The organism is Pseudomonas sp. E141, assembly GCF_052659885.1.
In genome coordinates this window covers 6,066,421-6,123,536 of record NZ_CP084024.1, presented here as the reverse complement: position 1 = coordinate 6,123,536, position 57,116 = coordinate 6,066,421, and the positions used below count along the sequence as shown (strand labels likewise).

The following is a 57,116-nucleotide window of genomic DNA, read 5'->3' as shown; positions in this document are numbered from 1 at the left end:
GTGATTGCGCCAGCCGCGCTCAATGCGCGGCGGATCAACGTAATAGTGCTTCTGCGAACGGGCAAAGCTCGCATCGCGACGGGCCAGCAACTGCTGGGGGTCGATCTCTGGCTCGGCATCGCAGGCCAGTCCCAGCAGCACCGCTGGTGAGGGGCAGAGCGCCTGCCAGGCCGGCGCCCTGGATGGCGTGCAGAACAACGGCGGATTGAGCTGAGCGCCGCGACACAACTGCACCCGCAACGGTCCATCGACTTCGCCCAAGACCTGGCCCTTGACCAGCGCAGCCCCGGAATGCAGCGGCGATGTCACGCCCCACAGCCGAATGCTCAGTTGCACGCTGTCCAGTTGCAACATGCCGTCGGCAGCCTTGTGCACCACCCCGGCGAACGGCGATTCCAGCGGCGTGCCCCGCGGCACCTGCAATTCTACGTGTAATGGATAAGTATCCGGTTCAACGGCGCTGTCCGGCCGAGTCCGAGACAATCGGTACTGCCCGTAGCGGCTGGCGGCCAATCCATGGACCGCGGCGGCTTCGCTCAGCAGACGCTGGTCGATCCCCTCCTGCTCCCAGTTACCGGCTTCGAAATGCGGGCTCAGGACACCCAGGTCGATCAGGGCGAACTCGCGGCCCACCAAGGTCGGCAACAGCGGCACAAAGCCTTCACTGGCAACGGGTGGCAGATGGTGGCCCACGGACGTGAGGATCGCCGCTTCCATCAGTTCGAACGGGACCGACTGAGCAATTCGGAAAATCTCCCACTCATGGTCCAGATTATCGCGGCTGTATTGATTTTCCGGGTCAATGGATACCTGCTGTTCACCGCTGAGCACCAGCACGGCAGCGCGGGCAACGATCAGCGGCCAAAGCGCCAGCAGCTCCTCATATTGCAGCGGGTTGAGCGCGTTGTAAGCCTTGATCGCCGGCAGGATGAAAAACGGATCGCCGTCGGCATGGTGCAACAAGGCTGCACAGGTCACCGACAGATCGGTAACGCGCCAGGTGCGGATCAGGTCGCCGAAATCGATGACGCCCTGCAATTGCCATTGGCGCTGGGCATCGCGCTGCCAGACCACGTTGTCATCGGTGATGTCCATGTGGATCGCCTGCACCGGCAGGCTGGCCTTGAGCGGCTGCAAGCGGCGTTCGGCCTGTTGCGCCGCCTCAGCGATCAGGTTGCGTTCTTGATCATCGTCGATGACGGGCAGCAGATGGCCGACCAGTGCATTGGCGTGGCGGGCGTCCCATTGCAGGGTGCGCTCCAGGCCAGGGTGATCGAACGTGGCCAGCGCCAGGTCGATTTGTGCGCACAAGCGCCCCAGCCCCGTGACCAGTTCAGGTCCCCAATGGTTAAGCTGGGTAAGCGACTGGCCGTCGATGTACTCCAGCAGTCGCACATGAACCGCTTGTCCTGCGAGCTCCAGGGTCAACAGGTCCTGGCCATTATTGGCGGCGATCACCCGCGGCACTTTTACCGCGCCGTGCTCGGCCAGGTGCTTGAGGGCGGCATGCTGGGCCTGGAGTTCCTGGACGGCATAGTCACCATGGCAAATCTTCAGCACAAACCGTCCGCGCTCGCTGTCGACGCGATAGTTGAGGTCCTGCTGGCTGCCCAAGGGTCGCAGGTCACCGCTGAGTCCGTAATTCGAGCGCAGCAGCACCAGCGCCTGTTCGGCACTGATCTGTGGGCTTGGCAAACTGGCACGGTGAACCAACGTAGCGAGTGGCATACAACGACCCCTGAGGTGGTTTTATCGGATGTCTATCTCGCCATTGAGTCGGGGGATAAGCAACCCCTTTGCCGCAGGTGAATTGCCAAGCGCGTGAGCGTGCCCGGAAATATCCTGCTTGCACCGCCCTCGCCATGCCGACAAGCTATGCTCCAATGCTTTGTTGTTCCACGGAAAAAGGCTTGATCGGATGCGCATTCTCATCACTGGCGGTGCCGGTTTTATCGGCTCGGCGCTTATACGGCACTTGATCCTGGAGACTGGACATCAGGTCCTGAACCTCGACAAGCTGACCTATGCTGGCAATCTCGAATCGCTGAGCAGCATCGAGCACGACAGCCGCTACGAGTTCGTCCAGGCCGATATCGTCGATCAACCGACGGTCAGTGCGATACTGGCAAGGTTCAAGCCTGAGGCCATCATGCATCTGGCGGCCGAGTCCCACGTCGACCGCTCCATCGACGGCCCGGCGGACTTCATCCAGACCAATATCGTGGGCACCTACAGCCTGCTGGAAGCCACCCGCGCCTATTGGCAGACCCTGGCCGAGCCGCAGAAGCGCGCGTTTCGTTTCCATCACATTTCCACCGACGAAGTGTATGGCGACCTGCACGGCGTGGATGATTTGTTCACCGAAACCACCGCCTACGCCCCCAGCTCGCCGTACTCGGCGAGCAAGGCGGCTTCCGACCATCTGGTACGCGCCTGGCAACGCACTTACGGCTTGCCCGTGCTGCTGACCAACTGCTCCAACAACTATGGGCCGTTTCACTTTCCCGAGAAGCTGATTCCGCTGGTGATCCTCAATGCCCTGGCCGGCAAGCCGTTGCCGGTATACGGCGACGGCCAACAAGTGCGCGACTGGCTGTACGTCGAAGACCATGCCCGGGCGCTGCTCAAGGTCGTGGTCGAAGGTGCCGTGGGCGAGACCTACAACATCGGCGGCCACAATGAACAGAAGAACATCGACGTGGTGCGCGGCATCTGCGCCTTGCTCGAAGAACTGGCGCCCCACAAGCCCGACGGCGTGGAGCACTATGCCGACCTGATCACCTTCGTCAAAGACCGCCCCGGCCACGACCTGCGCTACGCCATCGATGCCGGCAAGATCGAGCGTGAACTGGGCTGGACGCCCCGGGAAACCTTCGAGACCGGCCTGCGTAAAACCGTGCAGTGGTACCTCGAAAACCTGCTGTGGTGCCGACGTGTCCAGGACGGTAGCTATCAGGGCGAGCGCCTGGGCTCGCTCGACAACAAGGATGCGATTGCACGATGAAAGGCATTGTTCTGGCCGGCGGCTCCGGCACCCGACTGCACCCGATTACCCTTGGGGTTTCCAAGCAGTTACTACCGGTTTACGACAAGCCGATGATCTATTACCCGATTTCGGTGCTGATGCTCGCCGGCATCAAGGACATCCTGGTGATTTCCACCCCTCAGGACTTGCCGCAATACCGCAATCTGTTGGGCGACGGCAGTCAGTTTGGCGTGCAATTTCAATACGCCGAGCAGCCATCGCCCGATGGTCTGGCCCAGGCGTTCCTGATCGGCGAGCAATTTATCGGCAACGATCCGGTGTGCCTGATCCTGGGCGACAACATTTTTCACGGGCAGCATTTCGGCGAACAACTGCAGACGGCCGCCGCCCGGCAGACGGGCGCGACGGTATTCGGTTACTGGGTCAAAGACCCTGAGCGTTTTGGCGTGATCGATTTCGATGCTCAAGGGCGGGCCATATCCATTGAAGAAAAACCTACCGCGCCCAAATCCAGCTACGCGGTAACCGGCCTGTATTTCTACGATAACGACGTGATCCAGATCGCCAAGACCATCAAACCTTCCAAACGAGGCGAACTGGAAATCACCGACGTCAACAACGCCTACCTGCACCGCGGCGACCTGCACGTCGAGCGTTTCGGCCGTGGTTTCGCCTGGCTGGACACCGGCACCCACGACAGCCTGCTGGAGGCTTCGCAATATGTGCAAACCATCGAGCACCGCCAAGGTTTGAAAGTCGCTTGTCTGGAAGAAATTGCCTACCAACAGGGCTGGGTCAGCCGCGAGCACATCCTTGAGCGCGCCCAGTACTTTGGCAAGACCGGCTACGGCCAATACCTGTTCCAGATCGCTGGAGAGACACGTTGAACGTCATCGCCACCCGCCTGCCTGAAGTCCTGATCATCGAACCGAAGGTTTTCGGTGATGATCGCGGCTTTTTCTATGAGAGTTTCAACGCTCGGGCGTTCGCCGAGGCCACTGGCTGCGCGTTGCAGTTCGTCCAGGATAACCACTCGCGCTCGGCCAGGGGCGTGTTGCGCGGCCTGCATTATCAAATCGAACAGGCCCAGGGAAAACTGGTGCGGGTCATTGCTGGGGAAGTGCTCGACGTGGCGGTGGACATTCGTCGCAGTTCGGCCACTTTCGGGCAATGGGTGGGCGTACGCCTGTCAGCGCAGAACCATCGGCAACTGTGGGTCCCACCAGGCTTCGCCCATGGCTTCGTCGTGCTCAGCGATTACGCTGATTTCCTCTACAAGACCACTGACTACTACGCGCCCTCGGCCGAGCGTTGCATTCGCTGGGATGATCCGGACCTGGCCATCGACTGGGAACTGGAGAGTGCGCCGATCCTGTCACCCAAGGACCAGGCCGGCAAGGCTCTGCACGAGGCCGACCTGTTCCCATGAGTACCTCCTTGCGCATCCTGATCATCGGTCAGAACGGCCAGGTCTCCCGAGCACTCCAGTCGCGCCTGGCCGGCATGGCTGAGTTGATCGTGCGCGGCAGCGACCAACTCGACCTGGCGCGCCCCGATCACCTTCGTTCGCCCATCACTGCCCTGCGGCCTGACCTGATCATCAACGCCGCCGCCCACACCGCCGTCGACCAGGCCGAGAGCGAACCGGAACGGGCCTTCGCCATCAATGCCACGGCGCCGGGCGTCCTGGCTCAAGTGGCGGTCGAGTTGGGTGTCCCGCTGATCCACTACTCCACCGATTACGTCTTCGATGGTCGCAAGCCTGAGCCCTACACCGAGACCGACCCGCCCAACCCGCTGAGTGTCTACGGGCGCAGCAAGCTGGCCGGCGAGGACGCCATTCGCCACGTCGCCGGGCAGCACCTGATTTTGCGCACCAGTTGGGTGTACTCCAACGAAGGCCGCAACTTCCTGTTGACTATGCAACGCCTGCTGCAGGAAAAATCGCACCTGCGGGTGGTGGACGATCAGATCGGCGCACCGACCTGGGCCGGGACTATCGCCGACAGCACCGCCCACTTGATTGAACGTTGGCAGGCCGGCCGGTGCGGCGCCTGGGGGACTTACCACCTGACGGCGCAGGGTGAAACGTCCTGGTTCGGCTTTGCCCAGGCCATCGGCGAGCACCTGATCGAGCAGCACAAACCCTGCGCGGTGCTTGAGCCCATCCCCTCCAGTGCTTACCCGACCCCGGCCCCACGCCCGCTGAACTCGCGTCTGGATTGCACACGCCTGCTTCAGCAATGGGGTGTAAGTCAGCCAGACTGGCAAAGCGCGCTGCACCAGTGCCTTGCCGCCGGACACTAGGCATAATGCGCCTGTCCCCACAGGCGCCTGATGCTCATGAATTCCACTCTTCCCCGCAGACCCCGCTGGCGCAGCCTGGCCTTGCTTGCGCTGTGCCTGGCGCCGTTGCTGTGGCCGCTGGAACATCTGGCCGAGCGTTACTACCGCAGTGAACTGGCGGGGCAGAACCGCCAGACCCTCGATCTCTACGTCGCCAACCTGTTGGGCACCCTGCATCGCTATGAAGTGCTGCCACAGATTCTCGGTGAGCTGCCGGCCCTGCGCGCCACTTTACTGGCACCGGACGACGGCATCATCCAGGGCAATGCCAATCGACTGCTGAAAAACATCAGCGCCCAGACCGGCGCAGAAGTCATGTACCTGATGGACCCCACCGGCAAAACCCTCGCGGCATCGAACTGGGATAAACACGACAGTTTCGTCGGACGCAATTTTGCCTTCCGGCCGTATTACATCGAAGCAATGGCCGGGCGGCTGGGACGCTTCTTCGGCTTGGGCACCACCTCGGCCAAGCGCGGTTACTTCTTCGCCGCTGCCGTGCGCGACCGGGAAAAGGTGATCGGCGTACTGGTGGTCAAGGTTGATCTGGACCACACCGAAAGCCTCTGGGGCAAAACCCCCGAACAACTGCTGGTGACCGACCACAACGGCGTGGTTATCCTCACTTCGCGACAAGAATGGCGATTTCGCGCGACCCGCCCCTTAAGTGACGAGGAGCGCCAGTCCATCAGCGCCGTACAGCCCTACCCGACCCGCGACCCCAAACCGCTGAACCTGGATGCGAACGCCTGGCTGATCCAGACCCAGTCCATGGAGGAGACCGGCTGGAGCGTGAGCATTCTCGCCCCGCGTACCCTGATCGACCGTCCGGTGCGCACCGTGGTGGTCATCGGCGGTGCGGCCTTGCTGGTCCTGATGCTGTTGCTCGGGTTGATGATGCAGCGCCGGCGGCATTACCTGGATCGCATCGCCTTCGAAGGCAAGGCCCGTCAGGAGCTGGAAGGCCGGGTGGCCGAGCGCACCAGTGACCTGGAAGGCCTGAACCGGCGACTCAAGCAAGAGGTTCTGGAACGCGAGCAGGCCCAGCAGGAACTGGTCCGCGCCCAGGATGATCTGGTGCAAGCCGGCAAGCTGTCAGCCCTGGGCACCATGTCGGCCAGCATCAGCCACGAACTCAACCAGCCGCTGGCGGCGATCCGCAGCTATGCCGAAAACGCCGAAATATTGCTCGATCACCAGCGTACCGAGGACGCCCGAGGCAACCTCAAGCTGATCAGTGAGCTGACCGCTCGCATGGCCTCGATCATTGCCCACTTGCGCGCCTTCGCCCGCCGCGACCGTCACGCCCCGGAAAGTGTCGCCCTGCAACCGGCGCTGGACGATGCCCTGGCACTGCTCGCCAAGCGCCGGCGCAGCATGGAAGTGGAACTGATCCGCGACCTGCCGGCCGCCACGCTGTGGGTCGAGGCCGGGGAAACGCGCTTGCGCCAGGTGCTCGGCAACCTGCTGGCCAACGCTCTCGACGCCCTGACTGAAAAAGGCCCGCCGCGCAAACTCTGGCTCAGTGCCCAGGCCACCGAAACCGGCGTCAACCTGTACATCCGCGATAACGGCCCGGGGTTTTGCATGGAAGCCCTTGGTCGCGCGGGCGAGCCCTTCTACACCACCAAGACCCGCACCCAGGGCCTTGGCCTGGGGCTGGCGATTTGCGACACCCTGATGCGCGCCTTCGGCGGTGAACTGTCGTTCGCCAACCACAAGGAAGGCGGCGCCCTGATTACCCTGAAGTTGCGCGCTGGCGCGCCCGGTGTGAGCCTGCAACCGTCCGAGGACCGTAGCGTATGACCATCGATAACCGGATTGAGGTGGTGTTGATCGACGACGATCCCCACTTGCGTCAGGCCTTGAGCCAGACCCTCGACCTGGCCGGCCTGAAGGTCCTGTCCCTGGCCGAGGCCAAAGGCGTGGCCGGGCAACTGTCTCGCGACTGGCCGGGTGTGGTGGTCAGTGACATTCGCATGCCGGGCATCGACGGCCTTGAGTTGCTGAGCGAACTCCATGCCCAGGACCCGGAGCTGCCGGTGTTGCTGATCACCGGCCATGGCGACGTGCCGCTGGCAGTCCAGGCCATGCGCGCCGGAGCCTATGACTTCCTTGAGAAACCTTTCCCCAGCGATCACCTGCTCGACAGCGTGCGCCGGGCCCTGGCCTTGCGGCGCCTGGTACTGGACAACCGCAGCCTGCGCCTGGCCCTGAGCGACCGCCATGAACTCAGCGCCCGGCTCGTCGGCCAATCGCCCTCGATACTGCGCCTGCGCGAGCAGATCGGTGCGTTAGCGGCGACCCGCGCCGATGTGCTGATCCTCGGAGAAACCGGGGCCGGCAAGGAGGTAGTCGCCCGAGCCCTGCACGATCTGTCGGGCCGGCGCAACGGCCCCTTCGTCGCGATCAACGCCGGAGCCCTGGCCGAGTCGGTGGTGGAGAGCGAGCTGTTCGGTCATGAGCCCGGCGCTTTCACCGGCGCGCAGAAGCGCCGCATCGGCAAGTTCGAGTTCGCCAACGGCGGTACGCTGTTTCTCGATGAAATCGAAAGCATGAGCCTGGATGTTCAGGTCAAACTGCTGCGGCTGCTGCAAGAGCGGGTAGTGGAACGACTGGGGGGCAATCAACAGATCCCGCTGGACATCCGCGTCATCGCCGCCACCAAGGAAGACCTGCGTCAGGCCGCTGATCAGGGTCGTTTTCGCGCCGACCTGTATTACCGCTTGAACGTCGCGCCGTTGCGTATCCCCCCGCTGCGTGAACGCGGTGAGGATGCCCTGATGCTGTTCCAGCATTTCGCCGACGAAGCCAGCGCCCGTCACGGCCTGCCGCCCCACGAGTTGCAACCGGCCCAACGGGCATTGCTGCTGCGCCATAGCTGGCCGGGCAACGTGCGAGAATTGCAGAACGCCGCCGAACGGTTCGCCCTGGGTCTGGAACTGGCCCTGGACAACAGCGCGCCCGACGGTAGTCCCGGTGCCCCGGTCGAAGTGATCAGCGGCGGCTTGAGCGAGCAGGTGGAGAACTTCGAGAAAACCCTGATCGCCGCCGAACTGGCCCGCCCTCACAGCTCGGTGCGCAGCCTCGCCGAAGCCCTGGGCATTCCGCGCAAGACCTTGCACGACAAGTTACGCAAGCATGGGCTGAACTTCGGCGACAGCCAGGGCCATGCCTATGAGTCCGATTGAGTCTGCTTGAGTGATTGCCATCTTCCCTTTCAAAAGAGGCCCTGCATGAACCGCGACAGCCGCTACCTGGAATCGATCCTGCACCACGACATCCCGTTGACGCGGGACATGGGCCTGAAGGTGCTCGACTGGCAGGCCCGGCAACTGCGCCTGTTTTTACCGCTGGAGGCCAACGTCAACCACAAGAGCACCATGTTCGGCGGCAGCCTGTACTGCGGCGCAGTGCTGGGCGGCTGGGGCTGGCTACACCTGGCCTTGCGCGAAGAGGGCATTGAGGACGGGCATATCGTCATTCAGGAAGGGCAGATCAGCTATCCACTGCCAGTCACGAGGGACGCCACGGTCATTTGCCAGGCTCCCGAAGAAAAGGTCTGGAAACGCTTCCTGGCCACCTACCGGCGCTACGGACGCGCGCGACTGACCTTGCAGACCCAGGTGATAAATGCCGGGAGCGAAGTTCCAGCGGTGCAATTTGTGGGGCAGTACGTGTTGCACCGCTGACCCCCGAGCATCATAAAAACCCCTGTGGCGAGGGAGCTTGCTCCCGCTCGGCTGCGCAGCAGACGCATTGGGGCCGCTTCGCAGCCCAGCGGGAGCAAGCGCCCTCGCCACAACAACTGTCCCAGGTCCAGCAAGGGGCAGCCGATTCAGGAGCGGGCCAGTTCCAGCAGTTTCCCACGCCACGCCGCCTTTGCCGGCAAGGCCAGGAAGGATTCATTCAGCAGCGACTCCCGCGGCGGATAGCAGAACGGCTCGCCGCGTAGGTCCAGCACCTCGCCGCCCGCACCCTCCAGCACGCCTTGGGCGGCGGCGGTGTCCCACTGGGACGTCGGCGCCAGTCGCGGATAGCAATCCGCCGCGCCCTCGGCCAGCAGGCAGAATTTCAACGAACTGCCGATGCTGGTCAGTTGCAACTCACCCAGGCTCTCGCTCAAGCCGCCCAAGAGACGCTCTTGCTCCGGGCTGGTATGGCGACGGCTGGCGACCACCGTAAAAGCATCACCCGGCGCCGGCACGTTACGCACTTCGATCGGCAAAGGCTCGACCCCCTTGTCGCCACGCCAGGCGCCGAACCCCGCGCCACCGACGTAAAAGCGACCATTGGTGGGCATCGACACTACGCCAAACACCACCCGCCCCTGCTCGACCAGTGCGATATTGACGGTGAACTCTTCGCTGCCGGAAATGAACTCCTTGGTGCCGTCCAGCGGGTCCACCAGCCACCAGCGTTGCCAGCCGGCGCGCACGCTTTGCGCAATATTGGCGTCCTCTTCGGAGAGGATTGCAATATCCGGCGCCAACGCGGTCAGCCCGGCCACGATCACATCGTGAGCGGCCATGTCCGCGGCGGTCACCGGCGATGCGTCGGCCTTATGGTTGACCTGCACATTGGCTCGCCAGAACGGCAGGATCGCCTCACCGGCCTTGAGCGCCAGCTCGACCACAGGGGCCATCAGAGGATGGGGGAAATTCATGACAGGAACGCTCCGCGCTGGGCCAGCAGGTCACGGGCCAGGTACAGCGCCGCCAAGGCCCGGCCCTCCGTGAATTGAGGGTTTTGCGCCAAGGCCGACAACTCACGCAGGTTGACCTTGTCCACGCGCATCGGCTCAGGCTCGTCGCCTTCCAGCCGCTCTTCATAGAGATCGGTCGCCAGCACCACCTGGATCTTCTGGCTCATGTAGCCGGGGGACAGGGACAGTTCAGTCAGGTGTTCCAACTGACGTGCACCATAGCCGGCCTCTTCTTTAAGCTCCCGCTCAGCCGCCGCCAACACGTCTTCACCCGGCTCGATCAACCCCTTGGGCAGGGACAATTCGTAGGCATCGGTGCCGCCGCAGTATTCTTCCACCAACACGGCGTGATCGGCGTCGAGCATCGCCACGATCATTACCGCGCCGTAACCTGCGCCCTTGCCCGCCAAACGCTCATAGGTGCGCTCCACGCCGTTGGAAAACCGCAGTTTCAGTTCTTCCACGCAAAACAGGCGGCTGGTGGCGACGATCCGTCGATCGAGTATGGTGGGTTTCTGGCGCATAAACGGCTCCCTGGGCGATAGCGGGCTACTATACCCGGCCTATTCTGATTGTTTGTGTCGGATATCCGATTACCGCTGGAGAAGTTTTATGGCCTTGCTGCCCTGGCACGAGATCGACACGGTGCTGCTGGACATGGACGGCACCCTGCTGGACCTGCATTACGACAACCATTTCTGGATGGAACACTTGCCCCAACGCTACGCCGAACTGCATGGCGTGAGCCGGGCCATGGCGGAGCTGGAGTTGCAGCCGCTGTTCGAGCGCAACGCCGGTCAATTGCAGTGGTATTGCCTGGACTTCTGGAGCAGCGAGTTGAAATTGCCGGTGCGCGAACTGAAGCTGGAAACCGCGCACCTGATTGCCCTGCGCCCGGACGCCGACACGTTCCTGGCGGCGATCCAGCGGGCGGGTAAACGGGTGGTAATGATCACCAACGCCCATCGCGACTCATTGTCCCTGAAGCTGGAACGCATCGAACTGGCCCCTTACTTCGAACGTTTGATCAGCTCTCACGACTACGGTTTCCCCAAGGAAAGCCCGCAGTTCTGGGATGCCCTGCAAGCCGATCTGAACTTCGACCCGGCCCGCAGCCTGTTTATCGACGACACCTTGCCAGTGCTGCGCAGCGCCCGGGAATTCGGCGTGGCACACCTGCTGGCGGTCAGCGTACCGGACAGCCGCAAAGGGCCGAAGGATACGGGGGAGTTCGAGGCGTTGGGGGATTATCGGGATTTGATTGCCGGGCTTTGATAGCCGGCCGTTTGCATCGCGAGCAGGCTCGCTCTCACAAGGTTCCTTGTTCGCCACAGATCCAGTGTGGGAGCGAGCCTGCTCGCGATGAAGACGATGCGGTCCTCAAGCTTTATTCGGGAATGCGCAGCACCTGCCCCGGATAGATCTTGTCCGGATGCGACAGCATCGGTTTGTTGGCTTCAAAAATCTTGTTGTACTTGTTCGCATCGCCATAAACACGCTTGGAAATGGCGCTCAGGGTGTCACCTTTTACGACGGTAACGAACTTGGCCTCAGTGGCCACAGGACCCGTCACGGTGATTTGGTCATCGACTTCACTGATACCGTGCACGTTGCCCAGCGCCAACAAAATCTTTTCTTTCTCTTCCTGGGTCGCGGCTTCACCCGAGGCAATGACTTTTTCGCCCTCGACTTTCACCTGGATCTTTGAAGTATCAATGCCTGTCAGCGCCTCCTTTACGTGATTGGTCAGCGCTTCGCTGTTGGCCTGTGCCTTGTCGGGCGTCAGTGCATCAAGAATTTTCTCACCGGCATCTTTCAAAAAACTGAAAAGGCTCATCGTGTTCTCTCCATAGGTTTAAGTGTCCAGACGCAAAAGCCTAGACCAAGCCAAACGAACCCGGTTCCCAGCCGACCAATGACCCTGCCGCGCACAAAGCGCTAGAATCCCAACCTTCCCGCGCCCTGGAACGAAGATGGACATCAAGCAGCTGAAATTTCTCATCGCGCTCGACGAAACCCGCCACTTCGGCCAGGCGGCCGCGCGCTGCCACATCACTCAACCGACCCTGTCAATGCGCCTGCGCAGCCTTGAAGAAGAGCTGGGTCTGCCGCTGGTCAATCGAGGACAGCGCTTTGAAGGTTTCACCGCTCCGGGGGAGCGGGTGTTGGCCTGGGCACGCACGGTCATGGCGGCCTATGACGGTCTACAGGCCGAAGCGGCGGCCTGCCGTGGCAACCTGGTGGGTACCCTGCGCCTGGGTGTGGTGCCATTGTCGGACTTCGATCCGTTGTCGATGATGCAGCGGCTGCACAGCGAGCACCCTAACCTGCATTTCGAATTGTCATCCTTAAGCTCCGAACGCATCCTCGAACAACTGGCGAACAACCGCATCGACCTGGGCATTTCCTATCTGGAGCGCCTGGACACCGAGCGCTTCGACGCCCTGCCCTTCAACCATACGCGCATGGGCTTGCTCTTTGACCAGCGATACTTCTATTTCGGCGAGCAGCCGCTGAGCTGGGAGGCGCTGATCGAGTTGCCCCTGGGCATGCTCACCAGCGGCATGCATTTTCGTCAGTCCATCGACCACAACTTCCACAGTCGAGGCCTCACACCCCGCCCTCTGCTGCAAACCGACGCAGTGCATCAATTGTTACAAGCCGTGCACGGCGGACTGTGTTGCGCAGTGATGCCGCTGGACAGTGGCGTGGGCATGCTGACCCAGGACTTGCGCATCCAGCCCATCGAAGACGCGCAAACCCTGGTCCCACTGGGTCTGATCATGCGCCGCGGCGCTCCACGCTCGGCTTTGGCGGAAGCTTGCTTCGCCCTCTATCAGAAATCATCAACGACATCTTGATCGACGTCATCTATTGATAGATCAGTAATAGCGATTAGACGTGGCAGATTGCCGCATTTAGTCTTATCACTATTCCCACTGTCAGTGATGCCTATGAACGACAAGCCTCCGGTCTGTTCTGCGCCTGCGGAGAAAATACCCGCGCCAGCCGCCAGCCAGAGCTATCGCTACTGCAACCTGGACCATTCCCAATCGGACAGCACCGCGCTGGCCGAGGAAGTGGCGCTGGCGATCGCCTATAACGGCATCAGTCAGGCCGTCATGCTGGTCACGCCGTCTGACCTTGAAGACTTCATCGTCGGCTTCAGCCTAGGCAGCGGCATCATTGAACACCCTGCGGACATCTATGACGTGCAACTGAGCGGCGACGGGTCTGCGCAATACGCCCAGGTAACCATCGCCAACCGCGCCTTCTGGAACCTCAAGCAACAACGCCGACAACTGGCCGGCACCAGTGGCTGCGGGCTTTGCGGGGTGGAAGCGGTGGAGCAGGCATTACCGAACCTCAAGGCACTGCCCGGCACGCCACTGCCACCGGCCCAGTGGCTCGAAGGCCTGCGTCAACGCATCGGCCAGTTCCAGCCCCTGGGCCAGCATTGCGGCGCGGTCCACGCGGCCCTGTTCATGAACGCCCAAGGCCAATTGCTGCTGGGACGCGAAGATATCGGCCGGCACAACGCGCTCGACAAACTGATCGGCGCGCTGATCCGGCAACAGATCCCGGTGAACGGAGGCGTGGCGATCGTCACCAGTCGTTGCAGCCTCGAATTGATCCAGAAGGTGTTGCGCGCCGGCATCCAGACCCTGGTCAGCCTGTCGTCACCCACCGGCCTTGCCGTGCAGTGGGCCCGCCAGCACAACCTCAATCTCATCCACCTGCCGCAGAAAAGTGCGCCGCGGGTCTATAGCCCTGCGATGGAGAATCAAGCGTGAGCAATCATCAACAAGCCGATCAGAAACCCGTACCGCGCTACAAGCCCTACAAGGGCCCGGCCGGTGGTTGGGGCGCGCTGATCAGCGTCGCCCAGGCCTGGCTGACCAGCGACAATGCGCTGAAGAACCTGCGCATGATGCTCAAGACCAACCAGAACGGCGGCTTTGACTGCCCAGGCTGTGCCTGGGGCGACTCGCCGGAAAGCGGCATGGTCAAGTTCTGCGAGAACGGCGCCAAAGCCGTGAACTGGGAAGCGACCAAGCGCCGTGTCGATGGCGCATTCTTCGCCAAACACAGTGTGACGTCGCTGCTGGAGCAGAGCGACTATTGGCTGGAATACCAGGGGCGCCTGACCGAGCCACTGAGCTACGACGCCGAAACCGACCGCTACAAACCCATCAGTTGGGAAGCGGCCTTTGCCCTGATCGGCAAACACTTGCAGGGGCTCTCCAGCCCGAACCAGGCTGAGTTCTATACCTCGGGCCGGGCCAGCAACGAAGCAGCCTACCTTTATCAGTTGTTCGTGCGCGCCTACGGCACCAACAACTTTCCCGACTGCTCGAACATGTGCCATGAAGCCAGTGGCGTGGCGCTGTCTCAGAGTGTCGGCGTAGGCAAAGGCACCGTGACTTTCGACGATTTCGAGCACGCCGACGCGATTTTCGTCTGGGGCCAGAACCCGGGCACCAACCATCCACGCATGCTCGAACCGCTGCGCGAAGCAGTGAAACGCGGCGCCCAGGTGGTGTGCATCAACCCGCTCAAGGAGCGTGGCCTGGAGCGTTTCCAGCACCCGCAAAACCCGATCGAGATGCTTACCAACGGGGATAAACCGACCAACTCCGCCTATTTCCGTCCAGCACTGGGTGGCGACATGGCCGTGCTGCGGGGCATGGCCAAGTTCCTGCTGCAATGGGAACGTGAGGCGCAAAACACCGGCGCTGCTGCAGTGTTCGACCACGCGTTCCTGAACGAACACAGCATCGACGTACTGGATTACCTGGCCGTGGTCGATGACACGCCATGGGAGCAGATCGTTGAGCAGTCGGGCTTGACCCTGGTCGAGATCGAACAAGCGGCGCGCATGTACGCCATCAGCAAGAACGTGATCATGTGCTGGGCGATGGGCATCACCCAACACCGCCATTCGGTGGCGACCATCCAGGAAATCGCCAACCTGATGCTGCTGCGCGGCAACATCGGCCGGCCGGGCGCCGGCCTGTGCCCGGTTCGCGGCCACAGTAACGTGCAGGGCGACCGGACCATGGGCATCAACGAGCGTCCGCCGGCGGCGTTCCTTGACTCGCTGGAGCGTCGCTTCCAGTTCAAGGTGCCGCGCGAGAATGGCCACAACGTGGTCGAAGCGATCCACGCCATGGCTGACGGCCGGGCGAAGGTCTTCATCGCTCTGGGCGGCAACTTCGCCCAGGCCACCCCGGACAGTGATCGGACGTTCCAGGCGTTGGGCAATTGCGACCTGACTGTGCAGATCAGCACCAAGCTCAACCGCAGCCATCTGGCTCATGGAAAAGAGGCGCTGATCCTACCGTGCCTGGGCCGTACCGACATCGACCTGCAAGTCGAAGGCGCACAAGCGGTGACCGTGGAAGACTCCTTCAGCATGGTCCATGCATCCAATGGCCAATTGCAGCCGCTGTCGAACCAGATGCGTTCCGAGCCCTGGATCATTGCCGGCATCGCCGCCGCCACACTGGGCCACCACCCGGTGGACTGGAACTGGCTGGTGGCGGACTACAACCGCATCCGCGACCTGATCGCCGATACCATCCCGGGGTTCAAAGACTTCAACGAAAAGCTCCAGAACCCCGGCGGCTTCTATCTGGGTAACAGCGCCGGTGCACGTCGCTGGAACACCGCCTCAGGCCGCGCCAACTTCAAGCCCAACCGGTTGCCGACCGACCTGGTGCATGAGCGCACCCGCGCCACCGGGCAGTTGCCTGACCTGATCATGCAGTCCATGCGCTCCCACGATCAGTACAACACCACCATCTATGGCCTCGATGACCGCTATCGCGGCGTGAAGGGCCAGCGTGACGTGTTGTTCGTCAACGAAGCGGACATCATTCGACTGGGCTTCAAACCTGGGCAGAAGGCCGACATCGTCTCGCTCTGGGATGACGGCCGCGAGCGACGGGTCAAAGGCTTTACCCTGTTGGCATTCGACATTCCCGCCGGACAGGCCGCCGCCTATTACCCTGAAGTGAATCCGTTGGTGCCGTTGGAGAGCACCGGCGACGGCAGCCATACCCCGACTTCGAAATTCGTGGCGATCCGTCTGGAAGCGGCGAGCGAGAATGGGCTGATTCTGGCCAAGTCGGCCTGACACAACGTGCCAGGAGATTAGGTTGTGTGGGAGCAAGGCTTGGCTCCCACAATCCTACTTTTCAATCGCCCACAAAAAAGGCCGTTTTCCATAGAAAACGGCCTGTCCGAAGTAGCTAAAGACCGGCGAAAATCTGTTAAGTTCCGCTCAAAAAACAATAACTTATCGAATTGTGCACAAGTCGTGTTACTCGTCGGATTTCGATTGTAACCAAGCGAAGCCAGCCTCAGGATCGCGCCGTCATCCCTTTGAGGCTCCTCTATGAAGTTCTCCTCGATTCTCTTGTTGTCCCTTGGCCTGATCAGTGGCGCAGCCTCTGCCGGTGGCACCACCGAAGCAGGCGTGGGCGGCGCATTGGGCGGGGTTCTGGGTTCTGTGGTCGGCCAGTCCTTGGGCGGCAACACCGGGTCCACCATCGGCGCAGCCTTGGGTGGCGCGGGTGGCAGTGCGGTCGGTGCGGACAAACGCAGCCGCGGCGAAGCAGCGATTGGCGGTGCGCTGGGCGCAGCCGGCGGTAACGTGGTCGGCCGTAGCGTAGGCGGCACCACCGGCAGCCTGATCGGTGCAGCAGCAGGCGGCGGCGCTGGCGGTGCACTGGGCAACTATATGGGCAAGGACGATGACGACGATCGTCGTTATGACGGTCGCCGTGGTGATCGCCGTTACTACCGTGACGGCCATCCAGGTCGTGGCCATGCCTATGGGCATCGCAAGCACAAGCACAAACATCGCTATCACGACGATTGATCACTGGCTCTAACCAGTAGTCGATAGAAAATCGCAGTCTTCGTCAGCGCTTCTCAAGCGTCTGACAGGAGACTGCGATTTTTCGCTTAAATCACCAGCCGTTCCAAAGCGGCGCGCAACCGATCCGGAATCGCCACTGGCCGATTCGAAGACCGCTCCACAAAAACATGCACAAAGCGCCCCGCCGCGCAGGCCTCCTCCTCCCCCGCCTTGAACACCGCCAGCTCATACTGCACTGAACTGCTGCCCAGCTTCCCCACCCGCAGACCGATTTCAATCCGGTCGGGAAAGGCGATCGAGGCAAAGTAGTCGCAAGCCGAACTCACCACGAACCCCACCACCTCCCCATCGTGGATATCGAGGCCGCCGACCTCGATCAGATAAGTGTTCACCGCCGTGTCGAAAAAACTGTAATAAGTCACGTTGTTGACGTGACCGTACACGTCGTTGTCGTGCCAGCGTGTGGTGATCGGTTGCAGGTGCGGGTATTCGCTACGTTGGGGCATCAGGTGTCCTTTACGGTTGCTCAATGGTTCATGCGTTGTTCAGGATTTTGAGGCCTGGTGTTGTGCGAATCCCTTGCCCTGGGCCGCCAGCTCCCCGATCAGACGCGCGGGCTTCCAGTGGTCCCCCTGCTTCGTTTCGAGTTCCAGCAGCCGTGCATGGATGTCTTCAAGTCCCTGATGGTCGGCCCAGGCCATCGGGCCGCCCTTGTCCGCGGGGAAGCCGTAGCCGTTGAGATACACCAGGTCGATGTCATGAGCCGACTCGGCAATACCTTCCTGCAGGATTTTCGCGCCCTCATTGACCAGCGCCAGCAAGCAACGCTCGAGGACTTCCTCGGGGCCGATCTCGCGACGCTGAAAACCCAACGTTTCACTGACTCGCTGCACCAGCGCATCGACCTCTACATCATGCTCGGCCTGGCGACTGCCGGCTTCGTAGTGATAGTACCCGTTGCCGCTTTTCTGGCCGAACCGACCCAGTTCGCACAAACGGTTGTCCACTTGCACCTCGGGTGCATCCTGACCTTTGCCCGCCAGTTCCCGAGCGCGCCACTCCAGGTCGATGCCGACGACGTCGTACATGCGAAACGGCCCCATGGCGAAGCCGAAACCCTGCAATGCCGCGTCAACCTGATGGGGAAACGCCCCTTCCAGCAGCATCTTGCGCGCCTCCAGCACATAGGGGTGAAGCATCCGATTGCCGATGAACCCGTGGCAATTGCCCGACACCACGCTGACCTTGCCCATGCGCTTGCCCAATACCAGGGCTGCGTCCAGCACCGCTTTGGAGGTTTGCGCACCACGAACGATTTCCAGCAACTTCATGATGTGCGCCGGGCTGAAGAAGTGCAGACCCAACACCTGGGTGGGGCGGCGGGTGACGGCGGCAATCGCATCGATGTCCAGCGCCGAGGTGTTGCTCGCCAGAATGGCTTGCGGCTTGAGCAAGCCGTCCAGCTCGCGGAAGATCTTCTGCTTGAGCTCAAGGTTCTCGTAAACCGCCTCGATGACCAGATCCACATTGCGGATCGCCGCGTAGTCATCTGCCCGCGTCACCCTGGCGATTCGGGCATCGGCTTCACCCTGGTCGATACGGCCCTGGCGCACGTTGTGGGCATAAGTATCGGCCACGGCAGCTAACGCCTGTTCCAGCATCTGCGGGTTGTTGTCGACCCACTGCACCGTCACGCCGGCGTTGGCCAGGCACATCACGATGCCCCGCCCCATAGTGCCTGCACCGACTACGGCGGCGCGCTGAATATCGAAGGGTGTCTGGCTCATGTTTGCTCTCTTGTTGGCGATCCAAAGACAGCCCTCACCTTAGTCAGCCGCAGAATATTTTTGAAATTTATTCGTGTGATGGCGGGCATTCATCGGATGGATGCGGATTACAAAGCCGCTTGAACCCAGCGGCGAACTTCGGCGTATGGGTAATCCTCCAGCTGCGCATATCCTGGAATCGTCCGTGCCTTCAGTTTGGTGAACAACGGCACGCTGATGCCGCAGAGGAACCGGGTCACCCGCTCCGCAGAGGGTGCACTGCCGGTATGCTGCTCGTGCCTGTTGATAAAGTCGCCACACAGTGCGTTGAAGTCTCTGTCCACCAGTACTGGTAATGGTGGTGGCTCCGGCAGACGGGCAACGTGTCCATGGCACACCGAACAATGACCACAGCGCTGCGGTGCACTTTCATCGCCGAAATACTGGGCCAACCGATAACCGAGGCAATGATCGGTGGCGAACAGTTCGAGCATCGCGTGGATCCGCGCGATCTCCCCACGCTCGTGCCGGGTGAAATAGTCGTGCAACTCGGCGCTCAGCGCCTGAACGTCGAACCCTGCTTCAAGCACGTTATACACCTCGGTCATCTGTTTGCTTTCCAGCTCGACCCAGCCCTTTTCCTGAAAGTAATCCAGCGCCTTGACCACGCGGTTACGCTCGGCGTGATACAGCTGGTACATCCCGTCGAAATCCACCGTGGCCCAGGTACGGGCACGGCTGGAGGTCTGGATGATGGCCGAGACAAACGCCTGACGCTCCCCTTCGAAGTGCTCGAGCAATGCCTGCGGCTCGATCAGAAACTTGAAGCGATACTCCGCGAAATAGGCATAACGCGGCGCGATCAGCCGGCGCAGTTCCAATTGCACCAGCAGCGTCTTGAGCGGCAGTTGCCGGATGTTGCTCTTGTCCGCCAGCGGCCCCAGCAAAAACTCCCATTGGCCATCGGCAGCTGCGGCCTTCAACTCATCAAGCACGCACCGAATACCCGCCAGCTCCGGCGTATCGCCATAAACAAAGTTTTCCAGCACGTTGAGGCTGTCACGGTTGGCCAGGACCAGACAATCGGACGGCAACCCGTCACGCCCCGCCCGGCCGATCTCCTGGCTGTAGTTCTCGATGGATTTAGGCAGGTCGAAATGCGCCACGTTGCGGATATCACTCTTGTCGATACCCATGCCGAAGGCGATGGTCGCAACGATGCAATTGCACTGCCCGCCCATGAACCGGCGCTGGATGGCTTCGCGTTGTTCATGAGGTAAGCCGGCGTGATAAGCCTCGGCCCCAATCCCATGCTGGCTCAAGTGCTCGGCAATCTGCTCGGCGGTTCGCTGCAAGGTGACATAGACGATGCTCGGCTGCCCGGCTCGCTCGCCCAGCCATTGCACCAGTCGCCGCCGTTTATCCGCGCCGCGCACCGGTTCCACCAGCAGGTTGAGGTTGGGTCGATAGAAGCCGGTGGTGACCACATCGTCGGGGGCGATGGCGAACTTCGCCTGCATGTCCGCGATGACTTTGGGCGTTGCGGTGGCCGTCAACAGCAACACCTGGGGAATGTCGAACTGACGCTGGTAGTCGGGGAGCTTGAGGTAGTCGGGACGAAAGTTATGCCCCCATTCGGAAATACAGTGGGCTTCATCTACCACCAGCAACGAGATCGGTACCTGCTGCAGGAAATTGCGAAAGCGCTCGTTCTTCAGCCGCTCCACCGAAATCATCAGAATCTTCAACTCGCCCGAACGGGCCCGTGCCATGACCTCGCTGGCTTCGTCACGACGCTGGACTGAATCGATACTCGCCGCCGCAATGCCATGGCGATGCAGGAACGCCAGTTGGTCCTGCATCAGTGCCAGCAGCGGCGAGACCACCAGGGTCAGATGCGGTAATAGCAGGGCCGGCAATTGATAGCACAGGGACTTGCCCGAGCCGGTAGGAAAAATGGCCGCTGCCGACCGACCGGCAAGTACTGCGCTGACGGCAGCTTCCTGACCGGGGCGAAACTGCGGATAACCGAAAACCTGTTCCAGGGTGCTGTGCATAGGCGGTCACTCCTTGACTGCTGCGATGCCAAAAGCCTAGCCGGACGGCGCAGGGAGTCGAGAAAAGGTTTGGGGGGAAAACGATACCGGATGATACAGCCTCAGCGCCTTTGTGCTTTGCCATGAGGCGATACAAATCCAGGCACTTTGATGCCTCGTTCCCGTTTCGCTTGCAAGGTAAGGTGCGCCATCCACTCATGCGTTACAGGCCTGGAAGCCTGGCGCTCAAGACTCCGCTCAAGGACTGAACCATGTCACATCCATTTTCCGCGCTACGCACCCTGGCGCTAACGTCGGCCTCACTGCTGGCCGGTTGCTTGACCATTCCAGCACAACCCGACATGCGAACCACCGTGTTCGAAACACCGGAATACCGCGCCCAGCAAGGTCTGGCCATCGTCAAAGCCTCAGCTCTGTATGCCCGGGGTGGCACCGGCCGGAACGTGACCGTGGCGCTGATTGACTCTGGACTGAACAGCAGGCTGACGGAGTTCGAGGGCAGGCTGGGTGACCCCGGATTCGACCATGTCGAAAACCGTCCCGGTACCCTTGACCGGGTCGGTCACGGCACGCAAATGGCCGGCATCCTCGCCGCCAACAAGGACGACCAGGGCATGCATGGCATCGCGTTTGAGGCCAGGTTGATCCCCTTCCGTTTCGGCGACGACAACGAACCGTTTTTTTTCGACAGCGAAATCGCACAGTCCTGGCAAAGCGGTTTCGACAAGGGCGCGCGCCTGTTCAATAACTCGTGGGCCAACGCCATCCCCGCCACCGAAATCACTGAAGCACGTTACAACCAGGTGATGCCCGACTCCCTGGCCGCTGCCCGAAAACTGGTGGAAGACGGCGCCGTATTTGTCTTCCCGACCGGCAATGAGCTCAAGCGCGAGCCCTTGGCCGAACCTGGGTTACCGGCAGCGTTGCCGGAACTGGAGAAAGGCTGGATCGCGGTCGTGGCGTTGAAAAACGATGGCAGCACCATCAATGGAAAATCCAACTATTGCGGCGTCGCAGCCGCCTGGTGCATCGCCGTACCCGGCGGCGACGCAGGTCCACAGGCAGGCCTGCTTACCGTGGGCAAGGATGGCCGTTACGTGCAAACCGCCGGCACATCCCCGGCCGCCGCGTTGGTCAGTGGCGCACTGGCCGCGCTGCAAAGCCTCTACCCGCAGCTCAACGCCCAGCAAGTGCGCGAACATCTGCTGGCGACAGCCAACCGCACTGGCATCTACGCCAACAGCGAAGCCTACGGCAGAGGGTTGATGGACCTTGAGGCGGCCTCACGACGCGCCCCAGGACCGCTGGCTGACTGAACCAGGAGCCGCTACCGCTCGCGGCTGTCGAAGCCTCCCGGACAGTTCCTAGACGGTCGTGGGATATTTCTTCTTTTTCCAACGGGCAAAGATTTCGCCCTAAACTTTCCACCTATACAGACGCCACCCTCAGCCCGGACATTTTTTCATGTACCTCGCCCCAGATTTTCCTGACGACCACGCCATGCGCCAGCTCATGGAACTGCTCCATGAAGAAATCGGCCTGCCGGAGCGCAAGACAATCCGTCTGGACACCGCCATCAATCTCGACTTGGGCTGTGACGGCGCGGACGCTCGGCATCTGATGGAAGCATTGGAGGAGCGGTTCGCCCTCGACCTCGTTGACTACGACGCGTACCGCTACTTTCAGCCGGAAGGATTTGATGTGTTTCAAAAGCGCAGGGCCAAGGGCCGTGGCAGCAAGGTGCCACTGACCATTGGGATGCTCTACAAGGCAATCAAGGCTCAGCGCTGGGAGACGCAGGAAGTGGAAGGGGTGTAGCCAAACGGCACGCATTAAGTGGCATTATTCTGGCTGTTTACCGTGATTCCAGGTGGAATAATGGCTGCTTTCGAGCCGGGAGCAGCACAGCATTGCATCCGCCCCCTCAAAAGCCGTCCATAAAAAAACCGCCCTGAAAAGGGCGGTTTTTTCATTCGCTCACCAAGCCTTACAACTGCGGTCCAGCCGCCTTGATCGCGTCGCTCACTTCAAACTTCTTGAAGTTCTCGATGAACAAGCCAGCCAATGCTTTGGCGGCTTCGTCGTAGGCAGCCTTGTCGGTCCAGGTGTTGCGTGGGTTCAACAGGCCAGTCTCAACGCCCGGAACAGCCAACGGCACGTCCAGGTTGATGATGTCCAGGTGCTCGGTTTCAGCACCGATCAGCGCGCCGCTCTGAATTGCCGCGATCACCGCACGGGTGGTCGGGATGTTGAAGCGCTTGCCGACGCCGTAGCCACCGCCGGTCCAGCCGGTGTTGACCAGGTAGACCTTGGAGCCGAAGCCGCGGATACGCCTGATCAGCAGCTCAGCGTATTCACCAGCAGGACGTGGGAAGAATGGAGCGCCGAAGCAGGTGGAGAACGTCGATTTGATGCCGCTGCCCGAACCCATTTCAGTCGAGCCCACCAGTGCGGTGTAACCGGACAGGAAGTGGTAGGCCGCTTGTTCTTCACTGAGGATCGACACCGGCGGCAGTACGCCGGTCAGGTCGCAAGTCAGGAAGATCACTGCGTTTGGCTCGCCACCGAGGTTTTTCGGTGCGCGTTTTTCGATCAGTTCACGCGGGTAGGCGGCGCGGCTGTTCTGGGTCAGGCTGTCGTCGGCGTAATCGGCCTTCTTGGTGACCGGGTCCAGGACAACGTTTTCCAGTACGGCGCCGTGCTGGATGGCTTTCCAGATAACAGGCTCGTTCTTCTCGGACAGGTCGATGCACTTGGCATAGCAACCGCCTTCAATGTTGAAGACCACGCCAACACCCCAGCCGTGCTCGTCATCACCGATCAGGTAACGGCTTTCATCGGCGGACAGCGTGGTTTTGCCCGTGCCCGACAGACCGAAGAACAGGGTTACATCGCCCTCTTCGCCCATGTTGGCGGCGCAGTGCATAGGCAGTACGTCAACCGCTGGCAGCAGGAAGTTCTGGACGGAGAACAGCGCTTTCTTCATTTCACCGGCGTAACGCATGCCGGCGATCAGTACTTTCCTGGCCGCGAAGTTGATGATCACGGTGCCGTCGGAATTGGTGCCGTCGCGCTCAGGCTCGCAGACGAAGTTCGGCGCGTTGAGGATCTGCCATTCATCCTTGCCACCGGCGTTGTACTGCTCGGGGTTGATGAACAGGCAGCGGCCGAACAGGTTGTGCCAGGCAGTCTCGGTGGTCATCTTGACCGGCAGGTAGTGCGCAGGGTCGGAACCTACATGAACATGGGAGACAAAACGCTCACGCTCGCCCAGATAGGCTGCTACGCGGTCCCACAGGGCGTCGAACTTGTCGGCCGGGAACTTGCGGTTGATCGGGCCCCAGGCAATGGCGTCCTGGGTGGTCGGCTCTTCAACGATGAAACGGTCAACCGGTGAACGACCGGTACGATGACCGGTGCGAACAACCAGCGCGCCAGTATCGGCAAGCTCGCCTTCACCGCGACTGAGGGCTTCTTTGACCAGATCATCGACACTCAGATCGGTGTACACGGCGTTATTGGCTTGCGTCATGAGATTCCCCGTCGGCCTGTGGCCGAGTGCTCCAAACGTTTTGTAGTAGGAAGTCGCGCACTACTACCCGAAAAAAGTGGGCCGGATTATGCCAGAAAAGCCCAAAAAAAGTAGGGCCCTCCCGTCAGTACGGCGTAAATCCGGCGTTTGCCAGGAGATTTACCTGCGCTGAACCGTTTTAGTGACGAGTATCTGACGGTGTGTCGACACCCGCACCGGCGAACAATTGGGCGATGTCCGCAGCGTCGAACAGGTAGCGCTCGTTGCAAAACTGGCAATCGATCTCGATGGCGCCACCATGCTCGATCACCAATTGCTGCGCATCTTCCAGACCCAGACTGACCAGCGCATTGCCGGAACGTTCACGAGAGCAGCTGCATTGGAAGCGCAACGGCTGAACGTCGAACAGGCGGACCTGCTCTTGATGGTAGAGACGATGCAACACGGTTTCGTTGTCCAGGCTCAGTAGCTCATCGGCGCTCAGGGTGCTGGCCAGAGCGGTGATGTGCTGCCAGCTGGCGTCACGTTCTTGCGGGTCGCGAAGGCGATCGGCGGGCAACTGCTGCAGCAGCAAACCACGGGCACGCCGCCCGTCGGCATAGAGCCAGAAGCGAGTGTTGGTCTGTTGCGACATGACGAAGTAGTTGGTGAAGCATTCAGCCAGAGACGTGCCATCGAGATCGACAATACCCTGGTAGCGCTTGCCGTGGGTTGGATCGACCGTCAGCGCCAGCACGCCATCGGGCATCATGTCGGCCAGGGTCGCGTCGGGGGCGATCTGCTCGGCGTGATAACGGGCCAGGCCACGGATCTCGCGTTCGCTGGAGCATTCGATCATCAACAATGGCACCGGGCCTTCGGAACGGGCCTGGAGAATCAGCAAGCCATCGAATTTCAAGGTGCCGACCAGCAGCGCCGCAGCCGCCATCAGTTCACCGAGCAGTTGGGCGACCGGTTCCGGATAGGGATGCTTGGCAAGAACTTCGGCGTAGCTACGCTCCAACGCCACCAGTTCGCCACGAGTGTCGCTGTCATCGAAGATGAAGCGTTGGGTGTAGTCGGTATCCGGCAAATCAGTCATAGGGTCTGGTATCTGAGGTGATGACAAAGGATGACGGGCATTTTATGGACATTCCGGGTGGGTTCCAAGCAAGGCCAGGGTTTGTCGGACGGGATGGGGCTGACTGCGCATCCGAGCCACAGGCACTGCGGCCTCAAATTGCCGATCTTTTATTCGCTATTGCTGCCATGAAACTTGAACAGGTCCCGACGCTGCTTCTTGCTGGGCTTGCCATCGGTGCTGACCCCCAAGGCGCCGGCCTTGCGCTGGGCGGCTGCGGTTTCGCGCCGGGCGATACTGGCTTCGGTCTCGCGATACAGCGCCTGCGCTTCAGGCGCGCCGCGGCGCACGATCGACAGGGCTTGGACAACCACGGTTTTTTCGTCGAACCCGGTGCGAATGACATATTCGTCGCCGATGCGAGGCTCCTTGCCCGGCTTGCAACGTTCGCCCCGGTGATGGACCTTGCCGCTTTCGATGGCGGTCTTGGCCAGGGCGCGGGTTTTATAGAATCGCGCTGCCCACAACCATTTATCGAGACGGACCTTGTCGTCTTCTTCCTTTTTTTGTGCCACTGCAATTCCTCTTTCAGCCAATAGTCAGAACTGTACTACCGTTTTTGTCGAGCGCACGAATTCGGCCCGACAGATAGAATGTCGGCCGAACTGACTTGCGGCACGATGCGGGCCGGTATCGGTTACGAGCGGAAACAGGTGTGTAGATAACTGTCGCCATTTTGTGATTATTCTGCGTGAATACCGCGATTCGCGGGCTCCACGATCCGATGTACTGATCGCAGGTTTTTTTATTGAAGACTTTTGACCATCTGACCGTTGTCGGTCTGCGCGAGTGGGTGGCGCTCCCGGATCTGGGTGTCGCGGGCCTGCGGGCAAAAATCGACACCGGCGCCAGCACCTCCAGCCTGCACGCCACCGACATCGAGCCGTTCGAGCGCGACGGTGAAAAATGGGTGCGCTTCACCGCGCATCTGGGAACGGTGGTGCAGTTGCGCCATCGTCGCTGCGAAGCCCCATTGGTGGCGCGCAAAACGATAAAAAGCTCCAACGGCCACGCTCAGGTTCGCTACGTGATCAGCACGACGCTGGCACTGGGGGATCGGATCTGGCGAGTCGAGTTCACGCTTGCCTGCCGCAAGTCCATGCGATATCGCCTGTTATTGGGTTCCAAAGCCTTGATCGACGGCCAGTTGGTGGTCAATCCGGGCATCAAATACGTTCAAGACAAGCCGGTGTTCCCGGTGTCCACTACCTCTGCCACAGGTGTTGCATGAAGATCGCTGTGCTGTCGCGTAATCCGCGTCTGTATTCCACTCGTCGCCTGGTTGAAGCCGGGACCGAACGTGGCCATGAAATGGTGGTGATCGATACCCTGCGCGCCTACATGAACATTGCCAGCCACAAGCCGCAGATCCACTACCGTGGCAAGCCGCTGGAAGGGTTCGATGCGGTGATCCCGCGCATCGGTGCGTCGGTAACGTTCTATGGTTGCGCCGTGTTGCGCCAGTTCGAAATGATGGGAGTATTTCCCCTCAACGAGTCCGTGGCCATCGCCCGCTCCCGGGACAAGTTGCGCTCGCTACAATTGTTGTCGCGCCGTGGGATCGGCTTGCCGGTGACCGGTTTTGCCCACTCTCCCGACGACATTCCCGACTTGATTGCCATGGTCAACGGCGCGCCACTGGTCATCAAGGTGCTGGAAGGCACCCAGGGTATCGGCGTAGTGCTGTGTGAAACCGCGACGGCCGCCGAGTCGGTGATCGAAGCGTTCATGGGCCTGAAGCAGAACATCATGGTCCAGGAATACATCAAGGAAGCCGGCGGCGCGGACATTCGCTGCTTCGTGGTCGGCGACAAGGTGATCGCTTCGATGAAGCGCCAGGCCAAACCCGGGGAATTTCGCTCCAACCTGCATCGCGGCGGTAGCGCGAGCCTGATCAAGATCACGCCGCAAGAGCGCATGACTGCCCTGCGCGCCGCTAAAGTCATGGGCCTGGCCGTGGCGGGGGTAGACATCCTGCGTTCCAATCACGGGCCGCTGGTGATGGAGGTCAACTCGTCGCCGGGCCTGGAAGGGATCGAAACCACCACGAGCAAGAACGTGGCGGGGATCATCATCGAGCATCTGGAAAAGAATGGCGGGCCGAACATGACCCGGACCAAGGGTAAGGGCTAAAAAGCAGCCGCAAGCCGCAAGTTTCAAGCTGCAAGCCAAACCGCTTCTAACTTGCAGCTTGAAGCTTGAAGCTGCGTCTATACCGCATCCCTAGGCAACAACAGCCCCAACGGCAACCTCACCCGCGCTTCCAGACCACCACCGGCGCGGTTGCGCAATTCGACATTGCCGCCGTGCATCGAAGCGATGCGCTTGACAATGGCCAGGCCCAATCCCGTGCCTTTTCCGCCCCGGGCACGGTCGCCCCGGGTGAAGGGGTTGAAAATGGCTTCCAGTTCCGACGGATCGATCCCGGCACCACGGTCCATGACGCTGAGCACCACATAAGGTGCGCTGGTATCACCGGAAACATAAGCCGCCACTTCGACGCCCGTGCCGGCGTGATTCAAGGCATTGCCGATCAGGTTGTTCAGCAATCGCTTCATCGACACCCGGCGCAGCGGGAACGGCTGGATCGGCTCCAGGCGCAGGTGCACTTTTTCGCAGTTCTGGTTATAGGGCGCGGCCACTTCCCGTACCAGCTCGCTGAGATCGACTTCTTCCACGGACTCGTCCCGACCGTCGCGAATGAACGCCAGGAACTGATCGAGAATCGCGTCCATGTCTTCGATATCGCGGACCATTTCATCGGTCAGGTCGGTGTGCTCGCCCATCAACTCCAGCGACAGCCGTAAACGGGTCAACGGTGTGCGCAGGTCGTGGGAGACGCCCGCAAGCATCAGTTCACGCTCGCGTCCGGCCTGCTCGACGTCCTCGGCCATCTGGTTGAAAGCGCGGTACACCTCGGTCATTTCACTGGGAGTGTCGCTGATGGGCAATCGCACGCTACGGCCCTGGCCCAATTGTCGGGCCGCGTAGACCAGACGCTTGAGCGGCTGATTGAGCTGGCTGACGAAGATCCACGCCGAAGCGGTCGACAACAGGCCGATGGCCAGGAACCAGCCAAGCACGTTCCAGATTTTCTGGCCGCGCAACGGGTGGGGGTACAACGGTACCTTCAACCAGCCATCCCCCAGGCTCGGCGCACGGACCCACAGCGCCGGAGGCGAGTGCATACGCAAGCGCACTTCGGTATCGGCGCCGAGTTCGTCCTGCATCTGCCGTTGATAGATCTCGCTGTAAGGCCAGTGTTGTTCGCCTTCCGGTACGCCGGCACCAACCACCCGGATCAGGGTCGCCGCTTCGGCGATCTTCTCCCGGTTGGCTTCGTCGGCTGCCCAATAGGCTCGAAGGGTCAAGGCAACGCCGTGGCTGTACTGCCGGTCCACCAGCACATCTTCGTTCATCAGCAAGTAGACGAGCGTCAGTGCCTTGGAAAAGAGCACGACAATCAGCACCAACCAGAGGGTGCGGGAGAAGAAGCTCTGGGGGAACCAAACGGGGGTTTTCATGAATAGCCGCTACACACTTGCAGGAGCGAGCGATGCTCGCACAATAACGGACCGCGAGTCGCCTGCAGGAAGAAATTCAACCCGCCAGGCCACCCGCTCCTACAAATCACCGATCACTTGCTGGCGGCGCCATCCGGCACGAATACATAACCCACGCCCCAGACAGTCTGGATATATCGAGGCTTGGAAGGATCAGGCTCGATCATCCGGCGCAGACGGGAAATCTGCACGTCGATGGATCGCTCCAGCGCATCCCATTCACGGCCACGGGCCAGGTTCATCAGCTTGTCGCGGGTCAGCGGCTGACGGGCGTTCATCACCAGGGCCTTGAGCACGGCGAATTCACCGGTGGTGAGCATGTGTATTTCATCGCCGCGCTTGAGCTCGCGAGTGGCCAGGGACAGTTCATAGTCGCCGAAGGTCACGCTTTCATCTTCGCTGCCCGGGGCGCCAGGCACCGGGGCCGACTGACGACGCAACACCGCCTTGACCCGGGCCATCAGCTCGTCCGGGTTGAACGGCTTGGCCAGGTAATCGTCAGCGCCCAGTTCCAGACCCTTGATACGGCTCAGCTCATCGCCCTTGGCCGTGAGCATGATGATCGGGATCTGGTTGTTGGCGCCACGCAGGCGACGGCAGGCTGTCAAACCGTCTTCACCTGGCAGCATCAGGTCGAGGACCACCAGGTTGAAGACCTCACGGGCCAGCAGCCGATCCATTTGCTCGGTGTTCGGTACGGTGCGGGCACGGTAGCCCTTGCTGACGAAAAAGCGCTCCAGCAGGCTGCTCAGCCCCGGATCGTCGTCAACAATAAGAATTTTTTCGCCTTCAGCAGTTTGTGCAGTGCTGCTCATAGGAAGCTCCTTTGATCTCGGCGCGCATTATGGCCTAGCTGCCGTTATACGCACCGTGTGCATTGTTAGCAGATTTTTCCTCTATCTCCAGTCATCCGGGTATCGAGCCTACAGACCACGACGCCCCCTAAGAACGCAACGCTGGTTATAATGCGCGGCCTTTTGTGCCAGGGAATGTCGGATCGTGATCCCGACCCATCGTTTTTTCCCTTGCCAGGCAGCACTTTCTGAATTTCGCGGGTCAACAGGCAGCCTCTTGACCCAGGCAGCGGCGCACGCCAGGCCGCTCAACCAGTCTCGCCGAGCCCGGTTTCTGCGGTGGCGAGTCTGATTTCACAATTTTTCAGGTGGTTTTATGGACAGCATCAACAGCCGCATCGCCGAGGAACTCGGCGTACGCCCACAACAGGTCGAAGCGGCCGTCGCGCTACTGGATGAGGGCTCCACGGTGCCCTTTATCGCCCGTTACCGCAAAGAAGTGACCGGCAGCCTCGATGACACCCAATTGCGTCATCTGGAAGAGCGCCTGCGCTACTTGCGAGAACTCGACGAGCGGCGCGTCAGCATCCTGGCCAGCATTCAGGAACAGGGCAAGCTGACCCCACAACTTGAGCGTGACATCAAGCTGGCCGACACCAAGACCCGTCTCGAAGACCTATACCTGCCCTACAAGCAAAAACGCCGCACCAAGGGCCAGATCGCCCTGGAGGCCGGCCTCGGCGAGCTGGCCGACGGCCTGTTCAACAACCCGACCCTGTCCCCGGAAACCGAAGCCGCGCGTTTCATCGATGCCGAAAAAGGTGTGGCGGACGTGAAAGCCGCGCTGGAAGGCGCCAAGTACATCCTTATGGAACGTTTCGCCGAAGACGCCAACCTGCTGGAAAAACTGCGCAATTACCTCAAGCAGGAAGCCACCCTCAGCGCCCGCGTGATCGCCGGCAAGGAAGAGGAAGGCGCCAAGTTCCGCGACTACTTCGAACACGACGAACCGCTCAAGAGCATGCCGTCCCACCGCGCCCTGGCAATTTTCCGCGGCCGCAACGAAGGCATTCTCAGCTCCGCGCTGAAGGTGGGCGATGAGTTGCCCGGCACCATGCACCCATGCGAAGGCATGATCGGCCAGCAGTTCGGCATCCAGAACCAGAACCGCGCCGCCGACAAATGGCTGGCCGAAGTGGTGCGCTGGACCTGGAAGGTCAAGCTCTACACCCACCTGGAAACCGATCTGCTGGGCGAGCTGCGCGACAACGCCGAGACCGAGGCGATCAACGTCTTCGCTCACAACCTGCACGACCTGCTGCTGGCCGCACCGGCCGGGCCGCGCGCCACCCTGGGCCTGGACCCGGGCCTGCGTACCGGTTGCAAAGTGGCCGTGGTGGACTCCACCGGCAAGCTGCTGGACCATGCCACGGTCTACCCCCATGTGCCGCATAACAAGTGGGACCAGACCCTCGCCGTGCTCGCCGCGCTATGCGCCAAGCATTCGGTGGACCTGATCGCCATCGGCAACGGCACCGCCAGCCGGGAGACCGACAAACTGGCCGCCGAACTGATCAAGAAATACCCGGCCATGAAGATGACCAAGGTCATGGTTTCCGAGGCCGGCGCTTCGGTTTATTCGGCGTCGGAACTGGCCTCCAAGGAGTTCCCGGACCTGGACGTGTCGATTCGCGGGGCGGTGTCCATCGCCCGTCGCCTGCAGGACCCGCTGGCGGAACTGGTGAAGATCGATCCGAAATCCATCGGTGTCGGCCAGTACCAGCACGACGTTTCCCAGTTGAAACTGGCCCGGGGCTTGGACGCCGTCGTGGAGGATTGCGTGAACGCCGTGGGCGTGGATGTGAACACCGCTTCGGTAGCGCTGCTGGCGCGCATCTCCGGCCTCAACGCCACGCTGGCGCAGAACATCGTCACCCACCGCGACGAACACGGTGCGTTCAAGACCCGCGCCGCATTGAAGAAAGTCCCGCGCCTGGGTGAAAAAACCTTCGAACAGGCCGCCGGTTTCCTGCGGGTCATGAACGGCGACAACCCGCTGGATTCGTCGGCTGTCCACCCTGAGGCCTATCCCCTGGTGCAACGCATCGCCGCCCAGACCGACCGCGACATCCGCTCGTTGATCGGTGACGCCGCGTTCCTCAAGCGCCTGGACCCGAAAAAATTCACCGACGAAACCTTCGGCCTGCCCACCGTGACCGACATTCTTCAGGAACTGGAGAAACCCGGCCGCGACCCACGCCCCGAGTTCAAGACCGCCGAGTTCCAGGACGGCGTCGAAGACCTCAAGGACCTGCAGCCGGGCATGATCCTCGAAGGCGTGGTGACCAACGTCACCAACTTCGGGGCCTTCGTCGACATCGGCGTGCACCAGGATGGCCTGGTGCACATCTCCGCCTTGTCGGAGAAGTTCATCAAGGACCCGCGCGAAGCGGTGAAGGCCGGTGATGTGGTGAAAGTGAAGGTCATGGAAGTCGACATCCCGCGCAAACGCGTCGGTCTGTCGATGCGCATGAGCGACACACCGGGCGAGAAGGTCGACGGTGCCCGCGGCGCTCGTCCGGGCTCGACACCGCGCCAGTCGCAGAACACCGCGCCGCGCAAGGAAACCGCCACTGCGGCCCCGGCGAACAACGCCATGGCCTCGCTGTTCGCCAACGCCAAGCAGTTGAAGAAACGCTGATGGACGCGCCAGCCGGGTTGGTGGAAAGCGCGTTTTTCAAGCTGCTCGGCTGCCGTCTGCACAGCCTGGGGGACGGGGTGGCGCAAGTCGCCCTGAGCCTTGAGCCACCGCTGCGCAATCGTGGCGGCAAGCTGCACGGCGGCGCGCTGTTCAGCCTGGTGGACATCGCCATGGGCCTGGCTTGTTCCAGTGTCCACGGCTTTGACCAGCAGAGCGCGACCATCGAATGCAAGATCAACTACATTCGCGCCGTCTCCGACGGTGAGGTGCTCTGCACGGCCCGGGTCATCCACCCGGGTAGGCGCACGCTGGTGGTTGAGGCCGAGGTGATGCAAGGCGACAAACTGGTCGCAAAAGCACAAGGCACGTTCGCAGTCCTATAGCTCCCTGTCATCGATTTGGGTTAATTTCGGCGCTGCGAATGCGGTGTCGATATCCCCTGTGGGAGCGAGCCTGCTCGCGATAGCGGTGGACCAGTCAATGTAAAGTTGACCGACATACCGCTATCGCGAGCAGGCTCGCTCCCACAGAGGGCCGCGACGAATTATCTTTGGCCACACAAAAACCAGGCGAAAACGCCAGTTTTAACTTCACCCTTGTAGACCGTCGTGACCACCCCCATATTGGGGCGACTGACGCGTGAAGGAATTCAACTTGAGCGACCTTTTAAACCGCCGCCTGGCTCTGCTCGGCGAGCGCGCCAACCTCTCCCTGCTCGAGCAGTGCCTGCACGGCATCGAACGTGAATGCCTGCGCGTCACGGACACAGGGCATCTGGCGCAGACCCCGCACCCCGAGGCCCTGGGCTCGGCGCTGACCAACGAGCAGATCACCACCGACTATTCCGAGTCGCTGCTGGAGTTCATCACCCCGGCCCAGGCTGACGTGGCCGATACCTTGCACAGCCTCGACAAGATCCACCGGTTTGCCTACAGCAAGCTCGGCAACGAGTACCTGTGGAGCCCTTCGATGCCGTGCCCGCTGCCGGCGGAGGAAGACATCCCGATCGCGTATTACGGCACCTCGAACATCGGTCGGCTCAAGTATGTCTACCGCCAGGGTCTGGCCCTGCGCTATGGCAAGACCATGCAATGCATCGCCGGGATCCACTACAACTTTTCCCTGCCGGAAAAACTCTGGCCGCTGCTGCGTCAGGCCGAAACCGTTGAAGCGAGCGATCGTGATCTCCAGTCATCGGCCTACATCGCGCTGATCCGTAATTTCCGTCGCTACAGCTGGTTGCTGATGTACCTGTTCGGTGCCTCTCCGGCTCTGGATGCCGGCTTTCTGCGCGGCCGTGCGCACCAGTTGGAACAATTGGATCCGGACACCCTGTACCTGCCGTACGCCACCAGCCTGCGCATGAGCGACCTGGGTTACCAAAGCAACGCCCAGGCCGGCCTGACCCCCTGCTACAACGACCTGGCAAGCTATACCGACAGCCTGCGCAAGGCGGTGGCGACACCGTACGCGCCCTACGTCGAAGTCGGCACGCACAGGAATGGTGAGTGGGTGCAGCTCAACACCAATATTTTGCAGATCGAAAACGAGTACTACTCCAACATCCGCCCTAAACGCGTGACCTATACCGGCGAGCGCCCGATCCAGGCGTTGATGGCTCGAGGCATTCAGTACGTCGAAGTCCGTTGCCTGGACATCAACCCCTTCCTGCCGATGGGCATCGACCTCACCGAATCGCGCTTCCTCGATGCGTTCCTGCTGTATTGCGGTCTGAACGACAGTCCGCTCCTGGAAAACAACGAATGCAGCAATGCGACGAACAACTTCCTGACCGTGGTCAAGGAAGGCCGTCGGCCAGGTTTGCAATTGCAACGCCAAGGGCAATCGGTGGACATGCAAGCCTGGGCTATCGAGCTTCTGGAAAAGATCGCGCCATTGGCCTCGCTGCTCGACGAGAGCCAGGGGGGCGACGCCCACCGCCAGGCACTGGACGCGCAATTGGCGAAGGTGCGGGACCCGTCACTGACCCCCTCCGCCCAAGTGCTGGCGGCCATGGCAGAACACCAGGAAAGTTTCGCCCAGTTCTCCCTGCGCCAGAGCAAGGCCCACGCCGAATTCTTCCGCGCCGAGCCGTTGCCTGCCCAGGAACAGAGCGCATTCGAAGAAAACGCTCGTCAATCCCTGGCTCAGCAAGCCGAGCTTGAGCAGAACGAAGTGGGGGATTTCGATGTGTTTGTCGGGGCGTACCAGGCGAGCATCCTGGCGATCAGTAACTAGGCACACCTCGCCGACGAGCGAACACCTGTGGGATGGAGCAAGCTCCCTCCCACAGGGTTTTGTGTACAGCCGGTCATTTCTGGCGGATCGGCTGATTGGCTCAAGTCACTACTCCGCCGACGAAGGCTTCTCCCACAGATTGATCCCGCCCTCCTGGGCAAACCGGTCGATCTGCGCCAGTTCTTCAGCGCTAAAACTCAGGTTCTTCAACGCCCCGACGTTCTCGATAATCTGCTCCGGCCGACTGGCGCCGATCAGCGCAGAGGTTACCCGTGCGTCGCGCAGGGTCCAGGCCAGGGCCATTTGCGCCAGGCTTTGCCCGCGACGCTGGGCAATTTCATTGAGGGCGCGCACATGGGCGATGTTCTCCTGCGACAGGTGCGAAGCCTGCAACGAACCACCACCCGGGCGATTGACCCGCGCATCGGCCGGAATGCCTTTGAGGTACTTGTCGGTCAGCAGGCCCTGGGCCAACGGCGTAAAGGCAATCACACCCGTGCCCAGTTCATCGGTGGCGTCCAACAGATCCTTTTCCACCCAGCGATTGAGCAGGTTGTAGGCCGGTTGATGGATCAGCAGTGGGACCTTCCACTCTTTGAGTAGCGCAGCCATTTCCCGGGTCTTCACCCCGGAATACGAAGAGATGCCAATGTACAACGCCTTGCCCTGCTGCACGGCCGTGGCCAGCGCGCTGGCGGTTTCTTCCAGCGGGGTGTCGGGGTCGAAGCGGTGGGAATAGAAGATATCCACATAGTCCAGGCCCAGGCGTTGCAGGCTCTGGTCCAGGCTGGCCAACACGTACTTGCGCGAACCGCCACCCTGGCCGTACGGACCCGGCCACATGTCCCAACCGGCCTTGCTGGAGATGATCAACTCATCGCGGTACTGCTTGAAGTCTTCGCGCAGCAAGCGGCCAAAATTGATCTCGGCGCTGCCGTAGGGCGGGCCGTAGTTGTTGGCCAGGTCGAAGTGATTGATCCCCAGGTCAAACGCCGTACGCAGCAGGGAACGCTGCGTGTCGATCGGCGTGCTGTCGCCGAAGTTGTGCCACAACCCCAGCGACAGCGCCGGCAGCACCAGCCCGCTGCGACCGACACGGCGGTAAGGAATGGACTCGTAGCGGTTTTCGGCAGCGGTGTAGGTCATCGAAAGGCTCTCTGTTCGGGTGGCTGGTACAAGGGGCAAGCTAACACCTCACAGACGCATCCGTCAGGCCGAAAGTTCGCATACCAGGTGTGGGGGCTGGCTGCCGGCGCAGGTGATCTGCGGCAGATTGGCCACGCATCGGCCAATCAACGAGGCGTCATGCAGCGCGGGAATTGTTTGTAATTACTGAACAGTCAAGGCAGTCGTCGGGCATTTATCGCTGAGGGTAAACATGTGAATCTGGCGTCATCCACTTCAAAAGGAGCCCTCCTATGCCCTCTCCAACCGCCAAAGTTGCCATCGTAACCGGCGCTTCCCGCGGCATCGGTGCCGAAATTGCCAAGCAATTGGCCCTCGATGGCTATGCCGTCGCCATTAACTACGCCAACAGCGCCGCCGAAGCCTCGAAGCTGGTGGTGCAATTGCGCCAGGCCGGTCACCAAGCCATAGCGATCAAGGCAGATGTGTCCTCTGCCGTCGATGTCCGGCGGATGTTCGATGAAACCGAAGCGCAACTGGGCAAGGTGGATGTGCTGATCAATAACGCGGGTACCCTGCAAGTGATGCCCTTGGCCCAGCACAGTGACGAGTTGTTCGACCAGACGTTCGCCATCAACACCCGCGGCACCTTCAACACCCTGCGCGAAGCCGCAACCCGTTTGAACGACGGTGGCCGGATCGTGAATTTTTCCAGCAGCACCGTTGGCCTGAACCTGCCCGGTTATTCGGTGTACATCGCCAGCAAGGCCGCCGTCGAGTCACTGACACAGGTGTTTGCCAAGGAACTGCGCGGCCGCCAGATCACGGTCAACGCCGTGGCGCCCGGCCCGGTTGCTACCGAACTGTTCCTGCATGGCAAGAACGAAGAACAAATCCAGAACTTCGCCAAAATGCCGCCCCTGGAACGCCTCGGCCAGCCGGAGGACATCGCCAGCATCATATCCTTCCTGGTCAGCCCGGCCGCCGGCTGGGTGAACGGGCAAATCCTGCGAGCCAACGGCGGCCTGGTCTGAGGTTTCGCCTGATCAGCGCACCAGGTGCAGGAACTGCATGTGCCGCTCGTATTGGTCGAGGATGTCGTTGATGACCTGCTCCTTGGTATAACCCACCAGATCGTAGTCCTGGCTGCCTTCGCTCAGGTGCACTTCGGCGCGGTAGTAACGGCGGTTGTTGAGTTCCTTGGAGCCCATGCCGCCGCGGGCGAAGGACGGCGTGAAGTAGCCGCGCATCTGCACCTGGTAGATGAACGGATGCTGCTCGCCGTGGCCGATCTCCAGGCTGACGCTGTCGTTGGCCGGGTCTGGCTGGGTCACCACTGTCAGACCTTTCTCGGCGAACACCGCCTTCACCTCTTCGATGGCCGGGCGCACCGTGGTGTCGAGAAAACGGTACACCTCATCGCGGGACGGGAAATGCACCGCCTGACTCAAGCGCTGTCGCCAGCCGCCCGTACCCCGTCGAGAAGCCGACACCGGCGCCAGCGAATGCAACTGCGCAATCTGCTTCTGGGACTCGAGGTAAAACGCCTTGTGCAGGCCCCACATCATCAGTAGCAGAATCAGCGAGAACGGCAAGGACGTCAGCACCACTGCCGACTTCAAGGCATCGATACTGCCGGAGAACAGCAATGCGCTGGTCACCAGGGCAGTCATCGCCCCCCAGAACACCCGCAGCCATTTGGGCCCGTCTTCATCGGGGTTGCCGCCCTTGGCCGACAACGTGGAAAGCACCACGGTGCCGGAGTCGGCTGACGTGACGAAGAACACAAAACTGATAAACACGGTGACCGCGATGACGGTCTTGCTCCATGGATAGGTTTCCAGCAGCAAATAAAGGCTCATCGACGGGTTTTCCAGGGCGGACATACCCAGGGCACTCATGCCGTGGTTCAGCACTTGGTCAATGGCGCTGTTACCGAAGATCGACATCCACGCCAGGGTGAAGCCAAGGGGAATCAGCAGCACGCCAAACACGAACTCTCGGATGGTGCGCCCACGGGAAATGCGCGCAATGAACAACCCCACGAACGGCGACCACGCAATCCACCAGGCCCAGTAGAACACCGTCCAGCCGCCCAGCCAGTCGCTGGGCTCGTCGTAGGCATACACGTCAAAACTTTTCATCGGCAGGGCGCCGAGATAATCGCCGATGTTCTGGATCAACGTGTTGAGCAAATGCTGGGTAGGTCCGGCAAACAGCACGAACAGCAGCAATGCGCAGGCCAGCAGCATGTTGATGTCGGACATGACCCGCACGCCTTTATCGACACCGGCCACCGCCACAATGATTGCCGCGCCCATCATCAGCACGATCAGGCCGACCTGAATCCACTGGGTATGGGCGATGCCGAACAGGTAATCGAGCCCGGAATTGAGATGCAGCACCCCAAACCCCATGTCCGCGCCGAGGCCGAACACGGTCGCGATGATGCCGAAGCCGTCCACCGCGTAGCCGATGGGACCGTTAATACGTTTACCGATCAGCGGGTACAGCGCTGAACGCAGGGCCAGCGGCAAATTGTGCCGGTAGGCAAAGTACGCCAGGGCCATGCCGACGAAAGCAAACACGCCCCAGCCGTGCAGGCCCCAGTGCAGAAACAGGATCTGCATGGCCTGGCGCGCGGCATCTGCGGTACCGGCCTCGCCTTGCGGTGGCTGAACCAGATGGGTCAGCGGTTCGGAGACACAGAAAAAAAACAGCGTGATGCTGATACCGGCAGCGAACAGCATGCCAGCCCAGGACAGGTAACTGAATTCGGGCTCGTCGTGGTCGGCACCGAGCTTGATCTTGCCGTAGCCGGACAAGGCGGTGACCACCACGAAGACCAGATACAGGGTCATCGCCAACATGTAATACCAGCCGACCGTATTGGCCGCCCAGTTCTGCGCCGCCAGCAGCCAGGCACCCGCCTGCTCCGGCACGGCGATGACCACCAGGCCGAACAGCAGAATGAAGGTCGCGGCAAAGTAAAAAACCGGCGGATTCATGCGGACCAGGCCGCTGGGTGGAAGGGACGAGGCACTCATGAGCGATGTACCCCGGAAAGCGGAATCGTGAAAATCGAAAACGGACTCGGCAAAGGCAAGCCTCCTGTTGTGAGCGGGCAGCAAACCGACGGTTTAACTTGAATGAACGTTCAAGTTAAACATGAATAGGTAGCTAAGGACTAATCGCACGGCTGGATGGCATGTTTCCTACGCTAGCCTACGGGAGGGTATGACGTTGCCTGGAGAGCATTCGTTCAGTGTTCAACAGACATAACACAGCCCCTGTGGGAGCGAGCCTGCTCGCGATCGCGGTGTGTCAGCGAATGGATGTACCCACTGAACCACCGCCATCGCGAGCAAGCTCGCTGCCACAGGTTTTCGCTGCTCACCTCTCATGCGTCCCCATTTACGCCCCGGCAAAGGATTGGCGGTTGCCCATCAATATCGGCGTGCCTATAGTCCATGGATTTCCTGCAACCAGTACGACCCCATGATCAAACAACAGCTGGCGCGCTTTAACCGTCTCGACCTGCTCGGTCATCCAACTCCCCTGGAAAAACTCGACCGTCTTTCCTCCTGGCTCGGTCGCGATATCTATATCAAGCGCGATGACCTGACGCCTCTGGCGCTGGGCGGCAACAAGCTGCGCAAGCTCGAATACCTGGCCGCCGACGCCCTGGCTCAAGGTGCCGACACCCTCATCACCGCCGGGGCGATCCAGTCCAATCATGTGCGCCAGACTGCCGCGCTGGCGGCGAAGCTGGGCCTGGGCTGTGTGGCCCTGCTGGAAAACCCCATCGGCACCGAAGACAGCAACTACCTGAGCAACGGCAACCGGCTGCTGCTGGAGCTGTTCGACGCCAAGGTCGAATTGGTAGAAAACCTGGATAACGCCGACGAGCAGTTGCAAGCCCTCGCCGCACGCCTGCGCAGCAATGGGAAGAAGCCCTATCTGGTACCGATTGGCGGTTCAAACGCTCTGGGTGCGCTGGGGTATGTACGCGCCGGGCTTGAGCTGGCCGAGCAAATCAAGGACACCGGCCTGAATTTCGCTGCCGTGGTGCTGGCTTCGGGCAGCGCCGGGACGCACAGCGGCCTGACGCTGGCGCTCAGTGAAACGCTGGGTCAACTTCCCGTGATTGGCATAACGGTGTCTCGCAGCGAAGAAGACCAGCGCCCCAAGGTCCAGGGCTTGGCCGAACGCACCGCCCAGTTGCTCGATGTATCGCTTCCTGAGGCCTTCAAGGTGAACCTGTGGGACGAATACTTCGCCCCCCTCTACGGCGAACCCAATGCCGGTACGCTGGCGGCAGTCAAATTGCTGGCTGGCCTGGAGGGCCTGTTGCTGGACCCGGTCTACACCGGCAAGGCGATGGCCGGCCTGCTCGATGGGGTGGGTCGCGACCGCTTCGACGAGGGCCCGATCATCTTCCTGCATACCGGCGGCGCACCGGCGTTGTTTGCGTATAACGCGGCGTTCCAGGCGTAGTGAAGTTCTCAATGTGGGAGCGAGCCTGCTCGCGATAGCGCCGTGTCAGCCAAAACAACATTGACTGGTTATCGCGAGCAGGCTCGCTCCCACAGGGGACTTTTTTCATTCCATACTCGAATATTTGAATGATTTAATATTATTTTCCAATCTATAAACACCACCCTATAGTCTCGCCACAGGCGCATTTGCCGCGAGACGCCCAGGCTGCTTTAAGGCAGGATGTGGCAATCTTTTCGGATCGCGGCTACGCCTTATCTCAGCCAAAATAACCTCTTCATAAGAAAACACAGGGGCTTGTCATGAATTTTTCCGCATTACGTCGCAACCTGTTGGTGGGTTCGCTGGGCCTGGCATTGAGCGCCGGCCTGCTGGGCCAGGCCGTTGCCGGTGAGCAGCTGCAAAAGATCAAGGACGCGGGCGTGATCAACGTCGGCCTGGAAGGCACTTACCCACCGTTCAGTTTCGTGGACGCCGACGGCAAGCTGGCCGGTTTCGAAGTGGAGTTTTCCGAAGCCCTGGCCAAGGAGCTGGGCGTGAAGGTCAAACTGCAACCGACCAAATGGGACGGCATTCTCGCAGCGCTGGAATCCAAGCGCCTGGACGCGGTGATCAACCAGGTCACCATCTCCGAGGAGCGCAAGAAGAAATATGACTTCTCCCAGCCTTACACCGTTTCCGGCATCCAGGCGCTGGTTCTGACCAAGAACAAAGACGCCATCAAGACCGCCGATGACCTGGCCGGCAAAAAAGTCGGCGTTGGCCTGGGCACCAACTATGAGCAATGGCTCAAGGAAAACCAGCCAAAGGCTATTATCCGCACCTACGACGATGACCCAACCAAATACCAGGACCTGCGTGTAGGCCGCATCGACGCCATTCTGGTAGACCGGCTGGCTGCTCTGGAGCTGACCGCCAAGGCCAAGGACACCGCTGTAGCCGGCGAGCCGTTCTCCCGCCAGGAAGCCGGTATCGCCCTGCGCAAAGGCGAGCCTGAGCTGCTGGATGCAATCAACAAGGCCATCGACAAACTACGGGCCGACGGCACCCTGGCGAAAATCTCGCAGAAGTACTTCAACGCTGACGTCACCCAATAATGGAAGAGGCTTTTCAACTCGCGCTGGATTCCGCGCCCTTCTTGCTCAAGGGCGCGTATTACACGGTCATCCTCAGTTTGGGCGGCATGTTCTTCGGCTTGCTGCTGGGCTTCGGCCTGGCGTTGATGCGCCTGTCGCGCTTCAAACTGGTGAGCTGGATCGCCCGCATCTACGTGTCGTTTTTTCGCGGCACGCCGCTGCTGGTGCAGTTGTTCGTGATCTATTACGGGCTGCCCCAACTGGGCATCGAGCTGGATCCATTGCCGGCGGCGCTGATCGGCTTCTCGCTGAACATGGCGGCCTATGCGTGTGAAATCCTGCGAGCCGCCATCAGCTCCATCGAGCGCGGCCAGTGGGAAGCCGCGGCCAGTATCGGCATGACCCGCGCCCAGACCCTGCGCCGGGCCATCCTGCCGCAAGCGGCGCGAACGGCCTTGCCTCCTCTGGGCAACAGCTTCATTTCCCTGGTCAAGGACACCGCACTGGCGGCGACCATCCAGGTGCCGGAGCTGTTCCGTCAGGCGCAGTTGATCACTGCCCGCACTTTCGAAATCTTCACCATGTACCTTGCCGCCGCGCTGATCTACTGGATTCTGGCCAGCGTGCTGGCGCACCTGCAGAACGTCCTGGAAGCCCGGGTCAATCGGCATGACCAGGAGTCCTGACCCATGATTGTCGTGGAAAAACTGACAAAGCAGTTCAAGGGTCAAGTGGTGCTCAATGGCATCGACCTGGAGATCGAAGAAGGCGAAGTGGTGGCGATCATCGGCCCCAGCGGTTCGGGCAAGACCACCTTCCTGCGCTGCCTGAACTTCCTCGAAGAACCCAGCAGTGGCCGGATCAAGGTCGGCGACATCGAAATCGATGGCAGTCGCCCGCTGAACCAGCAACAGAACCTGGTGCGTCGTTTGCGCCAGCAAGTGGGTTTTGTGTTCCAGAACTTCAATCTGTTCCCCCATCGCACCGCGCTGGAGAACGTCATCGAAGGCCCACTGGTGGTGAAGAAGATCCCCCGTGCCGACGCTGAGGTTTTAGGCCGTAAACTGCTGGCCAAGGTCGGGCTGGCGGGCAAGGAGGACGCCTACCCGCGGCGTCTTTCCGGTGGCCAGCAACAGCGCGTGGCAATTGCCAGGGCGCTGGCGATGGAACCCGAGGTGATTCTGTTCGACGAACCAACGTCGGCCCTGGACCCGGAGCTGGTGGGCGAGGTGCTGGCGACGATTCGTGGCCTGGCCGAAGAAAAGCGCACCATGGTCATTGTGACTCACGAAATGGGCTTCGCCCGGGACGTAGCGAACCGCGTGGTGTTTTTCGACAAAGGTGTGATCGTCGAGCAAGGCGAAGCCAAGGCCTTGTTTGCAGCCCCCCGGGAGGAACGCACTCGACAGTTCCTCAGCAAGTTCCTCTCGGCCGGACACGGCGACCAGTAAGTTATTGATATTGTCCCCACTTCCAAGGATGGAAGTGGAACAACTAACAGCCCAGCGTAACAAACTGAAACTTCCAGTTGACATAACACAGCCACCCCGCTGACGTGCGGTATATACATATCTCCGGCAACACTTCTCTTTGGGCTACGCTATTTATCCGGTTTCCTGCCGCCCCTCCCTTCCAAACCAATGAACCTGAGGAAAATGGCGCACAACGCAACGTTTTCTTAACTTGAATGCGTAGGACATTTCTGAAGCCTTATACATTTAATTATTAAGCAAGTTCCTCTATTGACACTGAAACTGCTGAACCCTTATCTAGTGAGCCACAGGCGATGCGAACTATTTTAGTTCTGCGCGATGAACCGCAGACAGGGTCCATGCTGCGCAATAAAAATATATCGCGATGATTAAGCGCTTTTGATCTTCCCGAAACGGACTTCGTTTTAAAGCATCAAGGAGAACACCATGACATGTACGTCGAATATTCCTGAACTGGCTGCGCCTACCCTGGTCAACGCTCTGCGTACCCGCATCAACATCACCAGCGCTGCGCACCTGCAAGTGGCAATTGCCCCTTACCCCGGCATGGACGCGGGCGATCTGATCGAGCTGTTCTGGGACAACTGCTACGTCGGCTCCCGTCTGTTGTCACAGGCCGACGTGCAAACTAGCGTTACGTTGCGAGTACCCGAGAGCTTCGTTGTAAACGGGACCTCGCGCATCCATTACCGCGTGATGCAAGTGGGGCGCGGCCCGGCGCTGTCAGCAACGCAACGGGTGCAGGTCAAGCTCGATTGTCCGGGTGGCCAACCGTCGGCCCTGAGCGGTGATGAAAACCAAGGCCTGGCGCCAGTGCGGATTCCTGATGCCATTCGCCGCAAAGGCGTGAACCCGAGTCAGGTCAAACGCGGTGTACCACTGACCATAGAGCCCTATCTGAACATGGCTGCTGACGATGCGATTACCTTGCGCTGGGGCGACGTGCGCATGGACCTGCCCCGCATCAAGCCCTGCGAGGTTGGCCAGCCGATCAACATCTGGGTACCGCCGCAGATCATTCTGGAGGCGGGAGAAGACCTGCGCCTGGAAGTGACCTACTGCATCCTCGACCGCGCGGGCAACAACTCCCACTGGGCGCCGCCGCGAACGTTGAAGATCGGTTGCGCCAACCCCTACCTGAGCACTTCACCGAAAGAGGCGCTCATGGCCGCAGAACCGGGCTGCAAGAATCCTTGACTGATGGTGGGGAGCGAGCCTGGTCATGATTGGCAGCGAAGCGGCCAAGCCGCTTGCGGTATAGTCTGACCAAGCTCCCTAACCCAAGCCAACGACCATGAAACACACCCCCGAAGACCTGCACGCCATCACCGCCACAACCCTGGGCCATTACAACGCCGTGGCGGAAAGCTTTCGCGAAGGCACTCGCGATCATGACGTCAGCCAGAATATCGACGCGTTGCTGCGGCATATCCAGGGTCAGGCGCCCTTCCACGTTCTGGATTTCGGCTGCGGCCCCGGGCGGGACTTGCGGACATTCACCGATAGGGGCCATGTCGCGGTCGGCCTCGACGGTTCGGAGGAGTTTGCCCGAATGGCGCGCCAGGACAGCGGCTGCGAAGTCTGGCAACAGGATTTCTTGAACCTCGACCTGCCAGGCGAACGCTTCGATGGCATCTTCGCCAACGCCGTGCTGTTTCATATCCCTGTCCAGGAATTGCCTCGGGTGCTCAAGCAATTGCACGCCACCCTCAAGCCCGGCGGCGTGCTGTTCAGTTCCAACCCCCGGGGCGAAAACCAGGAAGGCTGGAACGGCCAGCGCTTCGGCGCGTATCACGACCTTGCGGCATGGCGCACCTTGCTCACAGAAGCGGGCTTTGTAGAGCTTGAGCATTACTACCGACCGGCTGGGCTGCCGCGAGAGCAGCAGCCTTGGTTGGCGAGTGTCTGGCGTAGACCTGCTTAGGACTTGAGGGCCCATCGCGAGCAAGCTCGCTCCCACACGGGTCAACTGCGAACATAAATGGCGAACCATCAATGATCCATATGTGGGAGCGAGCTTGCTCGCGATGACGGCGGATCAGCAACATTGATGCGACTGACACACCGCCGTCGCCCACCGCCCCATTGTTACTCCTGCTTGACCAACCACTTCTGCGACAACTGCTCAAGCCGCCCGTCGTCCTTGATACGCGCCAAAGCGTTGTCCAGGCTGGCCTTGAACGCCGGATTGCCCTTCTGGAACGGAATCACCAGGCTCGGCGGCGGGCCGCTCTTTTCTTCCGGCTGGAACGACTGTGCCATGACCATCGGGCGTTGCGAGTCGTCCTTGCGCGCCAACAGTTGCGCATCCGGTTGGCTATAAGCGGTGCTTGTGTCGAAACGTTCGGCCAGTTCCGGGGTCATTGCTATGTGGTTGATGGCAACGTCGTACTTGCCACTTTCCACACCGGCCAGCAGATCGCTGGCATCGGTGACCACAAAGTCGGCGCGAACATCGAGCTCGCCGGCCAGCATCTGACCCAGTTCCACTTCGAAGCCGGTGAGCTTGCCGTCTTCCTTGAAGTTGAAAGGGCTGGTGTTGGCTTCCAGAGCGATGCGCAATTCGCCACGGTCGTTGATGTCGTCGATCAGTTCGGCATGGGCCAGAGGGCTCAAGAGGGGTAGCAGGCAGATCAGCCCAGGCAGAAAACGCATGGTCACTCCTTTGTATTGTTACAAGCGACGCTCGTTTCAGGTTCGCTTTGCTATGGTTGTTGCAGGCTTCGACAACGAATGGTCATGAAGTTGTCATGACCACGCGGATTTCATGGAAAAACTGGAGAAAAAAATGAAAAGCTTTATGTCACGTGCCGCCTTGGCCGGCCTGTTGCTGGGAGCTTCGATGCTGGCATCCGCCGCAACCCCTGCTCCCAAGGGTGCAGAGGTATTCATCGTTTCCCCGGAAGACGGTGCCACCGTTGGCCAGGAGTTCAAGGTCAAGTTCGGCGTCAAGAACATCGCGCTGGCCCCGGCGGGTGATGTAACCAAAAATACCGGGCACCATCATTTGCTGATTGATGTCGACAAACTGCCTGCCGCGGGCGCGCCGATTCCCACCGATGCCAACCACATGCATTTCGGTAAGGCGCAAACCGAGGCTACGATCAAACTGGCACCGGGCAAGCACACCTTGCAGCTGATCCTGGGCGACAGCGGCCATATGCCGTTCGATCCGACGATCGTGTCCGAGAAGATCACGGTAAACGTGAAATAAACCGGCACAGGTCGACACAACACAAAACCCTCCCACAGGTTATGTGTTCGACAGAAAAAAACGGGAGCCCCCTGCGAGGCTCCCGTTTTTTATTGCAAGCCTGATCTGCTTAGAACAACACCCGGCTACGAATAGTGCCGTTGATGTGCTGCAGTTTCTCTTGCGCCAGATCGGAGTATTCGGCATCGACGTCGATCACGACGTAGCCGACTTTCTCGTTGGTCTGCAGGAACTGACCGGAAATGTTGATGCCGTTTTCGGCGAAGACCTTGTTGATCTCGCTCATCACACCCGGGATGTTCTCGTGGATGTGCAGCAGGCGGTGCTTGCCAGGGTGAGCCGGCAGGGCCACTTCCGGGAAGTTCACGGACGATACCGAAGTACCGTTGTCGCTGTACTTGACCAGCTTTTCCGCCACTTCCAGGCCGATGTTGGCCTGGGCTTCGGCAGTAGAACCGCCGATGTGCGGGGTCAGGATCACGTTGTCCAGGCCGCGCAGCGGGCTTTCGAATATATCGTCGTTGGAGCGCGGCTCCACCGGGAATACGTCGATGGCGGCGCCGATCAGGTGTTTGTCCTTGATCGCTTCGGCCAGGGCGTCGAGCTTGACCACGGTGCCACGAGCGGCGTTGATCAGGATCCCGCCTTTCTTGATGGCACGGATTTCCTTCTCGCCAATCATCCACTGGGTGGCGGCGGTTTCCGGAACGTGCAGCGTCACGATGTCGGACATGCCCAACAGCTCGTGCAGGTCGTTGACCTGAGTGGCATTGCCCAGCGGCAGCTTGGTCACGGTGTCGTAGAAAAACACCTGCATGCCAAGGCCTTCAGCCAGCACCGACAACTGCGTGCCGATCGAGCCGTAACCGACGATACCCAGCTTCTTGCCACGGATTTCGAAGGAGTTGGCCGCGCTCTTGATCCAGCCGCCACGGTGGCAGGAAGCGTTCTTCTCGGGAATGCCGCGCAGCAGCAGGATCGCTTCGGCCAGCACCAGTTCAGCAACGGAACGGGTGTTGGAGTATGGCGCGTTGAACACCGCGATACCGCGCTCGCGCGCCGCATTGAGGTCCACCTGATTGGTGCCGATGCAGAAGCAGCCGACCGCTACCAGTTTCTTGGCGTGGTCGAAGATCTCTTCGGTCAATTGGGTACGGGAGCGAATACCGATGAAGTGAGCATCGGCGATCTTTTCCTTGAGCTGGGCTTCCGGCAGAGAACTGGTGATGTACTCGATGCTGGTGTAGCCCGCCGACTTGAGGACGTCGACAGCCGATTGGTGGACGCCTTCGAGAAGAAGGAACTTGATCTTGCTCTTATCGAGAGAAGTCTTGCTCATCTGCGTAAACCTGTGTCCCGGAGAAAAATGGCAGGGAATCGGACAGCGCATGCTGGTCCGACCGGCATGACAGCCGTCGCCGCAGAACAGCCAATGGGCACTACGCTGCGGGGTCGGTATGCTAGCATACGCACCCCGCTAAACACTCATTCCTGCGACGTGAAGCGTTCTCAGGATGACCATGAATTGTTCGAGAGTTCTGTCGATGACCAATCCTGCCGTGATAGATGAGCTGAAGACCCTGGTTGAGCCTGGCAAAGTCTTGACCGATGCCGACTCCCTGAACGCTTATGGCAAGGATTGGACCAAGCACTTCGCCCCGGCGCCGAGCGCCATCGTCTTCCCCAAGACCACCGAACAGGTTCAGGCCATTGTGCGCTGGGCCAATGAGCACAAGGTCGCGCTGGTGCCATCGGGCGGGCGTACCGGGCTTTCCGCTGCGGCCGTGGCGGCCAACGGCGAAGTGGTCGTGTCATTCGACTACATGAACCAGATTCTCGACGTGAACCTCACCGATCGCACAGCCGTCTGCCAGCCAGGTGTGGTCACTGAACAACTGCAGAACAAGGCTGAAGAGCACGGTCTGTACTACCCGGTGGACTTCGCCTCGGCCGGTTCCAGTCAGATTGGCGGCAACATCGGCACCAATGCCGGCGGAATCAAGGTCATTCGTTACGGCATGACCCGCAACTGGGTAGCCGGCATGAAAGTCGTCACCGGTAAAGGCGACCTGCTGGAACTGAACAAGGACCTGATCAAGAACGCCACTGGCTACGATCTGCGGCAGTTGTTCATCGGCGCCGAAGGCACCCTCGGGTTCGTGGTCGAAGCCACCATGCGCCTGGACCGGGCTCCGAAGAACCTCACCGCCATGGTCCTGGGCACCGCCGATTTTGATTCGATCATGCCCGTACTGCATGCCTTCCAGGGCAAGCTGGACCTGACGGCGTTCGAATTCTTCTCCGACAAGGCCCTGGCCAAGGTCCTGGATCGGGGCGACGTACCGGCGCCATTCGAAACCGAGTGCCCCTTCTACGCCCTGCTGGAGTTCGAAGCCACCACCGAAGAAGTCGCCAACCACGCCCTGGAAACGTTCGAACACTGTGTCGAACAGGGCTGGGTGCTCGATGGGGTGATGAGCCAAAGCGAAACCCAACTGCAAAACCTGTGGAAGTTGCGCGAGTACATCTCGGAAACCATCTCCCACTGGACACCGTACAAGAACGACATCTCGGTCACCGTCTCGAAAGTCCCGGGCTTCTTGCGCGACATCGACACTATCGTCGGCCAACATTACCCGGATTTCGAGATCGTCTGGTTTGGCCACATCGGCGACGGCAACTTGCACTTGAACATCCTCAAGCCAGAGAACCTGAGCAAGGACGAATTCTTCGCCAAGTGCGCGACCGTGAACAAATGGGTCTTTGAAACCGTCGAGAAATACAACGGCTCGATCTCCGCCGAACACGGCGTAGGCATGACCAAACGCGATTACCTGACCTACAGTCGCTCGCCGGTAGAAATTGAATACATGAAGGCCGTCAAGGCAGTGTTCGACCCGAACGGCATCATGAACCCGGGCAAGATTTTCGCGGTTTAATGCAAAAAATACCTGATGAATCCCAGAAGCAGGAGTCGGTAATGAGCTATCAGCACCAGTATGTCGACGGTACCCGTATTCATTTCCCGGTGGGAAAAATCGTGTGCATTGGCCGCAACTACGCCGAACACGCCAAGGAACTGGATAACCCGGTACCTACCGAACCCCTGCTGTTCATCAAGCCCGGCAGCTGCGCGGTGCCGCTGGAAGGCGGTTTCAGCATCCCCGCCGACCGTGGTGCGGTGCACTACGAAGCTGAAATTGCCGTGCTGATCGGCAAGCCACTGTCGACCCGGCCCAGTGCCGAGGAAGTGCTGGATGCCATCTCCGGCTTCGCCCCGGCCCTGGATCTGACCCTGCGGGACAAGCAAGCCGAGCTCAAGGCCAAGGGCTTGCCCTGGGAAGTCGCCAAATCCTTCGACGGTGCGGCGGTGCTGGCACCTTTCGTGTCCAGCGGCACCTTTGCCGACCTGACCGACATCCCGGTTCGCCTGACCATCAACGGTGAAGTGCGCCAGGACGGCAACAGCAGCCTGATGCTCAACCCCATCGTGCCGATGATCCAATACATGGCTGGCTGCTTCTCATTGCAGGCCGGCGACGTGATCCTCACTGGCACTCCGGCGGGCGTGGGACCGTTGAACGTCGGGGATGAACTGGTACTGGAATTGCCAGGCGCGAGCCGTTTCGAAAGCAGCGTTCGCTAACCGCAAGGCACCGTCCCGCGTGGGCGCGAGCCGGCTCGTGCCCACATGGATGGACGGCTCTCGCCATTTACCATTTTTTTCACATGCCATCCGGATAATTCCAGGGAATACGGCGTCTGAGCCATTCATTTTCCTAACCCGAATACCTGGAACGCATCCCCCTGATGGCCACTCCTCTAGCTCGGCCCTCCTCCAGCCCCGTCCGCCGCGCTCGCTTCTCGCTGCCCTGGTCCGCCTGGTCGCTGTTAGCAGCCGGGGCCTTTTACTGGCTGGCGTATGCCATGCACTGGGATGACCGGGGCCTGCTGTGGGCATCGGAACGTCTCGAGAGCCCCGCCCAGCGCCAGGAAAGCATCTGGCTGCCGGACTACCACGCGGTGATTGATGCCAAGGTCCTGCCAGGAATGGAAGAGGATGAAGCGTCCGACCTGACCTATAACCCACAGACCAAAACCCTGTTCGCGATCATGGGTAAGCATCCGTTTCTGGTGGAACTCACCCTGCAGGGTGACGTGCTGCGCAAAATGCCGTTGGTGGGCTGGAGCAATCCTGAAGGCGTGGCCTACATGGAGAATGGCCTGATGGCTATTACCGATGAACGAAAACACACGCTGTCGATCATCCAGGTCGATGCCGATACTCGCGAACTGAACAGCACGGATTTCCCCCACTACGATCTCGGCCCGTCCAAGAACCAGAACAAGGGCTTCGAAGGCGTCGCCTGGGATCCACGCAACCAGCAATTGGCCTTGGGTGAAGAGCGTCCGCCAGCGTTGTTCACCTGGAAAAGCGACGGCAGCCAACTGCTCAAGGGCGACAAACAGATCCATGCCAGCGACGAGCTGGACCTGCGCAACCTGTCGGCGCTGGCGATCGATCCTCGCACGGGGCACTCGCTGCTGCTGTCGGCCGACTCCCATCTCTTGCTGGAGCTGGACGATGCAGGGGAACAGGTCAGCTTCATGACCTTGCTGGGCGGTTTCAACGGTATCAAGGATACGATCCCCCGTGCCGAAGGCGTCGCCCTCGATGAGGCTGGCAACCTGTACATGGTCAGCGAGCCGAACCTGTTCTATCGTTTCGAAAAACAACGCTGATAGCGCAACTCTGTAAGGTAATTCATCCTTCGCCGTAGGGTGTGGCATCCGGCCATTAAGCTTCAGTTCAGGCAGCCGTGGTATTTCCAACCACCTGTTCTCATCCGAGCCCACCCACATGCGTCGACTTGCCCGCCCGAAGCCCTTGATCCTGCTGCTGATAATGATCGTACTGATCGCTTTGATCGCAGCAGCTCAATACCTGCGCCTGTTCGAGCGCGCGTGGTTCAACTTCAACACCCTCTGGCAGCCTCCCAGCGAGCAGGCCATTGCCCTGGACCAGTACCGGGTTACGGTCGAGGCGCAGGTGATCGAAGGTCTGGACAATGACGTTTCGGCGCTGACGTACGATCCAATCCGCAAGAGCCTCTTTACCGTTACCAACAAGAATGCCGAACTGATCGAGCTGTCATTGGACGGCAAGATCCTTAGGCGCATCGCCCTGATTGGCTTCGGCGACCCGGAGGCGGTGGAGTTCATCAGCCAGGACATTTACGTCATCACCGACGAGCGTCAGCAGCGGCTGATCAAGATTCACTTGGACGACAATACCCAATTCCTCGACGCCGCCGACGCAGAGCAAATGACGCTTGGCCTGCACCTGAACGGTAACAAAGGGTTCGAAGGGTTGGCCTACGACTCAGTGGGCAAACGGTTGTTCGTGGCCAAGGAGCGCGATCCGATGCTGATTTATGAAGTGCGGGGCTTTCCCCATCACAAACCGGACAAATCCTACGCTGTCCATGTAATCAACAACCCCAAGCGCGATGCCGGACTGTTCGTACGCGATCTTTCTAGCCTGCAATACGACGAGCGCAGCGGCCATTTACTGGCGCTGTCCGATGAGTCGCGATTGATTATCGAGCTGGACATCGACGGCCGCCCGTTGAGCACGCTGTCGTTGAGCAAGGGTCGTCAAGGGCTGCAAAAAACCGTCCCTCAGGCCGAGGGCGTTGCCATGGACGATGATGGCAACTTGTATGTGGTGAGCGAACCGAACCTGTTCTACGTCTTCAAGAAACCGCAGCCTTGATCCCCAAAAAACCTGATGTGGGAGCGAGCCTGCTCGCGATGGCGGTGCGTCAGCCAACATGGATGTGTCGGGTAGACCGCTATCGCGAGCAGGCTCGCTCCCACAGGGGCTGAATCACTGAAAGAGCAGGTTATCTGGCCGGATTACTCAGCCCGCAGGGTCTTCACCCCTTCAGGCGTCCCCAGCAACAACACATCCGCCGGGCGAGCCGCGAACAAACCATTGGTGACCACACCGACGATGGCGTTGATCTGGCTTTCCAGTTCCACCGGGTTGGTGATCTGCAGGTTATGGACATCCAGGATGATGTTGCCGTTATCGGTCAGCACGCCTTCGCGGTACACCGGGTCACCGCCCAGTTTCACCAGTTGGCGGGCCACATGGCTGCGGGCCATCGGGATGACTTCCACCGGCAGCGGGAACGCGCCGAGGACTGGCACCAGCTTGCTGGCGTCGGCGATGCAGATGAAGGTCTTGGCCACGGCCGCGACAATCTTCTCGCGGGTCAGGGCCGCGCCGCCGCCCTTGATCAGGTTCAGGTGCGCGTCGCTTTCATCGGCGCCGTCGATATAGAACTCCAGGTCGCTCACGGTATTGAGCTCATAGACCGGAATCCCGTGGCCCTTCAGGCGCGCGGCGGTGGCTTCGGAGCTGGCGACCGCGCCGTCGAACGCACCTTTGTGCTGCGCCAGTGCGTCGATGAAGCAATTGGCCGTCGAGCCGGTGCCGACCCCAACGATGCTCTTGTCATCCAGTTTCGGGAGGATGAGGTCGACAGCGGCCTGGGCCACGGCCTGTTTGAGTTGATCCTGGGTCATGCGGGCTCCGAAAGCGGACGGGGAGTAAAGAGGGACGCGAGTATAACCCAACAAAACCTTGGGATTCGTGTGGTCGCCCAGCCAAAAGCCGGGTTAGACTCCTTGGCCCTGCCCAACCCGCTCAGTGATGCTTTCCGATGCTTGAACAGTACGTCAAAAAGATCCTCACCTCGCGCGTTTACGACGTTGCCGTGGAAACCCCATTGCAGACTGCCCGCCAGCTCTCCGAGCGGCTGGGCAACAACATCTGGCTCAAGCGCGAAGACTTGCAGCCGGTGTTCTCGTTCAAGATTCGCGGCGCCTACAACAAGCTGACCCAGCTCAGCGACGAAGAGCGCGCACGCGGCGTGGTCACGGCTTCGGCGGGCAACCACGCCCAGGGCCTGGCCCTGGCGGCCAAGGTGCTGGGCGTCAAAGCCACCATCGTGATGCCCAAGACCACTCCGGAAATCAAAGTCGAAGGCGTACGTTCCCGAGGCGGCAAAGTGGTGTTGCACGGCGATTCGTTCCCCGAAGCCCTGGCCTATTCGCTGAAACTGGTCGACGAAAAGGGCTACGTCTACATTCACCCCTATGACGATCCCCACACCATTGCCGGGCAGGGCACGGTGGCGATGGAGATCCTGCGCCAACATCCGGGGCGTCTGGATGCGATTTTCGTCCCGGTGGGCGGCGGCGGGCTGATCGCCGGGATAGCGGCCTACGTGAAATACCTGCGGCCTGACATCAAGGTGATCGGCGTCGAGCCGGACGATTCCAATTGCCTGCAAGCCGCCCTGGCTGCTGGCGAGCGAGTGGTGCTGCCGACCGTGGGGCTCTTTGCCGACGGCGTTGCCGTGGCGCAGATCGGCCAGCACACGTTCGACATCTGCAAGCACTACGTGGATGAAGTCATCACCGTCAGTACCGACGAGATCTGTGCGGCCATCAAGGATATCTACGACGATACCCGCTCGATCACCGAACCTGCCGGCGCCTTGGGCGTGGCCGGGATCAAGAAGTATGTCGAATCGCGCGGCGTCAGCGGGCAGACCCTGGTGGCCATCGACTCCGGCGCCAACGTCAATTTCGACCGTCTGCGTCACGTGGCCGAGCGTGCCGAGCTAGGCGAAGGCCGCGAGGCGATCATCGCAGTGACCATTCCCGAGAAGCCAGGCAGCTTCAAGGCCTTCTGCGAAGCCGTCGGCAAGCGCCAGATCACCGAATTCAACTATCGCTACAACACGGGCAGCGAAGCGCACATCTTCGTGGGCGTGCAGACGCACCCGGAAAACGACCCGCGCAGCGCGCTGATCGCCAGCCTGACCGAGCAAGGTTTCCCGGTGGTGGACCTGACCGACAACGAACTGGCCAAACTGCACATTCGCCACATGGTGGGCGGGCATGCGGCCCACGTCATCGACGAGGTCGTGCTGCGCTTCGAATTCCCGGAACGTCCGGGGGCGCTGTTCAACTTCCTCAACAAGCTGGGCGGACGCTGGAATATCTCGATGTTCCACTACCGCAACCATGGTGCGGCGGATGGTCGTGTGGTTGCGGGCCTGCAAGTACCGCACGATGAACGTCATCTGGTACCGGCAGCCCTGGAAGAAATCGGCTATCCGTACTGGGATGAAAGCGATAACCCGGCGTATCAGCTGTTCCTGGGCTAAAGCAGAGCTAGACTGCCCGGCAAGACTCAAGGAAATCCAACGATGGAAACGTTAACCGCGCTGAAGATCGCTCATGTCGTCGCCACAGTATTGCTCTTGGCGGGTGCCCTGGGGCTGGCCATCTGGGTCTGGAGGACGCGCCGCAACGGCGATGCCACGGCGGCCGCGCGCACATTGCAACGCCCGCGGGTGTTTGTCTGGCTGGCGATGGCCCTGGCGCTGGTGAGCTTGCCATTCACGGGGTGGTGGATGGTGCATCAGATCGGCTGGCCGCTGGGGCAGACCTGGTTGCTGGCTTCCAGTGTGCTCTACACCGTGGCGGCGCTGGCGGGGTTCTGGCTGTTGGTGCGGTTGAACAAACTGCGCAAGGCGCCGGCGGCGGGCGCTGGGAAGTTTACGTTTGCCTTGGCGCTGTTCAGCGTTGTCTGTTTTATTGCCATTGCGGGGTTGATGGGGGCCAAGCCGGTTTAAGGCGTTAGACCGCGTCGACCCTATCGCGAGCAGGCTCGCTCCCACAGGGGTTTGTGAACGACGCACATCCAGTGTGGGAGCGAGCCTGCTCGCGATGACGATTTCAGCCGCGCAACGAAATCACCGGCCAACCACGCTTCTGGGCTTCGGCCCTGAGGTTCGGGTCCGGATCCACGGCCACCGGATGGGTCACCACTTCCAGCAGCGACAGGTCATTCATCGAGTCACTGTAGAAGTAACTGCCGTCCAGCGAATGGCCGGTCTCCTCCAGCCAACGATTGAGCCGCATCACCTTGCCCTCACGAAAACACGGAATGTCGGTACTGCGCCCGCTGTAGCGCCCGTCGATCATTTCGCACTCGGTGGCGATCAGGGTCTCGACTCCCAAGCGCTCGGCGATCGGTGCGGTGACGAAGCGATTGGTAGCGGTGATGATCACCAGCTTGTCACCGGCCTCACGGTGTTTACTCAACAGCTCGATCGCCTGGGGCAACACAATCGGTTCGATGCAGTCGCGCATGTAGTCCAGATGCCACTGTGCCAGCACCTCCATCTCCGTGCGGCCAAGGATTTCCAGGCAAAAATTCAGGTACTCGGCGTTGTCGAGCTTGCCGGCCAGGTAATCCTGATAGAACTCATCATTGCGCGCCTTGTACGTAACGGCGTCGAGGAAACCGCGCTCACACAGGTAATCGCCCCAGGCGTGGTCACTGTCGCCGCCCAGCAAGGTGTTGTCCAAGTCGAATAAAGCCAGCCGCATTGCAGTTACTCGCTGAAGAATCTGAAGAAAGGCGTCCAGAATACGGACTTTTCACAAGAGTGCACATAAGGTAGGAAGGCTCGTTGCTGCTTTCACAACCTTTGTGGAACAATGCGGCGACATGCGTTTGCGAGGTTGTTGCCGTGATCGATCCCGATGGTTTCCGACCCAATGTGGGGATCATTCTTACGAATGATGCAGGGCAGGTGCTATGGGCTCGCCGTATCAATCAAGACGCCTGGCAGTTTCCCCAGGGTGGGATCAACCCTCAGGAGACGCCCGAAGAGGCCTTGTACCGCGAGTTGAACGAAGAAGTGGGGCTTGAGCGAGAAGATGTCGAAATACTCGCCTGCACCCGGGGCTGGTTGCGCTATCGTTTGCCGCAACGCCTGGTCAGAACGCATAGCCAACCGCTGTGCATCGGCCAGAAGCAGAAATGGTTTCTCCTGCGCCTGATCTCCAACGAGCAGCGGGTGCGGATGGATTTGACCGGTAAACCGGAGTTCGATGGCTGGCGCTGGGTCAGCTATTGGTATCCGTTGGGCCAGGTGGTGACATTCAAGCGCGAGGTATACCGACGCGCCCTCAAAGAGCTTGCCCCGCGCCTGCTGACGCGCGACTGACGACGGAGTTCGACCCCGAGCCATGCTCAATACGCTGCGCAAGATCGTCCAGGAAGTTAACTCCGCCAAGGATCTCAAGGCGGCGTTGGGGATTATTGTATTGCGCGTCAAAGAGGCCATGGGCAGCCAAGTCTGCTCGGTCTATCTGCTGGACCCCGAGACCAACCGTTTTGTGCTGATGGCCACCGAGGGCTTGAACAAGCGCTCGATCGGCAAGGTCAGCATGGCGCCCAATGAAGGTCTGGTCGGCCTGGTCGGCACGCGCGAAGAACCGCTGAACCTCGAAAATGCCGCGGATCACCCGCGCTATCGTTATTTTGCCGAGACCGGCGAAGAACGCTACGCCTCGTTCCTCGGGGCGCCGATCATCCACCACCGCCGTGTCGTCGGCGTGTTGGTCATCCAGCAGAAGGAGCGTCGCCAGTTCGACGAAGGTGAAGAAGCCTTCCTCGTGACCATGAGCGCGCAATTGGCCGGGGTTATCGCCCACGCCGAAGCCACCGGGTCGATCAGCGGCCTGGGCCGCCAGGGCAAGGGCATCCAGGAAGCCAAGTTCGTCGGCGTGCCAGGTTCACCCGGCGCGGCAGTGGGTACGGCGGTGGTCATGTTGCCACCCGCCGACCTCGACGTAGTGCCGGACAAGACCATCGTCGACATCCCCGCCGAACTGGGCCTGTTCAAGACAGCCATCGAGGGCGTGCGGGCCGACATGCGCGCCCTGTCGGCGAAACTGGCGACGCAGCTGCGCCCCGAAGAGCGCGCGCTGTTCGACGTTTACCTGATGATGCTCGACGACGCCTCCCTGGGCAGCGAGGTCACCACGGTCATCAAGACCGGTCAGTGGGCCCAGGGCGCGTTGCGCCAGGTGGTGACCGACCACGTCAACCGTTTCGAACTGATGGACGACGCCTACCTGC

At 60.6% G+C, this 57,116-nt stretch carries 53 protein-coding genes (2 of these 53 only partly in view); 35 read left to right on the top strand and 18 right to left on the bottom strand.

The features are described 5' to 3' along the window. Positions 1–1,728 carry the 5' portion of an aminotransferase gene (locus tag GKKCFE_RS27345; RefSeq protein WP_107323077.1) on the bottom strand. Its footprint begins 1,185 nt before the window's first position, so 1,728 of the gene's 2,913 nt are visible here — the first part of the coding sequence; it begins with the start codon at positions 1,726–1,728; the stop codon falls past the left edge of the window. 190 nt (positions 1,729–1,918) lie between these two features. Here GKKCFE_RS27345 and rfbB point away from each other — a divergent pair, with 190 nt between their 5' ends. The 7 genes from rfbB to GKKCFE_RS27310 are packed head-to-tail and all read left to right on the top strand — an operon-like array spanning position 1,919 to position 9,024. Further along, on the top strand, positions 1,919–3,004 hold the full coding sequence (gene rfbB / locus GKKCFE_RS27340; protein WP_445577335.1) for a dTDP-glucose 4,6-dehydratase: 1,086 nt from the start codon (positions 1,919–1,921) through the stop codon (positions 3,002–3,004). Then, positions 3,001–3,873, top strand: coding sequence for a glucose-1-phosphate thymidylyltransferase RfbA (gene rfbA / locus GKKCFE_RS27335; RefSeq protein ID WP_445577334.1), 873 nt, complete (start codon positions 3,001–3,003; stop codon positions 3,871–3,873). The genes rfbB and rfbA overlap by 4 nt, the downstream gene beginning before the upstream one ends. Beyond that, positions 3,870–4,415 (top strand): dTDP-4-dehydrorhamnose 3,5-epimerase, encoded by a 546-nt coding sequence (gene rfbC / locus GKKCFE_RS27330; protein WP_139048818.1) that lies wholly within the window; start codon positions 3,870–3,872, stop codon positions 4,413–4,415. Before rfbA ends, rfbC begins: the two co-directional genes overlap by 4 nt. Then, positions 4,412–5,293 (top strand): dTDP-4-dehydrorhamnose reductase, encoded by an 882-nt coding sequence (gene rfbD, locus GKKCFE_RS27325; protein ID WP_047226862.1) that lies wholly within the window; start codon positions 4,412–4,414, stop codon positions 5,291–5,293. Before rfbC ends, rfbD begins: the two co-directional genes overlap by 4 nt. Before the next feature lie 36 nt (positions 5,294–5,329). Continuing rightward, positions 5,330–7,138, top strand: coding sequence for a sensor histidine kinase (locus GKKCFE_RS27320; RefSeq protein WP_445577333.1), 1,809 nt, complete (start codon positions 5,330–5,332; stop codon positions 7,136–7,138). After that, a complete protein-coding gene (locus GKKCFE_RS27315) occupies positions 7,135–8,523 on the top strand; it encodes a sigma-54-dependent transcriptional regulator (RefSeq protein WP_445577332.1) in 1,389 nt (462 codons plus the stop codon). Before GKKCFE_RS27320 ends, GKKCFE_RS27315 begins: the two co-directional genes overlap by 4 nt. A 45-nt stretch (positions 8,524–8,568) precedes the next feature. Continuing rightward, positions 8,569–9,024 (top strand): YiiD C-terminal domain-containing protein, encoded by a 456-nt coding sequence (locus GKKCFE_RS27310; protein ID WP_316912459.1) that lies wholly within the window; start codon positions 8,569–8,571, stop codon positions 9,022–9,024. 146 nt (positions 9,025–9,170) lie between these two features. Here the strand turns inward: GKKCFE_RS27310 and cysQ are convergent, their stop codons facing one another. Both cysQ and nudE read right to left on the bottom strand, forming a co-directional pair. Then, the gene (gene cysQ / locus GKKCFE_RS27305; protein ID WP_339492252.1) at positions 9,171–9,998 is read right to left on the bottom strand and encodes a 3'(2'),5'-bisphosphate nucleotidase CysQ; all 828 of its coding nucleotides are present in this window, start codon (positions 9,996–9,998) and stop codon (positions 9,171–9,173) included. Further along, positions 9,995–10,561, bottom strand: a complete 567-nt coding sequence (gene nudE, locus GKKCFE_RS27300) for an ADP compounds hydrolase NudE (RefSeq protein WP_316912458.1) — start codon at positions 10,559–10,561, stop codon at positions 9,995–9,997. Before nudE ends, cysQ begins: the two co-directional genes overlap by 4 nt. Before the next feature lie 88 nt (positions 10,562–10,649). Between nudE and yrfG the strand changes: the two genes are divergently transcribed. Continuing rightward, positions 10,650–11,312, top strand: coding sequence for a GMP/IMP nucleotidase (yrfG, locus tag GKKCFE_RS27295; RefSeq protein ID WP_139048815.1), 663 nt, complete (start codon positions 10,650–10,652; stop codon positions 11,310–11,312). Positions 11,313–11,424: 112 nt separating this feature from the next. Here yrfG and lysM read toward each other — a convergent pair whose 3' ends face one another. After that, the gene (lysM, locus tag GKKCFE_RS27290; RefSeq protein WP_047226856.1) at positions 11,425–11,874 is read right to left on the bottom strand and encodes a peptidoglycan-binding protein LysM; all 450 of its coding nucleotides are present in this window, start codon (positions 11,872–11,874) and stop codon (positions 11,425–11,427) included. A gap of 136 nt (positions 11,875–12,010) precedes the next feature. Between lysM and GKKCFE_RS27285 the strand changes: the two genes are divergently transcribed. From GKKCFE_RS27285 to GKKCFE_RS27270, 4 genes are all read left to right on the top strand, one after another. Further along, positions 12,011–12,898 (top strand): LysR family transcriptional regulator, encoded by an 888-nt coding sequence (locus GKKCFE_RS27285; protein ID WP_139048814.1) that lies wholly within the window; start codon positions 12,011–12,013, stop codon positions 12,896–12,898. Positions 12,899–12,991: 93 nt separating this feature from the next. Further along, entirely contained in the window at positions 12,992–13,831 is an 840-nt protein-coding gene (gene fdhD / locus GKKCFE_RS27280; protein WP_107323085.1) for a formate dehydrogenase accessory sulfurtransferase FdhD, read from the top strand. Continuing rightward, a complete protein-coding gene (locus tag GKKCFE_RS27275; protein ID WP_047226853.1) occupies positions 13,828–16,176 on the top strand; it encodes an FdhF/YdeP family oxidoreductase in 2,349 nt (782 codons plus the stop codon). The genes fdhD and GKKCFE_RS27275 overlap by 4 nt, the downstream gene beginning before the upstream one ends. 261 nt (positions 16,177–16,437) lie before the next feature. Further along, positions 16,438–16,923, top strand: a complete 486-nt coding sequence (locus tag GKKCFE_RS27270; protein ID WP_047226852.1) for a glycine zipper domain-containing protein — start codon at positions 16,438–16,440, stop codon at positions 16,921–16,923. 86 nt (positions 16,924–17,009) lie between these two features. Here the strand turns inward: GKKCFE_RS27270 and GKKCFE_RS27265 are convergent, their stop codons facing one another. From GKKCFE_RS27265 to GKKCFE_RS27255, 3 genes are all read right to left on the bottom strand, one after another. Continuing rightward, the gene (locus GKKCFE_RS27265; protein ID WP_047226851.1) at positions 17,010–17,429 is read right to left on the bottom strand and encodes an acyl-CoA thioesterase; all 420 of its coding nucleotides are present in this window, start codon (positions 17,427–17,429) and stop codon (positions 17,010–17,012) included. Positions 17,430–17,468: 39 nt separating this feature from the next. Next, positions 17,469–18,710: a 3-hydroxyacyl-CoA dehydrogenase gene (locus tag GKKCFE_RS27260; protein WP_047226850.1), complete on the bottom strand. Its 1,242-nt coding sequence runs from the start codon at positions 18,708–18,710 to the stop codon at positions 17,469–17,471. 107 nt (positions 18,711–18,817) lie between these two features. Further along, on the bottom strand, positions 18,818–20,746 hold the full coding sequence (locus tag GKKCFE_RS27255; RefSeq protein WP_445577331.1) for a RecQ family ATP-dependent DNA helicase: 1,929 nt from the start codon (positions 20,744–20,746) through the stop codon (positions 18,818–18,820). A gap of 251 nt (positions 20,747–20,997) precedes the next feature. On the opposite strand from GKKCFE_RS27255, the gene GKKCFE_RS27250 reads away from it, so the two are divergent. Continuing rightward, positions 20,998–22,062: a S8 family peptidase gene (locus GKKCFE_RS27250; RefSeq protein WP_188251758.1), complete on the top strand. Its 1,065-nt coding sequence runs from the start codon at positions 20,998–21,000 to the stop codon at positions 22,060–22,062. A 148-nt stretch (positions 22,063–22,210) separates the two neighbouring features. Beyond that, a complete protein-coding gene (locus GKKCFE_RS27245; protein ID WP_445577330.1) occupies positions 22,211–22,564 on the top strand; it encodes a DUF1493 family protein in 354 nt (117 codons plus the stop codon). A gap of 169 nt (positions 22,565–22,733) precedes the next feature. On the opposite strand, the gene GKKCFE_RS27240 is transcribed toward GKKCFE_RS27245, so the two are convergent. The 3 genes from GKKCFE_RS27240 to GKKCFE_RS27230 all read right to left on the bottom strand — a co-directional run bounded on the left by GKKCFE_RS27240 (position 22,734) and on the right by GKKCFE_RS27230 (position 25,913). Beyond that, positions 22,734–24,278, bottom strand: a complete 1,545-nt coding sequence (locus GKKCFE_RS27240) for a phosphoenolpyruvate carboxykinase (protein WP_445577329.1) — start codon at positions 24,276–24,278, stop codon at positions 22,734–22,736. Positions 24,279–24,456: 178 nt separating this feature from the next. Continuing rightward, complete coding sequence (gene hslO / locus GKKCFE_RS27235) at positions 24,457–25,359, bottom strand: Hsp33 family molecular chaperone HslO (protein ID WP_047226845.1); 903 nt, start codon at positions 25,357–25,359, stop codon at positions 24,457–24,459. A 149-nt stretch (positions 25,360–25,508) separates the two neighbouring features. Next, the gene (locus GKKCFE_RS27230) at positions 25,509–25,913 is read right to left on the bottom strand and encodes an RNA-binding S4 domain-containing protein (RefSeq protein WP_047226844.1); all 405 of its coding nucleotides are present in this window, start codon (positions 25,911–25,913) and stop codon (positions 25,509–25,511) included. Between the two features lie 233 nt (positions 25,914–26,146). On the opposite strand from GKKCFE_RS27230, the gene rimB reads away from it, so the two are divergent. Then, positions 26,147–26,629 (top strand): retropepsin-like aspartic endopeptidase RimB, encoded by a 483-nt coding sequence (gene rimB / locus GKKCFE_RS27225; RefSeq protein ID WP_025211286.1) that lies wholly within the window; start codon positions 26,147–26,149, stop codon positions 26,627–26,629. Then, on the top strand, positions 26,626–27,531 hold the full coding sequence (gene rimK / locus GKKCFE_RS27220) for a 30S ribosomal protein S6--L-glutamate ligase (protein WP_047226843.1): 906 nt from the start codon (positions 26,626–26,628) through the stop codon (positions 27,529–27,531). Before rimB ends, rimK begins: the two co-directional genes overlap by 4 nt. Positions 27,532–27,608: 77 nt before the next feature. On the opposite strand, the gene GKKCFE_RS27215 is transcribed toward rimK, so the two are convergent. Together GKKCFE_RS27215 and ompR are read right to left on the bottom strand one after the other, a co-directional pair. Beyond that, on the bottom strand, positions 27,609–28,922 hold the full coding sequence (locus GKKCFE_RS27215; protein ID WP_047226842.1) for an ATP-binding protein: 1,314 nt from the start codon (positions 28,920–28,922) through the stop codon (positions 27,609–27,611). 113 nt (positions 28,923–29,035) lie between these two features. Beyond that, positions 29,036–29,776, bottom strand: coding sequence for an osmolarity response regulator transcription factor OmpR (gene ompR / locus GKKCFE_RS27210; RefSeq protein WP_025211284.1), 741 nt, complete (start codon positions 29,774–29,776; stop codon positions 29,036–29,038). Between the two features lie 355 nt (positions 29,777–30,131). On the opposite strand from ompR, the gene GKKCFE_RS27205 reads away from it, so the two are divergent. The 3 genes from GKKCFE_RS27205 (at position 30,132) to gshA (ending at position 34,694) form a co-directional block, all read left to right on the top strand. After that, a complete protein-coding gene (locus GKKCFE_RS27205) occupies positions 30,132–32,456 on the top strand; it encodes a Tex family protein (protein WP_445577328.1) in 2,325 nt (774 codons plus the stop codon). Beyond that, on the top strand, positions 32,456–32,839 hold the full coding sequence (locus GKKCFE_RS27200) for a PaaI family thioesterase (protein WP_047226840.1): 384 nt from the start codon (positions 32,456–32,458) through the stop codon (positions 32,837–32,839). Before GKKCFE_RS27205 ends, GKKCFE_RS27200 begins: the two co-directional genes overlap by 1 nt. Positions 32,840–33,110: 271 nt before the next feature. After that, on the top strand, positions 33,111–34,694 hold the full coding sequence (gene gshA / locus GKKCFE_RS27195; protein ID WP_445577327.1) for a glutamate--cysteine ligase: 1,584 nt from the start codon (positions 33,111–33,113) through the stop codon (positions 34,692–34,694). 108 nt (positions 34,695–34,802) lie between these two features. Here gshA and mgrA read toward each other — a convergent pair whose 3' ends face one another. Continuing rightward, positions 34,803–35,840 carry an L-glyceraldehyde 3-phosphate reductase gene (gene mgrA / locus GKKCFE_RS27190; RefSeq protein WP_047226838.1) on the bottom strand — a complete coding sequence of 346 codons (1,038 nt, stop codon included), beginning with the start codon at positions 35,838–35,840 and terminating at the stop codon, positions 34,803–34,805. A gap of 272 nt (positions 35,841–36,112) precedes the next feature. On the opposite strand from mgrA, the gene GKKCFE_RS27185 reads away from it, so the two are divergent. Further along, positions 36,113–36,853, top strand: a complete 741-nt coding sequence (locus GKKCFE_RS27185; protein ID WP_445577326.1) for an SDR family oxidoreductase — start codon at positions 36,113–36,115, stop codon at positions 36,851–36,853. Positions 36,854–36,865: 12 nt separating this feature from the next. On the opposite strand, the gene betT is transcribed toward GKKCFE_RS27185, so the two are convergent. After that, entirely contained in the window at positions 36,866–38,827 is a 1,962-nt protein-coding gene (gene betT / locus GKKCFE_RS27180; RefSeq protein ID WP_171061300.1) for a choline transporter BetT, read from the bottom strand. 490 nt (positions 38,828–39,317) lie between these two features. Between betT and GKKCFE_RS27175 the strand changes: the two genes are divergently transcribed. The 6 genes from GKKCFE_RS27175 (at position 39,318) to GKKCFE_RS27150 (ending at position 44,809) form a co-directional block, all read left to right on the top strand. Beyond that, positions 39,318–40,316, top strand: a complete 999-nt coding sequence (locus GKKCFE_RS27175) for a D-cysteine desulfhydrase (protein ID WP_445577325.1) — start codon at positions 39,318–39,320, stop codon at positions 40,314–40,316. A 302-nt stretch (positions 40,317–40,618) separates the two neighbouring features. Then, positions 40,619–41,413: a cystine ABC transporter substrate-binding protein gene (gene tcyJ, locus GKKCFE_RS27170; RefSeq protein ID WP_047226834.1), complete on the top strand. Its 795-nt coding sequence runs from the start codon at positions 40,619–40,621 to the stop codon at positions 41,411–41,413. Next, positions 41,413–42,078, top strand: a complete 666-nt coding sequence (tcyL, locus tag GKKCFE_RS27165) for a cystine ABC transporter permease (protein WP_047226833.1) — start codon at positions 41,413–41,415, stop codon at positions 42,076–42,078. The genes tcyJ and tcyL overlap by 1 nt, the downstream gene beginning before the upstream one ends. Positions 42,079–42,081: 3 nt before the next feature. Then, a complete protein-coding gene (tcyN, locus tag GKKCFE_RS27160; RefSeq protein ID WP_047226832.1) occupies positions 42,082–42,843 on the top strand; it encodes an L-cystine ABC transporter ATP-binding protein TcyN in 762 nt (253 codons plus the stop codon). Positions 42,844–43,311: 468 nt separating this feature from the next. Continuing rightward, entirely contained in the window at positions 43,312–44,082 is a 771-nt protein-coding gene (locus tag GKKCFE_RS27155; RefSeq protein WP_445577324.1) for a hypothetical protein, read from the top strand. A 97-nt stretch (positions 44,083–44,179) separates the two neighbouring features. After that, positions 44,180–44,809 (top strand): class I SAM-dependent methyltransferase, encoded by a 630-nt coding sequence (locus tag GKKCFE_RS27150; protein WP_139048802.1) that lies wholly within the window; start codon positions 44,180–44,182, stop codon positions 44,807–44,809. Between the two features lie 164 nt (positions 44,810–44,973). On the opposite strand, the gene GKKCFE_RS27145 is transcribed toward GKKCFE_RS27150, so the two are convergent. Then, positions 44,974–45,540 (bottom strand): transporter substrate-binding domain-containing protein, encoded by a 567-nt coding sequence (locus GKKCFE_RS27145; protein WP_047226824.1) that lies wholly within the window; start codon positions 45,538–45,540, stop codon positions 44,974–44,976. A gap of 133 nt (positions 45,541–45,673) precedes the next feature. Between GKKCFE_RS27145 and GKKCFE_RS27140 the strand changes: the two genes are divergently transcribed. Further along, positions 45,674–46,099 carry a DUF4399 domain-containing protein gene (locus GKKCFE_RS27140; RefSeq protein WP_076386517.1) on the top strand — a complete coding sequence of 142 codons (426 nt, stop codon included), beginning with the start codon at positions 45,674–45,676 and terminating at the stop codon, positions 46,097–46,099. 109 nt (positions 46,100–46,208) lie between these two features. Here the strand turns inward: GKKCFE_RS27140 and serA are convergent, their stop codons facing one another. Continuing rightward, the gene (serA, locus tag GKKCFE_RS27135) at positions 46,209–47,438 is read right to left on the bottom strand and encodes a phosphoglycerate dehydrogenase (RefSeq protein WP_047226823.1); all 1,230 of its coding nucleotides are present in this window, start codon (positions 47,436–47,438) and stop codon (positions 46,209–46,211) included. A gap of 205 nt (positions 47,439–47,643) precedes the next feature. Between serA and GKKCFE_RS27130 the strand changes: the two genes are divergently transcribed. From GKKCFE_RS27130 to GKKCFE_RS27115, 4 genes are all read left to right on the top strand, one after another. Beyond that, entirely contained in the window at positions 47,644–49,038 is a 1,395-nt protein-coding gene (locus GKKCFE_RS27130) for an FAD-binding oxidoreductase (protein WP_107323098.1), read from the top strand. Positions 49,039–49,079: 41 nt separating this feature from the next. Then, on the top strand, positions 49,080–49,745 hold the full coding sequence (locus GKKCFE_RS27125; RefSeq protein ID WP_047226821.1) for a fumarylacetoacetate hydrolase family protein: 666 nt from the start codon (positions 49,080–49,082) through the stop codon (positions 49,743–49,745). 164 nt (positions 49,746–49,909) lie between these two features. After that, positions 49,910–50,842 carry an SdiA-regulated domain-containing protein gene (locus tag GKKCFE_RS27120; RefSeq protein WP_139048800.1) on the top strand — a complete coding sequence of 311 codons (933 nt, stop codon included), beginning with the start codon at positions 49,910–49,912 and terminating at the stop codon, positions 50,840–50,842. 118 nt (positions 50,843–50,960) lie between these two features. After that, the gene (locus GKKCFE_RS27115) at positions 50,961–51,875 is read left to right on the top strand and encodes an SdiA-regulated domain-containing protein (protein WP_188251752.1); all 915 of its coding nucleotides are present in this window, start codon (positions 50,961–50,963) and stop codon (positions 51,873–51,875) included. A 143-nt stretch (positions 51,876–52,018) separates the two neighbouring features. Here the strand turns inward: GKKCFE_RS27115 and rpiA are convergent, their stop codons facing one another. Next, entirely contained in the window at positions 52,019–52,693 is a 675-nt protein-coding gene (gene rpiA / locus GKKCFE_RS27110; protein WP_047226818.1) for a ribose-5-phosphate isomerase RpiA, read from the bottom strand. A gap of 137 nt (positions 52,694–52,830) precedes the next feature. On the opposite strand from rpiA, the gene ilvA reads away from it, so the two are divergent. Together ilvA and GKKCFE_RS27100 are read left to right on the top strand one after the other, a co-directional pair. Continuing rightward, positions 52,831–54,345, top strand: coding sequence for a threonine ammonia-lyase, biosynthetic (gene ilvA, locus GKKCFE_RS27105; RefSeq protein ID WP_047226817.1), 1,515 nt, complete (start codon positions 52,831–52,833; stop codon positions 54,343–54,345). A 42-nt stretch (positions 54,346–54,387) separates the two neighbouring features. Next, on the top strand, positions 54,388–54,816 hold the full coding sequence (locus GKKCFE_RS27100) for a DUF2269 family protein (RefSeq protein ID WP_316912450.1): 429 nt from the start codon (positions 54,388–54,390) through the stop codon (positions 54,814–54,816). 103 nt (positions 54,817–54,919) lie between these two features. Here the strand turns inward: GKKCFE_RS27100 and GKKCFE_RS27095 are convergent, their stop codons facing one another. Continuing rightward, a complete protein-coding gene (locus GKKCFE_RS27095; RefSeq protein ID WP_076383262.1) occupies positions 54,920–55,576 on the bottom strand; it encodes a histidinol-phosphatase in 657 nt (218 codons plus the stop codon). Between the two features lie 143 nt (positions 55,577–55,719). Here GKKCFE_RS27095 and GKKCFE_RS27090 point away from each other — a divergent pair, with 143 nt between their 5' ends. Together GKKCFE_RS27090 and ptsP are read left to right on the top strand one after the other, a co-directional pair. Continuing rightward, on the top strand, positions 55,720–56,199 hold the full coding sequence (locus GKKCFE_RS27090; protein WP_003186867.1) for an RNA pyrophosphohydrolase: 480 nt from the start codon (positions 55,720–55,722) through the stop codon (positions 56,197–56,199). Between the two features lie 22 nt (positions 56,200–56,221). After that, positions 56,222–57,116: the 5' portion of a phosphoenolpyruvate--protein phosphotransferase gene (gene ptsP, locus GKKCFE_RS27085; protein WP_047226814.1), read on the top strand. Its footprint extends 1,385 nt past the window's final position; only the first 895 of its 2,280 coding nucleotides appear in the window; the start codon lies at positions 56,222–56,224; its stop codon lies off the right edge, out of view.

Coding starts and splice junctions, on each gene's coding strand:
- cysQ (WP_339492252.1), bottom strand. CDS start 9,998: ATGAATTTCCCCCATCCTCTGATGGCCCCTGTGGTCGAGCTGGCGCTC.
- rfbD (WP_047226862.1), top strand. CDS start 4,412: ATGAGTACCTCCTTGCGCATCCTGATCATCGGTCAGAACGGCCAGGTC.
- tcyL (WP_047226833.1), top strand. CDS start 41,413: ATGGAAGAGGCTTTTCAACTCGCGCTGGATTCCGCGCCCTTCTTGCTC.
- tcyJ (WP_047226834.1), top strand. CDS start 40,619: ATGAATTTTTCCGCATTACGTCGCAACCTGTTGGTGGGTTCGCTGGGC.
- GKKCFE_RS27285 (WP_139048814.1), top strand. CDS start 12,011: ATGGACATCAAGCAGCTGAAATTTCTCATCGCGCTCGACGAAACCCGC.
- rimK (WP_047226843.1), top strand. CDS start 26,626: ATGAAGATCGCTGTGCTGTCGCGTAATCCGCGTCTGTATTCCACTCGT.
- GKKCFE_RS27185 (WP_445577326.1), top strand. CDS start 36,113: ATGCCCTCTCCAACCGCCAAAGTTGCCATCGTAACCGGCGCTTCCCGC.
- lysM (WP_047226856.1), bottom strand. CDS start 11,874: ATGAGCCTTTTCAGTTTTTTGAAAGATGCCGGTGAGAAAATTCTTGAT.
- GKKCFE_RS27095 (WP_076383262.1), bottom strand. CDS start 55,576: ATGCGGCTGGCTTTATTCGACTTGGACAACACCTTGCTGGGCGGCGAC.
- GKKCFE_RS27320 (WP_445577333.1), top strand. CDS start 5,330: ATGAATTCCACTCTTCCCCGCAGACCCCGCTGGCGCAGCCTGGCCTTG.
- GKKCFE_RS27130 (WP_107323098.1), top strand. CDS start 47,644: ATGACCAATCCTGCCGTGATAGATGAGCTGAAGACCCTGGTTGAGCCT.
- GKKCFE_RS27240 (WP_445577329.1), bottom strand. CDS start 24,278: ATGACGCAAGCCAATAACGCCGTGTACACCGATCTGAGTGTCGATGAT.
- GKKCFE_RS27315 (WP_445577332.1), top strand. CDS start 7,135: ATGACCATCGATAACCGGATTGAGGTGGTGTTGATCGACGACGATCCC.
- rfbA (WP_445577334.1), top strand. CDS start 3,001: ATGAAAGGCATTGTTCTGGCCGGCGGCTCCGGCACCCGACTGCACCCG.
- ilvA (WP_047226817.1), top strand. CDS start 52,831: ATGCTTGAACAGTACGTCAAAAAGATCCTCACCTCGCGCGTTTACGAC.
- rfbB (WP_445577335.1), top strand. CDS start 1,919: ATGCGCATTCTCATCACTGGCGGTGCCGGTTTTATCGGCTCGGCGCTT.
- GKKCFE_RS27205 (WP_445577328.1), top strand. CDS start 30,132: ATGGACAGCATCAACAGCCGCATCGCCGAGGAACTCGGCGTACGCCCA.
- GKKCFE_RS27270 (WP_047226852.1), top strand. CDS start 16,438: ATGAAGTTCTCCTCGATTCTCTTGTTGTCCCTTGGCCTGATCAGTGGC.
- betT (WP_171061300.1), bottom strand. CDS start 38,827: ATGAATCCGCCGGTTTTTTACTTTGCCGCGACCTTCATTCTGCTGTTC.
- GKKCFE_RS27100 (WP_316912450.1), top strand. CDS start 54,388: ATGGAAACGTTAACCGCGCTGAAGATCGCTCATGTCGTCGCCACAGTA.
- GKKCFE_RS27155 (WP_445577324.1), top strand. CDS start 43,312: ATGACATGTACGTCGAATATTCCTGAACTGGCTGCGCCTACCCTGGTC.
- GKKCFE_RS27150 (WP_139048802.1), top strand. CDS start 44,180: ATGAAACACACCCCCGAAGACCTGCACGCCATCACCGCCACAACCCTG.
- tcyN (WP_047226832.1), top strand. CDS start 42,082: ATGATTGTCGTGGAAAAACTGACAAAGCAGTTCAAGGGTCAAGTGGTG.
- rpiA (WP_047226818.1), bottom strand. CDS start 52,693: ATGACCCAGGATCAACTCAAACAGGCCGTGGCCCAGGCCGCTGTCGAC.
- GKKCFE_RS27200 (WP_047226840.1), top strand. CDS start 32,456: ATGGACGCGCCAGCCGGGTTGGTGGAAAGCGCGTTTTTCAAGCTGCTC.
- GKKCFE_RS27120 (WP_139048800.1), top strand. CDS start 49,910: ATGGCCACTCCTCTAGCTCGGCCCTCCTCCAGCCCCGTCCGCCGCGCT.
- GKKCFE_RS27115 (WP_188251752.1), top strand. CDS start 50,961: ATGCGTCGACTTGCCCGCCCGAAGCCCTTGATCCTGCTGCTGATAATG.
- GKKCFE_RS27260 (WP_047226850.1), bottom strand. CDS start 18,710: ATGAGCCAGACACCCTTCGATATTCAGCGCGCCGCCGTAGTCGGTGCA.
- GKKCFE_RS27140 (WP_076386517.1), top strand. CDS start 45,674: ATGAAAAGCTTTATGTCACGTGCCGCCTTGGCCGGCCTGTTGCTGGGA.
- serA (WP_047226823.1), bottom strand. CDS start 47,438: ATGAGCAAGACTTCTCTCGATAAGAGCAAGATCAAGTTCCTTCTTCTC.
- GKKCFE_RS27265 (WP_047226851.1), bottom strand. CDS start 17,429: ATGCCCCAACGTAGCGAATACCCGCACCTGCAACCGATCACCACACGC.
- fdhD (WP_107323085.1), top strand. CDS start 12,992: ATGAACGACAAGCCTCCGGTCTGTTCTGCGCCTGCGGAGAAAATACCC.
- mgrA (WP_047226838.1), bottom strand. CDS start 35,840: ATGACCTACACCGCTGCCGAAAACCGCTACGAGTCCATTCCTTACCGC.
- GKKCFE_RS27245 (WP_445577330.1), top strand. CDS start 22,211: ATGTACCTCGCCCCAGATTTTCCTGACGACCACGCCATGCGCCAGCTC.
- ompR (WP_025211284.1), bottom strand. CDS start 29,776: ATGAGCAGCACTGCACAAACTGCTGAAGGCGAAAAAATTCTTATTGTT.
- GKKCFE_RS27175 (WP_445577325.1), top strand. CDS start 39,318: ATGATCAAACAACAGCTGGCGCGCTTTAACCGTCTCGACCTGCTCGGT.
- nudE (WP_316912458.1), bottom strand. CDS start 10,561: ATGCGCCAGAAACCCACCATACTCGATCGACGGATCGTCGCCACCAGC.
- hslO (WP_047226845.1), bottom strand. CDS start 25,359: ATGACTGATTTGCCGGATACCGACTACACCCAACGCTTCATCTTCGAT.
- GKKCFE_RS27215 (WP_047226842.1), bottom strand. CDS start 28,922: ATGAAAACCCCCGTTTGGTTCCCCCAGAGCTTCTTCTCCCGCACCCTC.
- GKKCFE_RS27255 (WP_445577331.1), bottom strand. CDS start 20,746: ATGCACAGCACCCTGGAACAGGTTTTCGGTTATCCGCAGTTTCGCCCC.
- yrfG (WP_139048815.1), top strand. CDS start 10,650: ATGGCCTTGCTGCCCTGGCACGAGATCGACACGGTGCTGCTGGACATG.
- GKKCFE_RS27310 (WP_316912459.1), top strand. CDS start 8,569: ATGAACCGCGACAGCCGCTACCTGGAATCGATCCTGCACCACGACATC.
- GKKCFE_RS27125 (WP_047226821.1), top strand. CDS start 49,080: ATGAGCTATCAGCACCAGTATGTCGACGGTACCCGTATTCATTTCCCG.
- GKKCFE_RS27145 (WP_047226824.1), bottom strand. CDS start 45,540: ATGCGTTTTCTGCCTGGGCTGATCTGCCTGCTACCCCTCTTGAGCCCT.
- GKKCFE_RS27250 (WP_188251758.1), top strand. CDS start 20,998: ATGTCACATCCATTTTCCGCGCTACGCACCCTGGCGCTAACGTCGGCC.